This is a genomic window from Arundinibacter roseus (assembly GCF_004348825.1).
Classification (GTDB): domain Bacteria; phylum Bacteroidota; class Bacteroidia; order Cytophagales; family Spirosomataceae; genus Arundinibacter; species Arundinibacter roseus.
The window spans coordinates 57,672-98,513 of sequence record NZ_SMJU01000019.1 but is presented as its reverse complement, the minus strand read 5'-3'; the positions used below and the strand labels follow the sequence as shown (position 1 = coordinate 98,513).

25 protein-coding genes (1 of these 25 cut by a window edge) are annotated in these 40,842 nt (G+C 46.2%); 9 read left to right on the top strand and 16 right to left on the bottom strand.

Going from position 1 to position 40,842, the window contains the following annotated elements; translation table 11 throughout:
• Window positions 1-117: 117 nt before the first annotated feature.
• From EZE20_RS22135 to EZE20_RS22100, 8 genes are all read right to left on the bottom strand, one after another.
• Window positions 118-357, bottom strand: a complete 240-nt coding sequence (locus tag EZE20_RS22135; RefSeq protein ID WP_132121867.1) for a hypothetical protein — start codon at window positions 355-357, stop codon at window positions 118-120.
• Between the two features lie 1,345 nt (window positions 358-1,702).
• The gene (locus EZE20_RS22130; RefSeq protein WP_132121865.1) at window positions 1,703-3,064 is read right to left on the bottom strand and encodes a vanadium-dependent haloperoxidase; all 1,362 of its coding nucleotides are present in this window, start codon (window positions 3,062-3,064) and stop codon (window positions 1,703-1,705) included.
• Between the two features lie 146 nt (window positions 3,065-3,210).
• The gene (locus EZE20_RS22125; protein ID WP_132121863.1) at window positions 3,211-3,753 is read right to left on the bottom strand and encodes a hypothetical protein; all 543 of its coding nucleotides are present in this window, start codon (window positions 3,751-3,753) and stop codon (window positions 3,211-3,213) included.
• A gap of 112 nt (window positions 3,754-3,865) precedes the next feature.
• The gene (locus EZE20_RS22120; RefSeq protein ID WP_132121861.1) at window positions 3,866-7,165 is read right to left on the bottom strand and encodes a VCBS repeat-containing protein; all 3,300 of its coding nucleotides are present in this window, start codon (window positions 7,163-7,165) and stop codon (window positions 3,866-3,868) included.
• Between the two features lie 6 nt (window positions 7,166-7,171).
• Window positions 7,172-10,513 (bottom strand): VCBS repeat-containing protein, encoded by a 3,342-nt coding sequence (locus tag EZE20_RS22115; RefSeq protein WP_132121859.1) that lies wholly within the window; start codon window positions 10,511-10,513, stop codon window positions 7,172-7,174.
• Window positions 10,514-10,553: 40 nt separating this feature from the next.
• Window positions 10,554-13,892, bottom strand: a complete 3,339-nt coding sequence (locus tag EZE20_RS22110) for an FG-GAP-like repeat-containing protein (RefSeq protein WP_132121857.1) — start codon at window positions 13,890-13,892, stop codon at window positions 10,554-10,556.
• A 134-nt stretch (window positions 13,893-14,026) separates the two neighbouring features.
• Entirely contained in the window at window positions 14,027-15,502 is a 1,476-nt protein-coding gene (locus tag EZE20_RS22105; protein ID WP_132121855.1) for a RagB/SusD family nutrient uptake outer membrane protein, read from the bottom strand.
• Window positions 15,503-15,598: 96 nt separating this feature from the next.
• Entirely contained in the window at window positions 15,599-18,619 is a 3,021-nt protein-coding gene (locus EZE20_RS22100) for a SusC/RagA family TonB-linked outer membrane protein (RefSeq protein WP_132121853.1), read from the bottom strand.
• A 338-nt stretch (window positions 18,620-18,957) separates the two neighbouring features.
• On the opposite strand from EZE20_RS22100, the gene EZE20_RS22095 reads away from it, so the two are divergent.
• Window positions 18,958-19,725 carry a DeoR/GlpR family DNA-binding transcription regulator gene (locus EZE20_RS22095; RefSeq protein ID WP_132121851.1) on the top strand — a complete coding sequence of 256 codons (768 nt, stop codon included), beginning with the start codon at window positions 18,958-18,960 and terminating at the stop codon, window positions 19,723-19,725.
• Between the two features lie 68 nt (window positions 19,726-19,793).
• Window positions 19,794-22,754 (top strand): FAD-binding and (Fe-S)-binding domain-containing protein, encoded by a 2,961-nt coding sequence (locus EZE20_RS22090; RefSeq protein ID WP_132121849.1) that lies wholly within the window; start codon window positions 19,794-19,796, stop codon window positions 22,752-22,754.
• A 108-nt stretch (window positions 22,755-22,862) separates the two neighbouring features.
• Here EZE20_RS22090 and EZE20_RS22085 read toward each other — a convergent pair whose 3' ends face one another.
• The 6 genes from EZE20_RS22085 to EZE20_RS22060 all read right to left on the bottom strand — a co-directional run bounded on the left by EZE20_RS22085 (window position 22,863) and on the right by EZE20_RS22060 (window position 26,727).
• The gene (locus EZE20_RS22085) at window positions 22,863-23,774 is read right to left on the bottom strand and encodes a HipA domain-containing protein (protein ID WP_228713954.1); all 912 of its coding nucleotides are present in this window, start codon (window positions 23,772-23,774) and stop codon (window positions 22,863-22,865) included.
• 28 nt (window positions 23,775-23,802) lie between these two features.
• Entirely contained in the window at window positions 23,803-24,126 is a 324-nt protein-coding gene (locus EZE20_RS22080) for a HipA N-terminal domain-containing protein (RefSeq protein WP_132121846.1), read from the bottom strand.
• Window positions 24,123-24,335: a helix-turn-helix domain-containing protein gene (locus EZE20_RS22075; protein WP_199879936.1), complete on the bottom strand. Its 213-nt coding sequence runs from the start codon at window positions 24,333-24,335 to the stop codon at window positions 24,123-24,125. Before EZE20_RS22075 ends, EZE20_RS22080 begins: the two co-directional genes overlap by 4 nt.
• A 104-nt stretch (window positions 24,336-24,439) precedes the next feature.
• Entirely contained in the window at window positions 24,440-25,711 is a 1,272-nt protein-coding gene (locus EZE20_RS22070; protein ID WP_132121844.1) for an MFS transporter, read from the bottom strand.
• Between the two features lie 99 nt (window positions 25,712-25,810).
• The gene (gene arfB, locus EZE20_RS22065; protein WP_132121842.1) at window positions 25,811-26,233 is read right to left on the bottom strand and encodes an alternative ribosome rescue aminoacyl-tRNA hydrolase ArfB; all 423 of its coding nucleotides are present in this window, start codon (window positions 26,231-26,233) and stop codon (window positions 25,811-25,813) included.
• Window positions 26,233-26,727 (bottom strand): GNAT family N-acetyltransferase, encoded by a 495-nt coding sequence (locus EZE20_RS22060; protein ID WP_132121840.1) that lies wholly within the window; start codon window positions 26,725-26,727, stop codon window positions 26,233-26,235. Before EZE20_RS22060 ends, arfB begins: the two co-directional genes overlap by 1 nt.
• A gap of 154 nt (window positions 26,728-26,881) precedes the next feature.
• On the opposite strand from EZE20_RS22060, the gene EZE20_RS22055 reads away from it, so the two are divergent.
• Together EZE20_RS22055 and EZE20_RS22050 are read left to right on the top strand one after the other, a co-directional pair.
• On the top strand, window positions 26,882-27,643 hold the full coding sequence (locus EZE20_RS22055; RefSeq protein WP_132121838.1) for a DUF3291 domain-containing protein: 762 nt from the start codon (window positions 26,882-26,884) through the stop codon (window positions 27,641-27,643).
• Between the two features lie 529 nt (window positions 27,644-28,172).
• Entirely contained in the window at window positions 28,173-30,362 is a 2,190-nt protein-coding gene (locus EZE20_RS22050) for an MFS transporter (protein ID WP_132121836.1), read from the top strand.
• Window positions 30,363-30,587: 225 nt separating this feature from the next.
• Here the strand turns inward: EZE20_RS22050 and uvrB are convergent, their stop codons facing one another.
• Window positions 30,588-32,603: an excinuclease ABC subunit UvrB gene (gene uvrB / locus EZE20_RS22045; protein ID WP_132121834.1), complete on the bottom strand. Its 2,016-nt coding sequence runs from the start codon at window positions 32,601-32,603 to the stop codon at window positions 30,588-30,590.
• 166 nt (window positions 32,604-32,769) lie between these two features.
• On the opposite strand from uvrB, the gene EZE20_RS22040 reads away from it, so the two are divergent.
• The 4 genes from EZE20_RS22040 to EZE20_RS22025 all read left to right on the top strand — a co-directional run bounded on the left by EZE20_RS22040 (window position 32,770) and on the right by EZE20_RS22025 (window position 37,973).
• Entirely contained in the window at window positions 32,770-33,621 is an 852-nt protein-coding gene (locus tag EZE20_RS22040) for an alpha/beta hydrolase (RefSeq protein WP_132121832.1), read from the top strand.
• Window positions 33,622-33,635: 14 nt separating this feature from the next.
• The gene (locus EZE20_RS22035) at window positions 33,636-34,550 is read left to right on the top strand and encodes a TIGR01777 family oxidoreductase (protein ID WP_132121830.1); all 915 of its coding nucleotides are present in this window, start codon (window positions 33,636-33,638) and stop codon (window positions 34,548-34,550) included.
• A 224-nt stretch (window positions 34,551-34,774) separates the two neighbouring features.
• Complete coding sequence (locus EZE20_RS22030) at window positions 34,775-36,733, top strand: polysaccharide biosynthesis protein (protein ID WP_228713952.1); 1,959 nt, start codon at window positions 34,775-34,777, stop codon at window positions 36,731-36,733.
• A gap of 28 nt (window positions 36,734-36,761) precedes the next feature.
• Entirely contained in the window at window positions 36,762-37,973 is a 1,212-nt protein-coding gene (locus EZE20_RS22025; protein ID WP_132121828.1) for an acetyl-CoA C-acetyltransferase, read from the top strand.
• Between the two features lie 360 nt (window positions 37,974-38,333).
• On the opposite strand, the gene EZE20_RS22020 is transcribed toward EZE20_RS22025, so the two are convergent.
• The gene (locus EZE20_RS22020; protein WP_132121826.1) at window positions 38,334-38,561 is read right to left on the bottom strand and encodes a hypothetical protein; all 228 of its coding nucleotides are present in this window, start codon (window positions 38,559-38,561) and stop codon (window positions 38,334-38,336) included.
• A gap of 300 nt (window positions 38,562-38,861) precedes the next feature.
• Here EZE20_RS22020 and EZE20_RS22015 point away from each other — a divergent pair, with 300 nt between their 5' ends.
• A protein-coding gene (locus tag EZE20_RS22015; RefSeq protein WP_132121824.1) for a 3-hydroxyacyl-CoA dehydrogenase NAD-binding domain-containing protein crosses the window boundary here: on the top strand, window positions 38,862-40,842 show its 5' portion. Its footprint extends 182 nt past the window's final position; 1,981 of the gene's 2,163 nt are visible here — the first part of the coding sequence; it begins with the start codon at window positions 38,862-38,864; its stop codon lies off the right edge, out of view.

Below are 40,842 nucleotides of genomic sequence, written 5' to 3'. Positions count from 1 at the left end.
TCATCGTCAGGGAATTTTTCCTGAAATTCAAATAACGTCAAACTTTTAAAGCGATTTTCCATACTAACTAGTTTAATTTCAAGTAATTTAAGAAATTTAACTATATTTACCAAGAGCCTAGTTCAATTCTCTAATTGGAAAACCATCACATTCTGGTTCAGGTTTATAAAAATCCGGTAAAGAAAATAAATCATTTTTTCGGATATTATTGAATATGTTTCTAATTTCCAGGGAATCCAAATCTAATTCCGCAACAAGTATACTATCGCCTGAAACTCTTTCTAATTTTTTTGATTTCAAATATATTTTATCTGGATAAGGAAATCCTTCAAAATTAACATCAAAGTTTTTTTCCATATCTATTTTTTTGTTAGTGCATCCAATAACAAAAATCAAAAATACAATTATTGAGACTTTCCTCATATGCGTATCTTTTGTCTTTATTTTTCAGCCGTTATTGATGTTTTCAACATCAACTCCAAGTGGGTATGTAGTTTGTCTCAGCATATTTGAATGTTTTCTCACTTGTGCTGATTAATCCCCACACTGATACAACTAAACCCAATAGAATGAGTAGTAAAACCTATGTCATAAGATTGTTTACAGCTAAACTATTAAGGAAATTTTGTTAGTGAAAACACCATAGCCGTCAGCTTAAGAATTGCTTCGGAGAAGCGAAATGTTTGTAAATTCTTCATAATCAGCGAGTTACAAAGCTTCGTAGAAGCGTAATGTTCCGCTTCTACGAAGCTTAATTATAACCCTTATTGGTTTTTCTACAAACATTAGACCTCTCCGAGGCCGTTAGCCTGACGGCTATGGTGAAAACACCAACAAAGGTGTAATAAATCCGTTTGAACCTTTACGCAAAATCATTATTTTTTATCTTTTAACTTTAACCTTGATAAAAAGAATGCAAACCATAAACCTATAAATATACTTATTGGAACTAAAAGATTTATTATACTATATTCAGCACGAATAGTACGGACAAAAAGCCAAATAATTATAATTGTGCCAACTGTAAGAAACCAAGGCATTAATCTATGCTCAAAAAATAGAAGGTTCCCGAGCTAAGTCAGTATCGTAATCTATCGCATACTGCGTCAATGAGTCTTCTAAATTTTCACAAAAAATCTCAAACTGCTTTGAATTACAGAAAGCACTCAATGCTTTTAGTTTAAATTTATTTCCATTAGCAAGTTTAAATTGCAAGCTTACCCCATTATAGTACAAAATATCATAAGATATAATGTTTTCAAATTTAATAGTAGAACTTTTATTGTCAAATACAAATTCAACGGAATCATCATTTAACTGAGCTGTACCATTTTTTTTGCAAAAAACGCATCAGAATACTCAAATATATAGTTCGTTTCTTTCATTTGCATACTCATTTCTGATAGAATTTTTGATTTTTAAAAACATTATAGACAAATATTTTCAGCCTTCGTTGATGTTTTCAACATCAACTCCAAGTGGGTATGTGGTTTGTTTAAGCAAAATTGATTGTTCTCTCACATGTGCTGAGTAATTCTCCTCCAAATGCAGGTAAAACCAATAGTATAAGTAGTTATACCGTCTGATATAAGAACATTTTAAGGAAATGTCGTTAACAAAAAACACCAGCGACGACATAAAAATAGATGCCTGCCCCAACAAACCGGGACAGGCATCTATTCGTATCAAAAACTTAGCAAAACTACCGCAGCGCTACTCCTTCGGGACGGTTTTTGCGGGTTTTTACTTTTTTCCACACCCAATTGCCAACGGTTTCTCCCAGATGCGTGCCTTCTTCCACGCCATCGCGGTAGTGAATGCCGCCGTACATGCGGCTGTATGAAGCATCCCAATAGGCCTCTTCAAACGATTTAAACGACTTTACGCCATGACCATATTTCTTTTCGGTCGTATCGGTAAAGGCTACATTATCGCCTAAAAGATGCGTAAGTACCGTGCCGCAGGCGGCAGAAATAGAGCTGTGGCCGCTCACATATTCCGGAAACGGCGGTGTTTCCAAGTAAGGCCGCCACTCAGGATCCCAGCCGTTGTTGATGACCGTTTCGGGACGAATCCGCACGCTTTTGTATTTTTCATCCCAACACGAAATGAAGGCATCGTACAACGCAATCGCTCCCAGCGCGTAGGCTTCGGTGGACTCTATCAGGGAGAGTTTTTTGTCTACTGCTACTGTCCGCGTAATCGCCAGCCAATGACCGGGAGGGGTCATTTTTTTGTTGGCAAACATGACATGCCCTACGACGTTGGTCACGAAGGCATTGTCGTCCCAGAAATAAGCCGTTGTGCGCTGATCTTCCGTCAAGTTTTTACCTGTTTCGTACACTTCACGAGTCAGTTTCATAAACTCGCTTTTTTCGTTCAAATCGTAGGGCGCGGGTGGCGGACAGGTAAACTGCCGCACGGAATCAAGCGCAAAAGGCCGCACGGTATTCCACATCGGTTCGCAGGCATCGGCATAGGCCGGCGGCGTGGGCACCCACGTACCGGGATTATTGGTTACGGTATACCGAAAACCCCTGATTTGCTTGTAGTTATCTTTGGATGAATAGTCGATTATATGGTTGGCGATCAGTTCACCGAAGGCAATCGAGCGCTCATAAACGTCTGATGGAATGCCCATTTCTTCATATTTTTTGAAGAGCTCTTTTTCATAATCATCCCACAAATTCCCGGAGAACGTCAGCGTGCGCCCCACCAACGCAAAGGCTTTGGCACTTGCCAAGGGGTAGCAATAGTCTTTTCCGGCTTCGGGTTTTGGCGCCGGACCAAGGTCGTTGAGTTGCCCGCTAAGCGACTGATAGTCGGGATAGCCGGGTGCAAGCGCTTCGTAAGCGGCCAAATACGAATAGCCATAAATGCGGCTGGCGACGGGTGGTTTAAAAATATCGTGAATAATGACGTCGGTCAGATGAATGCCCAACTCATGGAAAATCTGAGGATCAGACGCCGCGGCGTTGTACACCTCAGGAGTCGTAGTTTTCCGGCAGTTTTGCAGGGACGCTGCAAGAGCTATTACTACCAGACTGTATATAATCTTTTTCATGTAACGTACAGATATTGAGTAGAATGCGACCCATTTTATCCACAGAAATATACCATCCGGGATAAACGATTACACTCTTTTTTTATAAAAAATAAATAGATAGAAGAAATCAGGCTCCGACAAGAAACCTGCAAAAAGGGAAGGAATCAGCAGGTAGCTACGTCGGGCGGAGGAGTAAGCGGACCGGGCGTTAGGGAAGAAAAGGAAGCTGAAATCTGCCACGCATGAGAAACCTGTGGGAGCAATTCCCATACAAAAAAAGTAACGTGGTTGCCGACTGACAAATAGTGTTTGAAGGCACTTGAAAAAAGTTTAACGCCTTTTTGCATCGGGCCGTCGGCTTTCGTATCGTGGCCAAACTCCTGCTGAATGCGATCTGCCAGGGCAAAAAACTGTTCGCGTGCGCTCAGGTTTGCCTGCATGAGCGTATACAAGGAATCGTTTTCGTAGCGCTGTTCGACGATATTATAGAAGGCATCGCCGTACCGAATCAGCCCCGAAGGAGCGTCGTTTTGCCAGTTGGTGCCGTAAGGAATCGACAACGGGATTTTTATTTCCACCAACTCGTCGCCCAACTGCTGCGCGGTCGGATTTTCGTGTAATTCCTCAATAAACCACACCGCCATCGACTGCCCAAGCATGTTGAGCAGAAGCAGAAAAAAGAATCCGGTGGCGACGATTTGTTTCACTAAATATTTCTAAAATACAGGATAATTATCCACAAATATAACTGAATTCACAGGAATGGACAACTGACTTGTGTCATCTCAGGTAAATTGTTGAATCAACGATTTAAGCCGATCAGCGCTGTTTAAGAAAAATCATTGGACCGTTGTTTTGCGCGACGATCCAGGTTGTTCCTACCTTTTTAACATCTTTTATTTCGCCCTGTAATTCTACACCTAGCTTTCTTTTTTGCAACGGTTCAAATGTTCCTTTACCCGTACCGGTCAGGAGCAGGCCATGCCCGGCATCCATTTTGCCGATACGAATGCGGGTATTGCGTAAATTTCCTGCTAAAAATATATCTTTCAAACCATCTCCATCAAAATCGTCTACCAGAATGGCCGCTACCGGAAATTGTTGGGCAACGAGAGGTAAAGCTTTGAAAGTTAACGTACCTTTTTCATTAAGGATCAGTCCCGTTTGAAGGTTTGACACCGATCGTTTGTCGGCATTATTCAACTCCTCTTCGCTGAATAATTCGCTGAACGTAGCGCGGGCGTAGGAGGCATAATCCGTAAATTTTTTGCGAAACGGCAGGTATTGTTCCAGGGCTTCGTCGCGTCCGGCCTGCGGATATTCTTTGTCCTGCATGTAGTATGACATAAACGGGTCAACGGTGCCATTGCGGTCAAAATCATTGGCATAGAGCGTCAGCGGCTGTTGTGCAGATACATTTCTGAATGGGTTGTTCAGGCCCCAGTTTCCTGCTACAAAATCGGCATCACCGTCGCCGTCAAGGTCTGCCGATGTTACCCGCAGCCACAGGCCATCGGTGCCGGAAACGATGTTCTTTTGAGTAAAGTCAAACGTACCTTTTTGGTTCAAAATGTAGGTAATCGGCATCCACTCGCCCACCACCAGCAGGTCGGGCCAGCCGTCGCCGTTGATGTCGGCAGTGCAGACATCCGTCACCAGCCCGAGCGGTGCCAACGGTTCCTGCGCGGTGAATCGGCCTTTGCCATTATTAATCAAAAGAAAACTCTCAGCTGCATACGGAAACTCGCCGGGACTTGCGGCACCGCCCACAAAAAGATCCGTGTCGCCGTCCCGGTCGGCATCAAGAGCTACCACGCAGCTGCTCGAACGCAGAAAACCCGGCAAAGAACCCATCGGCGCTTTGGAAAAATGCCCTTTTCCGTCGTTCAGATACAGTCGATCTTCCTGACGAGGATCAAAAGGCGCAAGCTCAAACGAACCACTGACCACGTACAAATCGAAATCGCCGTCGCCGTCAGCATCCAGAAAAACCGCATCCCGATCTTCCAAAGCCTTGTCTTCTTCAAATACGGACTGAGGTAAGAGCACAAATCCGGCATCGGGTTTTTGGATAAATAGTGCGCCCGGTTGTCCGGTAGCGCCTGCCACAAAAAAGTCTTCCCGACCATCGCCATTCACATCGGCTTTGGCCAGGCGAGGGCCTTCGTAGGAATATTGGCGGGGAAGTAAAATTTGGCGGTTAAAATCCACAACGGCATTTTCGCGGTGAAAAAATTCCGGACCGGAAACAAAAGTGAGTACTGATGAAGCATCCGTCAAAAGAATATTTCCGGGCTGACTTGCCGCTTCTATATTCAGAGAAAGTACCTGATTGACCTCCGGATTTTTCAGGATTTGTATCCGTCCATCGGGCCAAAGTACCTGTACCGAATCAATACTTTGGGCGGTGTTCAGACCAAAGTGCAACCGCCCTGCCGACGACGATTCAAACCCGCGGGTGGGGTAATTTTCCAACCACTGAACGACCGAATCGGAGGGATAAAGCGCCACTTTTGCACCCAAATGAACGGCTGAGTGCCCTAACTCCACATCCAGAAAAGTACGTGGATTGGTTTCCTGTTGGGTATTCTTATAAATTCCGGCGGTTTCGTTGGTCGCATTGGTTATTAAATCCAAATCGCCGTCGCCATCCAGATCAGCGTAGGCCGAACCACACGCAATCGCCGGTTTGTCAAATCCCCATTCTTTGGATTTATCGGTAAACGTAAGGTCACCGTTATTTTTAAAAATGAAATGATGCGTTGGGGTAGCGGGCATTTTTGCAAGATGTTTCAGCAACGAACCCGTCCCTCCCTGTTTCATTTTTTCATCGGCATAGTACTTAATGAAGTCGAGGTTGGTATAGTCCCGCACGTAGCCGTTGGAAACAAAAATATCCTTCAACCCATCGTTATCCAGATCAGCCAACAGGCCGCCCCAGCTCCAATCCGTAGCGGCCACGCCGGCCAGCTGACCAATTTCACTGAACGAGGGCTGATGTACCATCCCCTTTTCCTGTTCAGACACGCCCCGATTCAGGTGAAGCATATTGCGCATATTTTGCCAGTGAAAGCCATTTTCCAGCATCGATTGCTGCACGTTCCAGCTGTCGGGCCAGGCCAGGAGCTTTTGCCGCTCGTTGTCTGCGGGCAACATATCCAATGTAAATACGTCCGGCCAGGTATCATTATTCACGTCAGCGATGTCAACACCCATCGTTGAAAACGAGAAATGCCCCATCAGGTCTTTTCCTGCTTCCAGAAAAGTACCATCCCGCTGATTGATGTACACATAATCTTCTTCCACATAATCATTTCCTACAAACAGGTCGGGCCAGCCGTCGTGGTTCAGGTCTGAGACCGCAAGACCCAAACCAAAGCCCAGCGCATTGCTGCGAATGCCCGCCTGCTCACTTACTTCGGTAAATCGAATAGCATTCGGACTATCTTTTGGCGTATCGTTGCGGTACAACTTATCTCCCGCATCGGGGTCACGGGCTGATTTAAGAAATGCAGCTTCCTTGCGGCCGTAGTTGCGCAGGTTGTGGTTCATCACAAACAAATCCAGATCGCCGTCGCGATCATAATCCAGAAAAGCGGCCTGCGTAGAATAGCCCGTATCGGCCAGGCCATAGGCTTCGGCGTGGTCGGTAAAGGTTAGATTTTTATTATTGATAAAAAGCTGATTCTTGCGCTTATCCGCCGGAAGCGGTCCCGAATAACAGACGTAAATATCCAGAAATCCGTCTGCGTTTACGTCAGCGACGGTTACGCCGGTGGCCCAGCCGTCGGTTCGGCCCGCCAATCCGGCCTGTTGCGTGATGTCTTCAAATTGAAAATTTCCCTTGTTCAGATAAAAAGCATTCGCTACCTGATTGCCCGTAAAGTAAAGATCAGGCTTGCCATCGTTATTAAAATCTCCCACGGCCACTCCTCCCCCGTTGTAGTAATATTCATAAGCCAGAATATTCCACTGCTCGCTTTCGGTAAGGCGGTTTTCAAACGTAACGCCGGTTTCTCCCGCTTTGAGCCGCTCAAACAGCGTAGGCTCCTCCGGAGGAGAACATGCCGTAAAATTAATCAGGCAAGCCACAAAAACGAGCAGTACAGAAGTGCGCATAGGGAGTTAGGGCTTGGGCTTAAAAAAGAGCGGCGTGTCGTTGTTCCGAATGACAGCAAAGACAGTTCCCGTTGGCGTACGTACTGCTTTGATATGCCGGATTTCGCCATCGAGCAAAAATCCGGTATCCGTAGGAAGCAGGGTTTTCCATTGACCTTTACCGGCATTTTCCAGAATAAGCCCGTGACTGCCGTCGTAGCGCCCCTGATAGGTACTGACGCTGTAAAAATTTCCGCCCAGAATTATATCCGGTTTTTTGTCTCCATTGATATCCGAAATCTCCACGGCAAAGACCTTGGAAGCCTGCGCCAGAAAAGGAAGCGGATGCACCACAAACTCTCCTTTTCCTTTATTTTCAATCCAAATGCTTTCAAACGTATTGACTTCCCGAAGTTCAGCGGCGTCCAGTTCATTGGATTTAAAGATTTGTTCAATGGTTTTTCCTGAAAAATCACGGTAGTTTGGAAACCGCTGATTGATGTACGGAATGGATTTACTGATCTCGTCTTTCAGCGAAACCGGGTAAAACTTATCTTCCACGCTATATGCCAACAGGTGATCCATTTTGTTAACATTCAGAAAATCACCGGCATACATTCTCAGCTTTCCTCCGGCACCCCGCCTGAACTTAGTGTTCGTACCCATATTGCCCACCACATAGTCATCGTCGCCATCGCCATCGAGATCGGCCTTTTCAATTACCTGCCAAAAACCCGTTCGCTGATTAAGCGACGTTTCCTGTGGAGAAAGTTTCCCTTTTTCATTCTTAAAAACCCGAACGGGCATCCAATCGCCGACAACCAGCAAATCAACGTCCCCATCGCCGTCAAAATCGCTCCAAACGGCATCTGTAACCATCCCTGCTTTGCGCAGTTCGGGGGCGAAAGTGGCAGTACCGTCAGAAAAATTCCCCTTGCCATCGTTGATCAGCAAATACGAATCCGGAATATTCCCGTAGGCATAAGCCGTGACACGTCCTCCTACAAAAAGATCAATATCGCCGTCGTTGTCGTAATCGAAAGGTACTACGCAGCCTTTATTGGCAAACATTGCGGGCAATGCTTTGGCATCCTGTACAAAATTCCCTTTGCCGTCGTTTCGGTACAGACGATCAAGCAAAGCCGGGGCTTCGCCAAAAAACTCATTTCCTCCGCTTACCACGTACAAATCAAGATCTTTGTCGTTGTCTGCATCGAAGAAAATAGCGTCTACGTCTTCATACAGCGTATCGCGCTGCAAGGCCATTTCATTCTTCCGCATCCAGGTTCCACCGGGCTGCTGCAGGTATAGCTGACCGGGCTGTAACTTTGCGCCGCCCAGATACATATCATCCAGCCCATCTCCGTTGACATCTCCAATAGCCATTGCGGGCCCCTCGGTAGACACCTTGAAGGGCATCAGCGGTTCACGGGTAAAATCGTAGTAGGCATTTTCGATGTGTTTATAGTCAAGAAGCGTAGCGGTGCTGATATTCTCAAAAATTGGAGGTTTGGGTTTCCTGAACGAGAAGGAAGTAGTTGCTGCTGTCTGCCGAAAGGTAAGCAGTTGATTTGGTTTTACTGCCGTGCGAATCTCCGCCTTCTGATCAGGCCAAACAACCACTACCGAATCCAGGATTGTAGCCTTACCAACACCAAAAGTAAGGGTTGGTTCTACGGACGACATAAAGCCGCGCGTAGGCATGTTGTGCTGATAGTGCCAGCCTTTGGCTGTTTTTATGTACACCTTGGCCCCTACGCCAAAGGTATTGAGCTGATCGCCTTTGAGGCTAACTTTCAGGTACGAATTAGCCTGTGTGCGGTTGGCCTGATTTTCATAAATTCCGGCCAGTTCGTTAATATTATTCGTGATCAGGTCCAGGTCTCCGTCATTGTCCAGATCGGCATAAAGCGCCCCGTTGGCGTAATTGGCATCGCCAAAACCCCAGTCAAACGAACGGTCGATGTAGGGCAGGCTGTCGGTGCCCTGATAGAGGTAATTGTGCGCCCGCCCATCGGGCATGCGTGAAATCATCTCCCGGTCCAGCGTTTCCCGCCGAACCACCTGCATCGTAACTTCCGGGCTTGATACAAATTTCAGGTATTCGAGATCATTGGGTCGGCGCACGATTCCGTTGGAAACAAAAATATCTTTGATGCCATCGTTATCAAAATCGGCCAGCAAAGGCGACCAACTCCAATCCGTTGCGGCCACGCCCGACATAGCGCCCACATCCACAAACCGCTCACCACCCAAATTTAGCTGCAGGGTATTGCGGGTATATTGGTTATAAAATCCAAACTGTAATTTATACAAATAGACATCCAACGGATCTTCTCCGGCAGTTGCTTTTTCGACGGCCGGGTCTTCGGGGTACATATCTACCGTAAATACATCCAACAGACCATCGTTGTTGAGATCGGCCATATCGTTGCCCATCGAGAATTTGCTCGTATGGCTAAAATGCCTGCGCAGGGCCTCAGTAAATGTTCCGTCCTGATTATTGATGTAGTAATAATCATCTTCATGAAAATCGTTGGCAACATAAATATCATCCCAACCATCGTCGTTGAGGTCGCCTACCGAAATCCCGAGCCCGTAGCCCATGGGAGCGGCATAAATTCCGGCTTTCTCGCTTACGTCCGTAAAGCGTTTGCCGCCTTCGTTTCGGAACAAATAATCGCCCGCTTCGGTGTCGCGGGTTAGGGCACGGGTAGAAACCCGCCCGTAAGAAAGAGAAGTATGTACCGCATGCGTGAGCAGGTATACGTCCAGATCGCCGTCGTGGTCGTAGTCAAAAAAGGCGGCCTGCGTTGAAAAGCCTTCAAAGGCAAGACCAAATTCTTTGGCGCGTTCGGTAAAGGTTCCATCACCGTTATTAATATATAGCTCGTTGCTTCCGGTCAGCCCCTTGTAGTTACTAACAGCACACACGTACAGATCCAGGAAGCCGTCGCCGTTGACATCGGCCATCGTAACGCCCGTCTGCCAGGTGGCTTTTCCGGTAACGCCAGCTTTTTCGGCTACTTCTTCAAACTTAAAATTCCCTTTGTTCAGGTACAGCTTGTTTTTCCCCTGATTGGAAACAAAGTACAGGTCCGTGAGTCCGTCGTTGTTGATATCACCCGCAGACACACCACCCCCGTTATAGAAATAGAGGTAATCAAGAAAACTAAATTCCGGGGTATTGGCTACTTCATTCACAAAGGCAATGCCACTCGAATCAGGATGAAGACGCTTAAATAGAGGTTCGCCCTCCCATTTTTTCTCATCGGAACCTGACTCCTGACAACCAGCCAGAAAAATGGCTGACAGACCGGTCAGGCAAAGCACATGAAGGTATTTTTTCAAAATAATTTTCTGTAACATAGGTTAAATGATTCCTGCGGTTTTTACCAGATACATCGGGTTATCGGGAAGTCTTGGCGGGAAGTAAAAACAGCTGCGCTGCGTCATTATTTTTTGCCAGAACCAGCATTTGCCGGCCATTATTCCCGCGTACCAACGCCATGCGGCGTACCTGCCCACGCACCCGAAAACCGGTTTGTGCAGGCGGCACATGGCTAAACTGATTGCCTCCTTTGGCAAGCAATACCTGCCCATAATTTGAATCGTAACGTCCGATTTCGGGGAGTACATCGAAGAAATTTCCGGTCAGAAACAGATCAGGTTTGCCATCCTGATTATAGTCAAAGGCACTGCTACCAAAAATGGGGGAAAGCTGCGCCTGCTGCGGCAGGGCGGTCAGAGTAAATGAAAAATTGCCGTTATTGATCAGCAAAGAGGTTGTAGAAGTATATACAACTTTCTTTACAACTCCCTGCATTTGTTCGGGGGTAAAAAGCTCGTCAATCGTTTTTCCGGCATATTCTGTATGTTTCACAAACTTCTTCTTGATGACCGGAAGTACTTTCTGAATATCCGATTTCATGACCATCGGGTAGCTTCGACCATCAGCCGCATAGCACGTAATGACCTGTTCAACAGAGCCATTTCGATCAAAATCATTGGTATACAGCTGAGCTGGACGAGATTCGGAAGCCAGCATTTTTGTGTTTTTCCCTAAATTCCCGAGCACAAAATCCATATCTCCATCGCCGTCAATATCCGTTGCCGTAATAGAATTCCACCAGCCATTGCTCTTTATGAGCGTAGGAATGTCATACCGGGTTAGTTTTTTTCCTTTTTCATTTTTATAAATTGTCACGGGCATCCAGTCTCCCACAATCACCAAATCGGGAAACGAATCCTTATCCAAATCTTCCCATCGGGCATCGGTAACCATACCCAAGTCTTTCCATTGTGCAATTTTGCCCTGCGACTGATCCGTAAATGTGCCTTTTCCGCCATTAATCAAAAGCCGACTTGGAGGATCCATTCCGTATTGGCCGGAAATAAGCCGCGTGCCCACGAACAAATCCAGATCGCCATCGCCATCAAAGTCGGCAGCGGTTACGCAGGAGCCATTGTCGAATAGCCGGGGAAGGGCGTTTTCCTGATACGTAAAATTGCCCCGTCCATCATTGAAATACAATCGATCCACCAACACGGGGTTTTCATCCAAAAACTCATTTCCACCTGTTACGACGTACAAATCGAGGTCACCATCGCCATCGGCGTCAAAAAATACAGCGGCTGTTTCTTCAACTGCCGCAGCCTGGGCAAAGCTCTCCTGTTGTGGCGACTGAAAGGTCCCGGCAGTGGTTTGGATAAATAGTTGACTGATTTTCCCGGCAGCAGCTCCAAGATACACATCATCCAGGCCATCGCCATTGACATCGCCCACGGCAAGTGCGGGGCCCTGCGTCGAGTACTTTTGTTTAAGAAGGCCGTCGCGGTAGTAGTCTACAAATTCATTTTCCTGATGCGTAAAATTGAGAGCAGCCTTTGCCGTTATATCCTGAACGGGCAGCGGCTCCACAGAAGGCACAGCTGCTTTCCAGACGCCCGTAGCCTGCCGGATATCAAGGGTAAGCGTACCATCAGCAGCCGGATTTTTAATTAGTTGCTGCCGGTCATCGGGCCAAATCACAAGCAGGGAGTCGATCACAGGATTTGCATTCAGACCAAACACAAGCGTCAGATCACTCGACGACTGAAACCCTCGGTTAGGCATTTGCTGTAAATATTGGATAGAACCTTTCTGATGAATATAAACTTTGGCACCAATGGCATTAGGATTGGCCTTATCGCCTTTCAATTTTACCCGTAAAAAATGTTTTTTGAAGCGCTCCACCGAATGATTTCGATATACGCCCAACTTGTCATTATTGTTGTTCACGATCAAATCCAGGTCGCCGTCGTTATCCAGATCGCCATAGGCGGAGCCGTTGGAAAAGCCGGGCTTTCCAAGTCCCCAGGTTTTGGCAGAATTTTCAAATTCAAGGTTCCCTTTATTTCGGTAGGCGTAATTTGGAATTGGCGTAGAGCTGATCATATCCACAAATTCGCGGTAATCAAACTTCATTCGGCCTTCAATCATCGCCTGAATATTATTTTTGTCGGCCAGAAAAGCAACATAATCCTGATCCGTCAGATTTTTGACGATGCCATTTGCTACAAAAAGATCTTTTTGTCCATCGCTATCCATGTCAAAAATCAACGCTCCCCAGCTCCAATCCGTCGCGTGCACTCCTGCCATTTGTCCGGCTTCGGTAAACGTACCATCGCCGTTGTTGAGGTGTAGCATATTGCGCATGTACTGATGCCAATAATCGCGGTTTTTCTTCAATTCTGTAACCTCATATCCTTCAAATACGGAAGTCGTTTTGAGTCGCACATCGCCTTCGGGCAGCATGTCTGTTACGAAAATATCCAGGTTGCCATCGTTATTGATATCCGCAATGTCGGCACCCATCGACGACAAACTGATGTGGGGCATGTAGTCTACGAGAGATTCCCGAAATGTGCCGTCTTTTTGATTGATGTAGAGATAATCCCGTTCGTAAAAATCATTGGAAATGTAGATATCCAGCCAGTTATCATTATTTACATCACCGATTGTGATGCCCAGGCCAAAGCCAATTAGACTGCCGTATATTCCTGCTTCGCTGCTTACGTCCGTAAAGTGATCGCCATCGTTGCGAAAGAGCTTGTCGCCGCCGAGATTATCGCGCATGTTGCGAAAATTCTGATAAGCCAGCTTGTCAACAGGCGTAAAGCTATTGTTCAGCAGGTACATGTCGAGGTCGCCATCACGGTCAAAGTCAAAGAAGGCGGCGTGAGTCGAAAACCCGCCGTCAACCAATCCGTACTGTACTGCGGATTCTTTGAAGGTGGGGATGCCTTTTTCATTATTTCCCAGATTAATAAACAGTTCATTACCCCGGCTATCGCCCTGAATATTTCCGGCATTGCAAACGTACATATCAAGCAGACCATCGCCATTCACATCGGCAAAAGTGGCACCCGTAGACCAGCCCTTATTGCCCCCAACGCCCGCTTCTTGCGTTACATCTTCAAAATTCCAATCGCCACGATTTAGAAAGAGTTTATTACTTTCAAAGTTAGAGGTCAGGTAAATATCGGCCAGACCGTCGCCGTTCACATCTCCAATAGCTACCCCTCCTCCATTATAGAAGTTGCGGTAGTTAAAAATATTCAATTCTTTTTTATCAAGAATTCTATTTTCAAAATCGAGTCCAGTTTCCTCAGCGGACAAAGTTTCAAAGAGTTGCTTATCGGTAGAACGCTCGCAACCTGCCAAAAACAAAGCGGCGGCGATGATTCCCCGGAAAAAAATACGCATGGGTATTGGGGCTAATGACAAAAACACAAAAGTAAGGAGAAACGCGCATATCAGGTTCATGAAACCTGGTCTGTCTGTAAAATACAAAAGGGAGCCTTTCGACCCCCTTTTGTATTCAAATATAACGGGTTAAATCAATAGCCGGGGTTTTGTTTCAAGCCGGGGTTGGCATCAATCCGCTGCTGAGGAATCGGGAACAACGCAGTGTGCGCAGCTGGATTCTTCATAAACTTGCTGGTAAACTTGCCTCCTACTTCGGTAAACTTACCGAAACGCACGAGGTCATTCCGACGCCATCCTTCCCATGCGAGCTCACGGCCACGCTCTTCGAGGATGCTGTCAAGAGTAAGCGAGGTAGCTGGTGCTAAGCCTGCGCGTTGACGAATTGGGTTCACATCAGCCAATGCACCAGCCTGATCGCCCAGGCGGAACTTTGCTTCACCACGCATCAGGTGTACATCTGCCAGGCGGAGCATTGCCCAGTCGTTATCCTGATCTGTACGTACGTTGTTTGTCTGAATCTGATATTTACCCAAACGGGCACCTGCGCCTTGATACGTAACGTCCTGAGCGGTCATTTCGTCCTTAGGAACATCAATCGTAAATACGAGGTCATTACCAAGCGCGTCTTTCAAATTAGCACCTGACGCTGATTTTTGTAAGCCTGTGATGAACATCTGCTTTCTCAAATCATTGTTTTCAAATGAGTTATAGAAATCAGCCAACGAACAGAAACCATTCCAGGGGGTATCGGCCAGGCCATAGGTAGCCTGATTTGCATAGTGCAGTGTACGGTAAGCAATAGTCATACCGCCTGCCTGATTTTTGTCAAAAGGAATAGCCCAAACGTTTTCAGTAGAGCCTTCATTATTGATCGAGAAGTTATTGAAGAAATTAGACTCCAATGAGTATTGACCAGAATTGATCACTGCGTCACATGCGGCAACACACTTAGCCCACTCGGGAGACCCTTTGTAAACCTGCGCATTGATGTACAACTTAGCAAGCAACGCCTGAGCGGCCCACTTGTTGATCCGTCCGTACGTTTTTGCTTCTGAAAGGTTTGGCAAAGCAGCTGTTAACTCAGTTTCTACAAAAGCGTACACTTCTGCACGAGTCTTGGTTGCAGCAGAAGCAGCACCAGATTCCGTGATGATGGGTACGTTTCCGAAAAGATCCAGTGCCAACAGATAGTAAAATGCCCGCACGGCTCTTAGCTCGGCAGTAGCAGGTGCATTTCCTTCTACCTGTGGAATCAATTGGTTGATGGTGTTGATACCACCTTCGAAAATCCAACCCCACATGTCATTGATAGGTCCGTGCAATGTCGACCAGGTGTGACGGTGGTAGTTTAGCCAGTTACCGCCATCGTACCAGTCAGCTCCACGAGTTGGAACCAACATGACATCGGTTGTTACTTCATGGTTGTGCCAGTTCCAGGAGGCATCACGTACGTTGGAGTAAGCAGGACCCAGGAGAGCAGCCAACTGCTCAGGCGTATTTCCAAATCCTTCCTGAGGAATTACCCCATAGATGGACTCTTCCAGATTGGTACAGGAAGCCATCGTAATAGCTCCTGCCAAGGCAAGATAGGTGAATGATTTTTTCATTTTAGTATGATTTTTTACTATAATTTTGATAGAACCGTCTGTTTGGTAGAGGTGTTTGGTGGAAATAAAATTTTTATTTCCACCAAACCTTTTACCTTAGAATGAAAGGTTTACACCTAGCTGAAACCCGCGTGATTTGGGGAACTGCTGCTTGGTATAAATACCGGAGTTACTGTTTCCTGTGCTCAATTCAGGATCAACACCCTTGAATTTGGTTAATACAAACAGGTTGTTACCTGATAGATATACCTGTGCTCTTGTGAAAGTTTTACCTTCTACGGGGATATTGTAAGCAAACTGGAAGTTGGCAAGACGTACAAAGCTACCATCTTCTACGAAATAGTCGATAGAACCGGTACGGTCATCCCGAATAGGAGAATCCACAGCGCTTTTGAGTGTATTTTCTGCGGGAATACGACCTACCTGACGTTCATACTGCATACGCTCGGCATTGTAGATTTTATTACCAAAGTTACCATTCAACAGGAAGCTCAGGTTGAAGTTTTTGTAGGTAAAGTTGTTGGTCATAGACGCAGTTACCTTAGGCAGCGGGTTTCCGATGAACGTCCGGTCTGAGGCATTTTCGTCGATAACACCATCTCCATTAATATCTTCAAGTACATACTTACCCTGATCATCAATTTCAAGTACACGTGCACCCCACAACGCACCTACCGGATAGCCGGGGCGGATAATTGAGAAAGGTACATTGGAAGTACCGCGGGTAGCAGCACCTAAATCACTACCGATAAAAATAGCATCGGAGGCCAGAAACTCACCTTTTGAAAGAGCAACTACCTCGTTTTTCAGTGTAGCACCGGCAATAATTCCCTGCCACTTGAAATCACCTTTATCAATAATCAACCCGTCCAAAGACAATTCAAACCCTTGGTTTCTCATAGAACCTACGTTAGCCAGAATATTAGGAACGATAGGACGGATGGAAAGTGGCGCAGCGATTTCGTACAACAGGTCTCTTGTATTCCGGATAAAGTAGTCCATCGAACCAGATAGACGGTAGTTGAACAACGAGAAGTCGATACCAGCTCCGTAGTTTTCGTTTACTTCCCACTTCAAGTCAGGGTTAGGGTTCTGAATCGGGCGGTACGAAGGCAGCCAGTTTCCGTTGTCATAGTAGCGTGCACCAGCACCTAGCAAAGCAAGGGTAGTGTACGGACGAATACCTTCGGAGTTACCTGTCTGTCCGTAGTTAACTCGGAATTTAAGGTTATCAATTGCGGGCACAGTTTTCAGGAACTCTTCGTTGCTAACGGTCCAGCCTACCGATGCGGCAGGGAAAAGACCCCATTTATTGTTGGCACCAAATTTAGTAGAACCGTCGCGACGCAAACTCATAGTTGCAAAGTACTTCTCGTTAAGAGCAGCCGTTACACGACCAAAGAAAGAGATCAACTTGTAATTGGAACGGAAAGAACCAACTGCATCTGTACGCTGACCCAACGCTAGTCCTGCACCAGCTCCAAGGTTGTCAAATCCGATTTCATCCGAAATAAAATTACTGTTACGAGCAGAGAAGCTAGCAAAGGACACATCCTGATACGAGTAACCTCCCAAAGCACCGATGTTCAAATTACCCAGCGTTTTGTTGTAGTTCAAGGTTAGTTCGAGCAGCTTATCATCCGTTGGTGCATTGTATGCCGGACCATTGGAGATTTGTGCCAAGCCCTGTGACACTACGCCTGACTTAGGAACACGGGTCAGGTAGTAAGATGTATTTTGCTGATAGCCTTTCAAAGCACCGTTGGCACCAATCACCAGGTCTTTAGTCAGATTGTACCGAAGATTCATATTTCCAAGATACTCAACTGACTTGCCTTCATTGGTAGTATTATCAATCAAAGCTACCGGGTTGAAGATGGAGAAATCTCCCAAACGCTCAAAATAGCCTGCGCGTGAAGGAGTCTGAAATGCAGGATCAGTTGTGTAAACAGGATCCGTAGGACGGTTGGTAATAGAATAAGAGAATGCTTCGTAGTTGATAAAATCACGATTTCCCAGGATAGCCGAGAGGCTTGTGGAAATTTTCAGCTTTCCATTCAAAGCCGTTTGATCCAGGTTAATCCGGGCGCTGATCCGCTCGTAGTTTGATTTTTTTACAACTCCCTGCTGACCGAGGTAACCCAAAGATGCACGGTAGCTAAAATTCTCTGTTCCACCGGTAAATGCCAGGTTGTGGCTTTGAATGATTGCCTTACGCGTAATTTCTTCAAACCAGTTGGTATCGGCACCTTTGTCATCAGCTCCAACATTGAAACCAAATTTTTGGGTAGCTGCGCGGTACTCTTCTGCGTTCATGTAGGCAGGAGCTTTTGCGATCTGATCTACCCCAACGAAACCGTTGTAATCCACACTTGCACGCCCACTTCTACCACGTTTTGTCGTAATGATGATTACACCATTGGACGCACGTGAACCGTAGATCGCTGCCGAAGAAGCATCGCGAAGTACGTCAATAGTTTCGATGTCATTCGGAGAAATGTTCTGAATGGGTACACCTGGCACACCATCTACTACATAGAGTGGATCAGAACCAGCCGAAAGCGAACCTACCCCGCGCAGACGAACTACCGCAGTGGCATTAGGGTCACTACCTGTTTGACTGATAACCAAACCAGCTACTTTACCCTGAACAGCTGCCAATGGGTTGGCATTAAAACCGCTGTTAAACTCTTTGCTGCTGATGCTCGAAACAGTACCCGAAATCTCTTTCCGCTTTTGAGTACCATATCCTACTACCACCACTTCTTCCAGAGCTTTGGTATCTTCGGCAAGTTTAATATCAATCGTAGAGCGATTGTTTACCGGAATTTCCTGAGCAACATAGCCCACAAAACTAAATACAAGCGTTGCGCTTCCGGGAGCAGACACAGAAAATCTTCCGTCTACATCTGTATTGGCACCGCGCGAGGTACCTTTCACCGTCACGGCTACACCGGGCATGCCTGAACCGGACGCGTCGGTCACGACGCCAGTTACCGTGATTTCCTGCGCCATTACCATGCCTGCCGAAATCAACAGTGCCAGTACTGTTTGCCACAGTCGGGTAATGCCCACATGACCGTTTTTGCGGTCAGCATTGTAGGAAAAATTCATCATAGGTTAATTGATTGATTGGTTAAACGAACTTACTTTATTAAAAAAACGGACAAATTTATTTTGTTAATATTAGCAACAACACAAAATAATCTAATTCTTTCTCGTGTTATTGCAAATAAACCCAAAAGAAGTGAGCAAATTTCAATAATTAGTTTTTATAATACAAAAACATTTCACAGAAATTAGAAACTATTTTTGAGTAAAAAATTTGCAAACTCTGCTTTCTGAAATTTCACAGAAAAAAATCCATTATTTTCGTGAAATGTTTCAAATGAATGCAAATATATGCATATTTGCACAAATTATACAAGTAAAGTTTGCACAAAATCGCACGCATAGTGCAATTTTCTCTTGGTATGTTAAAAGACGAGCGACAACACTGGATTTTAGATAAACTAAGCGCGGATAAGAAGGTTTCTTTGGTTGCATTGAGTCAGGAATTGGATGTATCCTACGATAGCATTCGTCGGGACGTCATTGAGCTTGAAGAGCGAGGACTACTTAAAAAGGTACATGGAGGGGCAATCTCCAACTCCTATCTCCCGATGCGGGTCAGGCAGGCAATGGGTATTCCTAATTCTGAAATTTCAATCATTGCCCAAAAAGCTCAGCGACTTTTCCATAATGGACAAATCGTTATGATGGATGGTGGAACCACGAATCTGTACATTGCAGAGCAGCTTCCCCGGACTCTTGAATTAACGATAATCACTAATAGCCCTCCTCTGGCGATCTCTCTGGCAAATCACCCCTCCGTGGAGGTGATTTTGCTGGGGGGGTCGTTTCACAAGCGCTATCAGATTACGATGGGTAGCGAAACCGCCGCCCAACTTCGTCATTTCAAGGCCGATCTATATTTTATGGGCGTTGTCGGGATTCATCCCACCGCCGGGCTGACGATCCGGCATTACGAAGAATCACAACTCAAACGCCAAATGATGGCGGTATCAGGCAAAACAGTTGTGTGTACTACTTTTGAGAAAATTAATAACGTGGAAGCCTATCAGGTTTGCCGTTTTGAAGACATTGATACCCTTCTTTATAGCACAAGTACGATCCTGCCCGAAACCAAAGGCTGGCCCCGGCACAAGGTAGAATTTATCTGAAAAACAGAGTGGCCTTGCCTGTACTGTGTTGTACATTTGCAGGAAAATAGCCCTTTGATTTTTGCATAATGACAGGATTATCTTCCGAAACAACCGCTCATTTTGATGAACTTTCGCGTCAGCTTGACGGCGAATTATTTACCGATTCTACCTACCGGACGCTCTACGCTACCGATGCATCGGCTTATCGTGAAGTACCTCAGGCTGTGGCTATTCCACGCACAGAAGCGGATCTGAAACGGCTCATTCTTTTTGCAAATCAGAAGAAAATTTCGCTCATTCCCCGCACCGCCGGTACCTCTCTTGCCGGGCAGGTTGTAGGAAACGGGATTGTGGTGGATGTTTCACGGCACTTCAATAAAATACTCGAAATCAACGCCGCCGAGCGGTGGGTCAGGGTACAGCCGGGCGTTGTGCGGGACGAGCTCAACATGGCCTTGAAGCAGTACGGGCTCTACTTTGGTCCCGAAACCTCCACTGCCAACCGCGCTATGATCGGCGGAATGGTCGGTAACAATTCCTGTGGTTCCAACTCGGTTGTGTACGGCTCTACGCGTGAACATTTGCTGGAAGTAAAAGCTTTACTTGCTGATGGCTCGGAAGCTATTTTTTCTGCCGAAATCGGACTGGCTGCCCTTGACGGGCTACGGGCCGGTGCGTCCGATCTGGAAAAAACGATTTATAAGGCCACAAAAAAAATTCTGAGCGACTCAACAAATCAGGAGGAAATCCGGAAGAATTTTCCAAAAAAATCCATCGAGCGGCGCAACACCGGCTACGCGTTGGATTTGTTACTGGACTGCGCCCCTTTTACCGAAAACGGCCCCGCGTTTTCGATGTGTCGACTCATTGCCGGGTCAGAAGGAACGCTTTGCTTACTTACAGAAATAAAACTTAATCTCGTGCCCCTTCCACCCAAAACTCAGGGGTTACTTTGTGCACACTTTAATACGATTGACGAAACTCTTCGGGCAACTATTGTAGCACTTAACTATAAGCCGCAGGCCGTAGAACTCATTGATAGCTATGTACTTGAATGTGCCGCAAGTAATTCGGAACAACGAAAAAATGCTTTTTTTGTAAAAAATACAGACGAAGGAACTTACCCGGCAATCCTGGTGGTCGATCTCTCCCGCGAAACGAAGGAAGAGGTAGAACAGCTGGCGCATGACCTCGAAACCGAGCTGCGGGCCGCCGGGCTGGGCTTTCACTTTCCACTGCTTTTTGGTGAGGATACCAAAAAAATATGGACGCTGCGGAAAGCCGGCCTCGGGCTGCTGGGAAACATTCCGGGTGATGAGAAAGCGGTGGCTGTGATTGAAGATACTGCCGTGGATGTACTCGATCAACCGGCCTATATCCGGGATTTTAATGAGATTCTACACAAGCACAACATGTCGGCTGTGCACTATGCACATGCGGGCTCGGGCGAGCTGCATTTGCGGCCGATAATCAACCTGAAAACCCGGGAAGGACATCAGCAATTTCGGATGATTGCGGAAGAAATTGCAACGCTCGTTAAAAAATACGACGGCTCGCTTTCGGGTGAGCATGGCGACGGGCGGCTACGGGGTGAGTTTATTCCGAAGATGGTGGGGGAGCATAATTATGCGTTGTTTAAAGAAATTAAACGTGCCTGGGATCCGAACAATCTATTTAACCCCGGCAAGATAGTTGACTCGCCGCCGATGGATACGTTTCTGCGCTACGAGGCCGATCAGCAAACCCCGGAGGTAAAAACGTACTTCCGATTTCCGAATCAGACTATCCTGCAACATGCCGAGCAATGCAACGGCTCGGGAGATTGTCGGAAGACCGAAATGAGCGGCGGCACCATGTGCCCTAGCTACATGGCAACGCGGAATGAAAAGGACACCACGCGCGCCAGAGCCAATATTTTACGCGAGATGCTTACTCGCTCACCCAAAGAAAACCCGTTTGATCATGCCGAAATCAAAGAGGTTTTTGACCTGTGCCTGGCGTGTAAAGGCTGCAAGGGCGAATGCCCGTCAAATGTTGATGTAGCTAAATTAAAAATGGAGTTTTTGCAACAGCACCACGACGTCCACGGCGTGCCGATGCGCTCGTGGCTGGTGGGTAATTTTTCTAAACTGACTCAGTTGGCCAGTTACGTACCCTGGGCGTACAATATGGTTTTTAAAAATGCGCCTTTGCGCAAATTTGCCAATCGGGCAGTTGGTTTTCACCCCGAGCGAACCATGCCGCTGCTGCACACAGAAACGCTTTTGAGTTGGTTTAAAAAGCAACCCAAACGCCCACAAGCATCCTCGGAACCGGGTCGAAAGGTGTACCTTTTCTGTGATGAGTTTACCAATTTTAATGATGTAGAAATTGGCAAAAAGGCCATCCTATTATTACAAAAACTTGGCTACGAAGTCGAGATCCCGAAACATGCTCCCAGCGGACGGCCGCAGCTATCAAAAGGCTTATTGAAAGATGCTAAGAAAATTGCGGAACAGAACATTCAGTTTCTGAAAGATATTATTTCGCACGATACACCGCTGATCGGCATTGAACCGTCAGCTATTTTGACTTTCCGGGACGAATATCCGGATCTCGTGCAGGAAGATTTGATCGAAGACGCTAAAAAAATTGCCCAAAATGCCTTGCAGTTTGATGAATTTATTGCGCGGGAAATTGATCTAAAAAAAATCTCAAAAGACCTTTTTTCCACCGAAAAACGCCTCATCAAATTGCACGGGCACTGCCAGCAAAAGGCGATAGCAAGTATGGTTCCGACTAAGAAAATGCTCTCTTTACCCGAAAACTATACCGTTCAGCTAATCCCCAGCGGCTGCTGCGGCATGGCCGGGAGCTTTGGCTATGAAGCTGAGCACTACGACATTTCTATGAAAATTGGCGAACTCGTACTTTTTCCAACCGTGCGCCAGCAACCCGAAGAAGTGCTGATCGCCGCACCCGGTACAAGTTGTCGGCATCAGATTCATGACGGAACAGGCCGAAAGGCGATGCACCCCGTGGAGATTCTGTGGGATGCAGTTGTATAAATTTGAATGAGTGAGGAGTCCGCCCGCACGGCGAATGAAAGGCGGGGCTCGTGACTTCGAGCCCCGACCACAGTCGGACGCTGCCGGGCATGATTGCGAACCGGACTTTTATGCGAGTTGCGCATACCTCTTCTCCATCACAAGCTTGTATGCCTCTTTCATCTTCTCTGAAAGAAAGGAGCGGTCAACCCAGTCAAAGGCCTTAATTTTATTCTTGTTCATTCGCCTGAACGCCCCTTCCATCTGCTTTTTGGTCAAGCCCAATCCGTTGGCTAATTGCTCAAAATGTTCCCGCTTCAACTTTTTTTTCTTACCCATCAAAGTAAGTGCAAGTTCTTCATCATCATCAGGGTTTACGATTGAGACATTTAACAGATCGTAGGCCGGAGATAATCCCCACCCATAGGGACTCTCAATCATTGAAAAGTTTTTTAAGTGCATGTCATTGTTCCCGGTTAGAAAGCAAAATAGCGCTAATTCGAAATAAAGAACCTTATCCAGTAATGTATTCCCGGAATAGCTGTCCAACGCTTTTCCAATTCTTTCCATAGAGCTTTTGTACTTATCAAATGCCTCCGTTATCTGAAACATATCGATCATATGGATTTTATCTCCTGACTCAGTGCGGTCAATTCGTTTAGTTATGTAGGAAAGTTCACCAGAAGCTAGTCGAATCAGAGAAGAAGGCACCACCCGAATTCCGAATGTTTTAGCTATCAACATGGTTACATGTTCGTTTGCGGGCATTTCGGGAAAGCGATCAGAAGGTGGCTTGAAAATATACTGCCCCCCCAGGGCCCCCATCACAGTCAGCCTGGCATCCGATTTTTCTTTTGCTGCCTTCACTACCGACATGGAAATTTTTGCCTGAACACCAGGTACTGCGATACTCCGCTCCACTACTGCTTTGGCCAGTTCATCCATTTTGTCAAGCGAGTAGTCTAGAACCGGGGCTCTCGGGGTTCCAAAAAACGCCATTGAACATTTTTCATGAAAATCCTTCTCTTGCCCTAGCGACATATAGCAGTACAAACATTTATTCTCCATCTTATGCTGGTATGGGTTCAACACTTACGGCCCCGATACAATTCTGGCAACAGGCCAACAACAGCCCCATGCGATCATTTCGATTGATTTTCCAGCTTTTGGAAGCAATATCCAATAGCCACCCTTCCGGAATTAATCCTTCAAAAAATGGAAACAGCCGATTATCTGTATAGGGCTTATGGGTTACTGGCATGGTAAAGGTTATGAAACTTTCAGGATGGTTTATGACGTACTGCTCTTCATATTGAAAAACATACTCTCCCTCATTTGTCTCGGTGATAATACCGGCCAACTGATCTTTGTAGTATACTCTTCCGTGTCTCATTGAATCAACTCTTTACTACTGACCGGAGCCAACTCATGACCGAACATGCGGAGAACGAGGTTTACCTTTTCCATACTCAGATTGGTTTTACCCTGTTCGATCTTACGTACTACGGTTAGCGCCACGCCAGCTCTTTCGGCAAACTCCTCCTGCGTAAGGTTAACCCCTCGTCGACGTTCTTTTACAAAATCAGCCAAAGTTCTAATCATATGTATTTAAATATAATCCTAGTCCAATATAGCTATTTTATATGCTTTTAAATATAATTATATCTTTAAGATGAAAAATATATGCTTTCGCATATAAAATCCTTCTACTCTTCCAGAAAATCTAAATCTTTCCCATGTGTTTCAGGGATGGTAAGGGTTGAATAGAACCCGATTGAAAAGACCAGAACGCCCACCAGCATTCCGGCCATGATGACTCCCAGAGAGGGTTTAAAGGCCAGAAATAGCAGGTTCATTGGCACCAATGCGCCCCTTACAAAGTTGGGTATTGTGGTAGCAGCAGTAGCTCGTAAGTTCGTGCCAAATTGCTCTGCCCCGACGGTCACAAACATAGCCCAATAGCCCGTGCCCAGCCCAAGCCAGCAGCACAGGGCGTAGAGCGCTTCGGGTGTTTTGAAGCCGCCAAACAAAAACAGCAGCACTCCTGCCAGTGCAAAAGCCATCATATAGGCAATGGCTTTTTTGCGGGAATGCAATCGATGACTAATAAAACCACTCAAAAGATCGCCTACGGATACACCGATGTAACCCCACATGATAGACAGGCCGGGCTCTACTACTCCCACTACACCCAGCGCCTTCCCAAACTGATTGCTTTGATAGGCCAGGATCCCCATACAAAACCAGGTCGGCAGGCCGATACCAATGCATTTCATATACTTTATGAAACGCTCTCTGTTGGTAAAGAACGCAAAGAAATTGCCTTTGGAGATCCCGCCTTTTTGAGAAAGCCCCTTGTACATTCCTGACTCAATTACCCCAACGCGCAGCAATAACAGCATGATGCCCAGCCCGCCACCAATAAAATAGGCGATAGTCCAGTCACCTGAAAGGCGTACGGTGAAGGTGCCTACCACGGCTCCCATAAGACCGATGCCAGCCACCAGCGATGTGCCAATCGCCCGCAGGTTTTTGGGCAGAATTTCAGATACCAGCGTAATGCCCGCTCCAAGTTCTCCGGCGAGACCAAATCCTGCAATGAAGCGAAGCCACTTGTAGGCTTCAATTTTATCAACAAAGTTTATTTGGGGAATCAATCCACAGGCGATGTTGGCCAGTGAATAGGTAATGATTGAACCAAAAAGAACGGATAACCGACCCTTTTTATCGCCCAGCATTCCCCAGGCAATTCCTCCGAGGAGAAGACCTATCATCTGAAAATCCAATATTTCAATTCCAACAACATCGGCTTCATCCAGAGTTAGCCCCAGGCTAAGCAAACTGGGAATGCGCACAATACCAAACAGCTGCAGGTCATAAATATCCACAAAATAGCCAAGCGCCGCCACAACAACGGGCAGACTGGACAAATGCTGGAACGTTGTCTTTTCAGGAATAGTCGTAGTCGTTGAGTTCATAGCAGAAAGTGCACGGATAAAGGGTTGGGTTGAAAGCAGAAATTGAACCGGGTATTCAAAGAAAATCAATTCTCAACAAAAAAATAAAACCGCCGGAAATTATTCTTCCGGCGGCTTGCGGCGCATGGTTTTTACCTCTGCGCGTCGTTTCTTGGTTTGTTTGCGATTCTCCACCGACGAAAAAGTCGGACTGGTGGGTTTGCGTTGCCTTGGCACCACAAAAGCCTTTTGAATCAACTCGTTAAACTTCTGAATAATCTTTGTCTTATTGCCCAGTTGGCTACGTTCGGTTTGGTGATAGAGCAGCAAAATGCCGTCTTCTGTAATTCTATTGGCCAGTTTGTGCAACAGCCGCTGCTTTTGTTCATCGGTCAGCAGGGCGGAGTTTTGTACGTCAAAGCGCAGCTCTACTTTTGTTTCTACCTTATTCACATTCTGCCCGCCTTTTCCTCCGCTTCGAGCGGTCTGAAACACGAGTTCAGGATGGAGGAGTTTGGCATTAAATCCCTTTTCTTCCCTCATTATTTTTCACTTATTTGATTCCACTTCATGTAATTCCTAACTTCCTCAAACCCCAGTTTTTCGTACATAGGCTTGCCCGCAGTCGAGGCATTGAGCGTAACGAGCGCGATCTGCTGCGCCTCGCACCAGGCCATCATGTGATGCATCAGGCTGTTGGCCAGGCCGCGCCCACGGTAAGCAGGTTCGGTATATACGTTCAGGATATGCGCCTGTTTCTCGGAGTGGCACACTCGTTTATCTGCTCCCGGAAAAGGAGCAATTCGCCGCAGAAGCAGCCCTCCACCGGCTATTATTTCTCCTGACTCCGCTTCTGCGAGCCAACCCACAAAAGACGCATCTGCCACTGCTTCCTCAAAGTAGGAAACACTTTGTCTATACATTTCGTCATAGCCTTCCGGAGAAAGGTCGTTCATGGCAAGCCACATGTCGGCCCGATGCTGTGCAAGCGTCGGGGCATCCGCTACGGTGGCTTGTCGAATCGTAAAAAGGTGCATGGAGCCTTTGTAAGTTGTTTTTGTACAAAGTTCAGGAGATTTACCGGACTTTTCAACGCACCTTAAAGTCCAAAGACCAAAACATTTTTCTGCGCCTGGTACAACCTTTTTAATTCACCTTTCAGGATCAGTCAACAAGTTATCAGTAAACACCATGAAATTTACCTCGTTATATCCACAGGATCCGTCCCGGCCGGTCATTACGTTTACGATCTTTAATTTCCCCAAAAACAAAACCTGGTGGGCGCTGAGGCAAATGGGACTCAAAATATTAGAAAAATCTGCGGGAGCTACGTTTAGTAAAATGCTTGGCAGCGGTCGGAAAGGTTTTGATCTGATGCCCAATTTTCGCAAATACACCTTTCTTGCGAGTTGGGAAAACGACCGTCAGGCAAACGATTTTTTTGCTTCACCTGCGTTTCAAACCTATGCTTCCAGAGCCACAGAGCACTATACCATCAAAATGCAGCCGATGCAGGTGCACGGGCATTGGGACGGAAAAGAACCGTTTAGCGTGTCCGAGCGAATTGGAAAAAACTATCAGGGACCGGTCGTAGTATTGACGCGGGCCAAAATTCATGTAACCAAGCTTTTGGATTTCTGGCGGCATGTTCCGCAGGTTCATGCTTCACTCAAAAAGTCACCGGGGGTACTGCTTGCCATGGGCATTGGAGAAAATCCAATCACACAGCAGGCTACGGTCAGTATTTGGGACAGTGTAGAATCGTTGAAAAAGTTTGCCTATCAAACTACGGGTCATAAAGAAATCGTGCACCGAACCCGGCAGCGAGGCTGGTATAGCGAAGAGTTATTTGCACGTTTTGTGCCAACGGCTACACAGGGCACGCTTGACGGGAAAAATATCCTTGTCCCACAGCTGGAAATGATTCGTCTCGCTTCTGTGTACTACCCATAAATTCTCACTCCATCTACTAAAATTCGTTCTTTCGGTGAAGGTTTTATCACCGATTATTCGACCAAATTGACTCTTTTACGTAGAGTATCAATTCCTGCACCGTGAAAATCTATGGATTAGATGATCGGCTTGATACTCCGCCTATTCAATAGGAAATATCGTGGTTTAAAGTTTTTAGGGATTCTTTCTGATTTAATCTTAAGGAAAAAAAGCGAGCTACTTCTTTCCACAATCTCTCGGAAGCCTACGCATGCCATTGCCGCGCGCAATACTGAAACGAACCGAGCTCCGACCCGACGCAGGCACAGCTATCCACACCTCAATCGCACGAATCAATTAACCTATGGAGACAAAGTCCACAGAGTCTGTTGATTATAAAATATGGCAATTTTTAATCAGGCAAGACTGAATTGTTAAAAAATGTCACGTAAGTTAGTGGCTAAGAAAGCAATTGCTCGTCAGTAAACCCTACCAACAGTAAAGCTGCACAAGCTGTAAACGCGAGTATCACTCACTATTTCAGAAACTTATGAACAAAAGGCTTAAAATTGTAATAATCGTTCTATTTTTTATTTCCGGAATCAGTTCGATCGTATATCAGGTAGTTTGGCAACGTTATCTCACATTTTCCTTTGGTTCCGACACCCTCTCTACAACTATCATAGTTTCCATTTTCATGCTAGGGTTAGGCTTGGGGAGTTACCTGGGCGGTAAAATATCTGATAGTCTGGACGATCTGAAACGATTGGGGCTTTACGTCATAATAGAAATAGTAATTGCTGTCTTTGGCGTTCTGAGCAGCTTTTTCCTTTATGATATACTTTATCAGAAATTTTCCACAGAAAATCTCCTATTATCGATTTTCCTTTCTTTTGTTTTTTTACTTCCTCCTACCGTAGCGATGGGCTCTACCCTTCCCTTGCTTTCAAAACTGTTTGAAACCTCCCTGCGCGAAATAAAAACCAATACGTATTATTTGTATGCTTTCAATACATTTGGGGCAGCCTTTGGTGCATTTATACCATTTTTTATTATTGTTCCAAGGCTCGGTTTTAATGGGTTAATTTATTTTGCAGCCCTATTGAACTTACTTTGTGTTTTGGTGACCATTCTCATGTATAAATCTCTTAAACATATACCTCATAATCGTACTTCAAATAGTGAAAAAGAAGAGGAGCTGGTAGTTAAAGAAACTACGCAGTTAAATTGGTATCTGTTATTTGGTGTTTCTGGATTTATCGCGTTATCCTTAGAGATGATTTGGTTTAGAACACTCCACATCATGCTAAAAGGAAATAGTTTTACTTTTCCTGTCCTTCTATCCATTTACCTTGTAGGTATCGCCATAGGCTCAATCATTGGATTAATGTATTTGAAGAAAATAAAAAATCCTACTCATCTATTTTTTCGTTTACAGGGATTGATCGTACTATCGACTCTTCTCTCGTATATAGTCCTGTTTTTTGTGATAAAGAATAGTGAACTCATTGAATCATTTAACGATTATCTATACAGGTATGAGAAAGGGAGAGGATTTAGAATGAATTTTTTGACATTTTTCCTGACTTCCTTCTTTGTCGCAATTCCCACTATTCTTATGGGAGTTTCATTTGTTTCCTTACAGGAGGCATCTAATAAATCCATAGTTTCTTTTGGAAAAAAATTAGGGACATTATTGTTCTTCAACATCGGATTTTCATCTATCTCTGTGATTATAACTACCTTTTTCTTATTTCAATACCTGGGTACAAGTCAGTCATTATTCTTTCTTTCGATACTACTAATTATTCTATTTATTTATAAAATACTCTATATAGATACGTCTTACATACACAAAACTGAGAGTTCCCTGCTTATTGTTACTACGTTGATTTGCATGGCTATTTTTCCGGACAATCAATCCATGTGGAAAGTATTTCAGGGTTCTCATGACAAAGAGATATTGGTACTGGAAGACAAATCAAGCGTTTCTACAATCAAATTGAATTTTTTAGACTCTAAAACCGATGTGATATTTCTAAACGGATTGGGACAGAGTTATTTTCCATTTAAGCAAGATTTAGGACACGTGCAACTGGGATATTTACCGGTTCTTATCCATCCTGATCCAAAGAAAATTGCCATTATCGGTTTTGGCTCAGGGGGAACCTTGTATGCAGCCAGCCAATCAGAAAAAACTGACCATATAGATTGTTTTGAGATATCTACCAATCAATATGATTTAGTCAGTACCTATGGCAAAATGATTGATGATAAAGATATAAATCGATTATTCAATGATGATAGAATCAAATTGAATATTAAAGATGGCAGAAAAGCGCTACTGAATTCCGATGAAAAATACGATATCATTGAAGCAGATGCGCTTAGGGCCGACTCTCCATATTCAGGCAATATTTATTCAGTTGAGTACTTTGAATTGCTCAAATCCAAATTGAGTCCGGGCGGGTTTGCCGTAAGCTGGGCTGCCACTGAGCGAGTTACAAATACCTTTGCCAAAGTATTCCCTTACGCTTACACCAATGGCTTTATGCTTATTGGAAGTACTTCCAAAATTGAGATAGATTTGAATAGCCCCGTTAAGGAGGAGTTTAAAGCCCTACCGATTGACTGGAAAAAAAGTGTCCTTGATTTTAAGAAAGTAGAGTATCATTCAGATCAAGAAGTCAATAACGATCTATTTCCAAGAGATGAGTTTAACTATGTATATAAAAATTGATCGGTTGCATAGGTTATTGTACTACTGTATGGTAGCAGGTCTGTGGGGACAGAGTCTACGGAGTAGATGAATCAGTAGGGGAACATATTATACCATCTGTACTCTTTTTCGTTTTTAACAAAGTGACCAATCAGGGCTGAGACAGAGACTACAATCACAAAAGGTGTCGAGTCATATGTCCAATTCACTTGTAAAAAGGAAAAATAAACAAAACCAAAAAAAACCTCACTCCCCCTTCAACCGCTCTTTCAACTGCACCAACTCATCACGGAAGCGAGCGGCTTGCAGAAAGTCGAGGTCTTTGGCGGCGGCTTCCATCTTGCGTTGGGTTTCGGCGACGAGCTTTTGCAGGTCACTTTTACCCATGTATTGTACCACCGGGTCGGCAGCGATGTTGATCTCGTCGGGCTCTACGTACATGCGTTTGGTTTTGGAGTCGGCTACCATGGTTTGCTCCATAATGGCTTCTCTTGATTTGAGAATCGTGCGGGGCGTAATGCCGTGTTTCTCGTTGTACTCCATCTGAATAGCCCGGCGGCGGTTGGTTTCGTCAATTGCCATGCGCATGGAGCCCGTAATGCGGTCGGCGTACATGAGTACCTTGCCATTTTCATTTCGGGCGGCGCGGCCAATCGTCTGAATCAACGAACGAATATCCCGTAGAAAACCTTCCTTGTCAGCATCCATAATGGCCACAAGTGACACCTCCGGCAAGTCCAGGCCTTCGCGCAGCAAATTGACCCCGACCAGCACATCAAAAACCCCGAGGCGGAGTTCACGCAGAATTTCCACGCGATCCAGCGCTTTTACTTCCGAGTGAATGTAGCGGCCCTTCACCCCTACCCGGTCCAGGTATTTACTTAACTCCTCCGCCATACGCTTGGTGAGGGTCGTAACCAGCACGCGCTCATTTCGTTTGACACGAATGTCGATTTCAGCCAGCAAATCATCAATCTGATTCAGACTGGGGCGTACATCAATTTCGGGATCAAGCAGGCCGGTCGGGCGGATGATCTGCTCGACAACCACGCCGTCGGTTTGCCGGAGTTCATAATCGGCGGGCGTAGCACTTACAAAAAGGGTTTGGGTGGTCAGTTCTTCAAACTCCTGAAACGTGAGCGGGCGGTTGTCCAGCGCCGAAGGCAACCGAAATCCATACTCTACCAGCGATTCCTTGCGGGAGCGGTCGCCGCCCCACATCGCCCGAATCTGCGGCATCGTGACGTGGCTTTCGTCTACAACCATCAGGAAATCTTCCGGAAAATAATCGAGCAGGCAGAAAGGCCGTTGGCCGGGCTGACGGCGATCAAAGTAACGCGAGTAGTTTTCGATACCGGAGCAATAGCCCAACTCGCGCATCATTTCCATATCAAACTCGGTGCGTTCTTTAATCCGCTCTGCTTCCATGAGGCGGCCATCTTTGGCAAAGTAGCGAATCTGTGCCTGCAAGTCATCCTGTATTTCACGAATCGACTGCATGAGCACATCGCGCCCGGTCACAAAAAGATTTGCCGGGAAAATAGCGATAAGCTTTTCGCTCGAAATCCTTTTCCCTGAGGTTGGTTCAATCCGCTGAATTTCCTCAATTTCGTCTCCAAAAAAAATAATCCGGTACGCAAAGTCGGCATAACCCGGATAAATATCCACCGTATCGCCTTTGACCCGAAACGTACCTCGCGAAAACTCTACGTCTGTACGGCTATATAAAATTTCGACCAGGCGAAACAAAAACTGGTTGCGGTTGGTCCGCTCGCCGATGGCTACTTTCAGAATACTTTTTTTATACTCATTAGGATTTCCCGCACCATAAATACACGACACCGACGCCACCACGAGCACATCACGACGCCCGCTCATGAGCGACGACACCGTGGCAAGTCGCAGCTTATCAATTTCCTGATTAATCATCAGGTCCTTCTCGATGTACGTATTGGTGGTTGAAATAAACGCTTCGGGCTGGTAGTAATCGTAGTAGCTGATAAAATACTCGACGGCATTATTGGGGAAAAACTGCTTAAACTCGCCATATAGCTGTGCTGCCAGAGTTTTGTTGTGGCTAAGTACCAGCGTCGGACGGTTGAGCTGGTTGACCACATTGGCCACCGTAAAAGTTTTTCCAGAGCCCGTGACTCCAAGAAGCGTCTGGGCGCGGTCGCCATTTTTAAACCCTTCCATAAGCTGTTGAATGGCTTGTGGCTGATCGCCGGTAGGCACGTACTCAGAAATAAGTTCGAAATTCATATAGGCGTAAGGTTCAGTAAAAGCGTATAAGACGTAACAGGCAACGTACAACAAATGGTTCGGAACTGGCACAAGCTTTTTTGTTTGGGCTATCCCCATAAAAACTTTACCTGTTCTTCGCTGTTACGTATAGCGTGGAAAATCATTTTTCATTTACTTCTTCCTTATGCGAATTTTCCTTTTCCTGTGCTTGTCCGGGCTCGTCAGCAGCTGTGTTTTACGTAAAAAAGACATTCTATATCAGCCCGCCAGTTCTGGTCAGCCGGAACAAAGACTGGATGTGTACGCGCCCAAAAAGATGAATAAACCCAAACCAGTGTTGATTTTTATACACGGTGGAAACTGGAATTCAGGCAAAAAATCTACGTATCGTTTTTTAGGAAATTCCTTCGCCCGCAAAGGAATCGTTACCTTGATTATCGACTATCCACTTAGCCCGCAGGCTACCTATCAGCAAATGGCCGAAGCCTCCGCTCGGGCCGTTCAGTGGGCGGTACAGAACGCCACTACCTACGGCGGCGATCCGAAGCGGGTGTTTGTGTCGGGGCATTCGGCAGGCGGGCATTTGGCGGCGCTGATTGCGTTGGACTCTGCGTATTTTTCGACGCTTTCTCTATCAAATCCTTTGGCTGGTGTAATCCTGATCGACGCTGCCGGGCTTGATATGTACAGCTACCTAATGGAAAAGAAATACCAGCGCGGCCACACCTATCTCGCTACCTTTGGCACCGACCCGGCTACCTGGAAAAAGGCTTCGCCCCGGTACCATTTGAATCCCGATCAACCCCCTTTTTTGATTTATCGGGGAGAAAAAACGTATGAATCCATTGAAGTAAGTACCGAAGCTTTTATGGAGGATTTCAGGAAGCAGGTACCTTCGCCTGATTATTTTATTTGTAAAGGCAAGAAACATATTCCGATGATTACACAATTCATTTTTCCATGGAATCCGCTTTACCATCAGATGATTGATTTTATGGATAATCCCAGCGCTTTTTCCTCAATAGACTCACACTAAAATTTCAAAGAATTATGTCAAAAAAAGTATTGATTACGGGCGGAAGCGGACTGATTGGCCAACGCCTGACCGACATGCTCCTGGAACGGGGCTATCGGGTTGCACACCTGAGCCGCTCAGGCATGCCAAAACCCAATATCTCGGTCTATGAATGGGATATAAAAAAAGGTATGGTAGATCCGCGGGCGCTCGATTCCATGGATTATCTGATTCACCTGGCAGGAGCTGGCATTGCCGATGAACGCTGGACGGAGTCGCGTAAAAAAGAAATTATCAGCAGCCGTACCGAAAGTATTGAGTTGCTGGCCCGACTGATGAAAGCTCAGGAAATCAAGCCACAGGCTTTTGTTTCCTCCTCAGCCATAGGTTATTATGGCGCGGATACCGGTCAACAAAAGCACACGGAACAATCGCCAGCCGGGAATGATTTTTTGGCTGACGTAACAAAAAAATGGGAAGATGCCGCCGACGCAGTAGCTGCTCTGAATATACGAACGGTGAAACTCCGAACGGGTGTAGTACTTAGTGAAAAAGGAGGCGCACTCGCCAAAATGGCTACACCGGCGCGTTTGGGTGCCGGGGCTCCACTGGGAAGCGGTACGCAATGGATGTCGTGGATTCACCTCGACGACATGTGTCGACTTTTTATAGAAGCCCTCGAAAACGACAGCTGGACAGGCGTTTACAACGGCGTGAGTGCTACGCCTGTGACAAATACCGAGCTTACCCATCAGATATGCAAGGTGTTGGGTAGACCCCAATGGTTACCCAATGTTCCTGAATTTGCCTTGCGGCTAGCCTTTGGCGAGATGGCCGATGTGGTGTTGGGGAGTTCTTATGTACAAAACACCCGCGTACAACAGTCCTCATTTCGCTATGAATTTCCAGAACTGACTCAGGCACTGGTAAATCTTCTTTCTAAGAAATAAGTCGAAAACCATCTGTTTTCCGGATGTGTGATCTACCGAAAAAACAAAGCTTTGCTGGTAAAATACATAATTCAAAAAATAAATGTAAGTTAGCGTATTATTCCAAAGCCTGATAAACAACCGTTTGTCTGTCAGGTACAAGGTAAAGCAAAGCTTAGGATAATGCAATTTGTGTTGTCCCAGCAAAAGGAAGTTATACACTCACACTAGGGCAATTTGATTCAATGATTGAAAGAATTTTCAAGCGCGTACTTGATAGTTATCACCATCGGTTTGTTTCCCGACGCTTAATTCTCGCCATCGATTTAACAATCGTTGTCTTTTCTTTTGTAGCTGCCTGCGTCCTGCGCTTCAATTTTGACTTTACCGAAATCAACTGGGAAATCTATCGCTACTACCTTGTTTTTCTGGTGCTCGTTCGGTGGCTTTGTTTTCTTAAATTCCGATCGTACCACGGCATCGTTCGCCACACGAGCCTGGAAGACGTTAACCTGATTTTTCAAACGGTATCCGTTAGCAGCTTGCTGGTAGCTGCCAGTTCTACGCTTCTTGCTTATGTATCGGGTCAAATTGCGCTGTACATTCCGGTTTCCATACTTTTGATCGACTATTTCATCTGTTTATTTCTGATGATAGCAAGTCGTTTTTTTGTAAAATCCATGTATCTGGATATTTCCAGTAAAAGCCATCGAACGTTCCCGCAGGATGTCATTATCTATGGCGCAGGTTCGCTTGGCATACTGACTCGTAACGTATTACTCAAAGATCCTCAACGGATTTATAACATTGTCTGTTTTATTGACGATAATCCTACGCTAATCAACAAAGCCGTCGCAGGCGTACGGGTGCTGGATCGGCAGAGTGCTTTTGAAAAATACATTGTCAATAACCCCTTAAAACCGGAAATCGTACTGGCGATTCAAAATATAAGCTCGAAGCAGAAGAAAGCGATTCTGGAATTTTTTTTACAAAGTACCATTGTCGTAAAGGTTGTCCCAACCGCCAACGAGTGGCTGGAAGGTACGCTGAGTAGCGGACAAATTAGAAAAATCAGGATTGAAGACCTGCTGGAACGCGAACCGATTGAACTTGATAATCTGAACATTACCAAACAGGTCGGCGGAAAAGTGGTGGCAATTACGGGTGCAGCGGGTTCTATTGGCAGTGAAATTGCCCGGCAACTGCTGCACTACAAGCCCGAAAAATTACTGATGATCGATCAGTCTGAATCGGGCTTGTATGATCTGGAATTTGAACTTCAATCCTATCTTGCCGAGCACAATAGCCTCGTAGAGCTTGTTTCGATAGTAGCTGACGTAACCAATGAGCAACGAATGCGGGCTGTATTTACCTGTCATCAGCCCCAAATCGTGTTCCATGCGGCTGCTTACAAACACGTGCCTCTTATGGAGAAATATCCCTATGAGGCCATCAAAACCAATGTATTTGGGACGCAGGTTGTCGCTGACCTCGCCGCTCAGTGCCACGTAGAAAAATTCGTTTTTGTATCCACAGATAAAGCCGTTAACCCAACCAACGTCATGGGCGCCACCAAGCGGCTGGCCGAAATGTATGTGCAAAGTTTGAATTCTCATTTGGCCAATTCTACGGACTTTATTATCACACGTTTTGGTAATGTTCTGGGTTCCAACGGTTCCGTTGTGCCTTTATTCAAAAAGCAAATTCAATCGGGCGGTCCGGTTACGGTTACGCACCCGGAGGTGATCCGCTATTTCATGACCATCCCCGAGGCTTGTCAGCTGGTGCTGGAAGCAGGTGCAATGGGACACGGTGGCGATGTGTTTGTCTTTGATATGGGCGAGCCCGTCAAAATTGAAGACCTTGCCCGGCGCATGATTCAGCTATCGGGTTTTGTAGCAGATCGCGACATTAAGATTACGTACTCGGGTTTGCGCCCCGGCGAAAAACTCTACGAGGAATTACTTGGCAATCACGAACAAAATCTGCCGACGCACCACCCAAAAATTCTTATCGCCCGGCTGCAAGTGGTATCTTTTCAGCAAATTCAGGAAACGCTCCTACATTTGAGAACCGCGCTAAAAACCGGAGATGCGGATGCCATGGTAACTCTCTTGAAAACGGTTATTCCTGAATATATCAGCAAAAATTCGGAGTTTCAAAAGCTAGATCACTTGCAGGAAGATATCTCCGATCCGCGCTGATTTTTACATTTTTACGTATAAAATCCCTATGCCCGAAGCCTATATTTATGATGCCGTGCGAACACCTCGCGGTCGCGGCAAATCCGACGGATCGCTACATCAGGTGGCGCCCGTTCAATTGCTCGCCCAGGTTTTAAAACACCTTCGTGACCGAAACTCGCTGGATACCCGTCTGGTAGATGATGTAATTATGGGTTGTGTAACTCCCATCGGTGAGCAGGGCGCAGACATCGCCCGCACCGCCGTAATGGAGGCCGGCTACGCCGAAAGCGTCGCCGGGGTGCAACTCAACCGTTTTTGTTCGTCGGGACTGGAAGCCATCAACATGGCTGCTGCCCGTATCATGTCCGGGCAGGAAGATCTGATTATTGCCGGAGGCGTAGAGTGCATGTCGCGGGTTCCGATGGGCTCGGATGGCGGTGCCCTTTTCATGGATCCACAGATTATAGCTACGCATAAAATCGTCCCGCAGGGCATCTCTGCCGACCTCATTGCTACAAAATGCGGCTACTCCCGCAGCGATGTAGACGCCTACGCGGCGGAGTCGTACCGCCGGGCCACGGAGGCGCAACAGGAAAATCGTTTTACCCGCTCGCTCGTGCCCATTCAGAACCCATCATCAGGTGTTACCATACTTGACTACGACGAGGGCGTTCGGCCCGGAACTACGGTAGAATCACTGGGCAAGCTGAATCCGGCTTTTGAAAAAATCGGACAGATGGGACTGGATGCGCTGGCACTCATGAAGTATCCCGAACTCACGCAAATCATGCACGTACATCATGCAGGCAACTCTTCACAAATTGTAGACGGAGCCGCTGGTATCCTGATTGGCACCAAAGAAATCGGCGAAAAACTGGGCCTGAAACCCCGTGCGCGCATCCGGGGATTTTCGGTCATCGGCACCGAACCTACGCTCATGCTCAGTGGCCCGGTACCCGCTACCCACAAAGTTCTGAAACGAGCCGGAATGTCCCTCAATGATATTGATCTTTTTGAAGTAAATGAAGCCTTTGCGGCAATTCCCATGTATTTTATGGATCAATTGGGAGTTGATTCCCACAAGCTAAACGTGAACGGCGGTGCAATTGCCCTGGGCCACCCGTTGGGCGCTACGGGAGCGATCATCACCGCTACGCTGCTCGACGAGCTCGAACGCCGCAACCTTACTACCGGCCTCGCTACGCTTTGCATCGGTGGAGGGATGGGAGTTGCCACGGTGTTTGAGCGGGTTGGGTAAAAGTGATTGATAAAAATAACACAATTTTCAAGACCTACCATTTCGACCTTTAATCAACCAACTCTTGAAGTGCCTGAGGGAGCATTAACAAAAAAGGTAGGCACCTTTCCCATTATAAGGTAGAATAATTTTATTCTGCTGTGCCAATGTTTGAGAAGAAACAAAGACAAATAAATAGCGAATTACAGACAGACACTTCATGGAGTTTATTTTTAAAAGTGTATGTGAATTAGTTTTACGGGCAATCATAATACTATTGAAATCTATCAGAATTCCATATCAGATATGGACAGGCCAATTTCGCATTTTGAAGCAGTTCCGTAAATCTCTTCGTCTCTTCATCCATCAGCCCCGTATCATCTATGTATCTGCGTTTTCCATCACGTGTTCGAAAGGTTGTGAAAGAGGAGGAAGATACAGAAGCATATAACCAAAAGACTCTTTTTCTTTTGTAGATGATTGAAAATAAGCACAGGTACCCAAACCGGACTTTGAAAGCCGTCCAATTTTTTCCTTCAGCCATGGCAAGTCTTTCATAGGGTTTATTTTTAAAAGTGTAAATAAAAGGCTGACCTCTAGCTCAGACATACGAAGGATTGAGCTGATAGGATCAGTTTTGAATCTGTACAATGCATGAAAAAATAATGCATTTTAAACTTAATATTATTATATTTTTAATAAAATTAGTATCAAAGAATCCTTTCCTGACATTAGCTTCATTTTTCAACTTTTTAGATTAAACCCAATGTCAGATAGATGTAGTTTCACTACCTATCGGGTCGTCCGTAAAGCAGTTTTTTTCCTTCCTAGAATTAAGAAAAAGAGGTAAATAGACGTACCAAAACAAATTCCACAGTATTTTGCACGATCAAAAAACACTAAATCAACATGGAAATAGACTATAAAACCGAACAGAATCTAGCTGTCATTACGTGGAATATGACGTCCTCGCCAATGAATGTTTTGAACGATACGTCAATTCCGGAATTTGAGGCTGCTTTACAAAAAGCATTTGACGATACAGACGTAAAGGGTATCGTTATTACCTCCGCCAAACCGGAGTTCATTGCCGGAGCAGATCTGAAAATGATCCTGAGCAATCAGGACAAAGACCCGCGCGAGATGCTGGAAGTTTCGATGCGCCTCAACCGCCTTTTCCGCCGCATGGAAACCAACGGGAAGCCCCTTGTGGCTGCTATCAACGGCACCGTGCTGGGAGGCGGCTACGAAGTTTGCCTGGCCTGCCACCACCGGCTTGCACTCGATACTCCCAAAACAAAAATCGGGCTGCCCGAAGTAAAGCTGGGCCTGCTGCCCGGCGGCGGTGGCACGCAGCGCCTGCCCCGCATGATCGGCATGGAAACCGCCCTGCCACTTCTGCTGGAAGGCCGGGATGTAACCCCGCAGGAAGCGCTGAAACTGGGCCTTATAGACGGCCTTGCCGCTACTACGCAAGAACTGATGCAGGCCGCCAAAGCGTGGATTGAGGCCAATCCGGCTCCGCTAAAACCGTGGGATCAGGTGAATAAAAAGAGCGGTAAAATTGAAGCCCTCGACAACTTTCAGGTGCCAGGTGGCTCGGTACAAAGCGACACGGGCCGCAGGTTGTTTGGCATCGCAACGGCGCAGGTTATGGAAAAAACCAAAGGTAACTACCCGGCACCTCGTGCGATTTTGTCTTGTGTCTACGAAGGCCTCCAAGTGAATATTGAGCGGGCCATTGAAATTGAAGCGCAGTATTTTGTACAAGTGGCCCGGTCCAAGGAAGCGGGGAATCTCATCAGAACGATGTTTCTGGGCCTCAACAGTGCCAACAAGGGAGCAAGCAGACCAAAAAATAGTGAGAAAACCGATGTGAAGAAAGTGGGAATTCTGGGCGCAGGACTCATGGGCGCAGGCATTGCGTACGTTTCTGCGCTTGCCGGCATAGAGGTCATTCTGAAAGATGTGAGCCTGGAAGCTGCTGAAAAAGGTAAGGAATATTCTGGAAAACTACTCGAAAAGGCCGTTGGTCGGGGAAGCATGAGCCCGGCAAAGGCTACGGACATTTTAAAGCTGATTACGCCTACAAGTCATGCCGCCGATCTGGAAGGCTGTGAGTTGATTGTGGAAGCTGTATTTGAAAACAGAGAGGTAAAAGCGCAGGTAATCGGGGAATCTGAGGTATACCTGGCTCCAAACGGAGTATTCGGCTCCAACACCTCCACCCTGCCGATTACCGGACTTGCTGAACTGGCCCAAAACCCTGAAAGTTTTATCGGCATTCATTTTTTCTCCCCAGTCGACAAAATGTCGCTTGTAGAATTAATCATGGGTAAAAAAACTTCTGACTACGCCCTTGCCGTGGCGATAGATTACGTACGGAAGATTCGTAAAACACCTATTGTGGTCAACGATGCGCGGGGTTTTTATACCACTCGCTGCTTTATGACGTTCGCAACCGAAGGCATGGAACTTCTAAAAGACGGCGTAGATCCCGTTTTGATAGAGAATGCCGCCAAACAGGCTGGAATGCCCGTGGGGCCGTTGGCCGTTACGGACGAAGTAGCGCTGGATCTTGTGCATAAAATTGCGGCTCAGGCGATTGCAGACGGCGCGCTCAATGAAACCGATACGAGTTATCAGTTAAGTAAAACGTTTGTAAATTTGGGTCGAAGTGGGCGCAAAAGCCGGGCAGGTTTTTATGAGTATCCCGAAAACGCCGGCAAATTTCTCTGGCCCGGCCTGTCGGACTTGTACCCGGTGGCGGCAGAGCAACCTTCTATGGATGAGATAAAAAAACGGCTCATATATCGACAAGCCCTCGAAGCTGCCCGTTGCTACGAAGAGGGCGTTATTCGCACCCGGCTCGACGCCGATTTGGGGTCTA

Bases quoted from the DNA above. Each gene is read 5' to 3' on its own strand.
- EZE20_RS22085 (WP_228713954.1), bottom strand. From the start codon at position 23,774: ATGTCGCTAGGGCAAGAGAAGGATTTTCATGAAAAATGTTCAATGGCG.
- EZE20_RS22060 (WP_132121840.1), bottom strand. From the start codon at position 26,727: ATGCACCTTTTTACGATTCGACAAGCCACCGTAGCGGATGCCCCGACG.
- EZE20_RS22050 (WP_132121836.1), top strand. From the start codon at position 28,173: ATGAACAAAAGGCTTAAAATTGTAATAATCGTTCTATTTTTTATTTCC.
- EZE20_RS22030 (WP_228713952.1), top strand. From the start codon at position 34,775: ATGATTGAAAGAATTTTCAAGCGCGTACTTGATAGTTATCACCATCGG.
- arfB (WP_132121842.1), bottom strand. From the start codon at position 26,233: ATGAGGGAAGAAAAGGGATTTAATGCCAAACTCCTCCATCCTGAACTC.
- EZE20_RS22115 (WP_132121859.1), bottom strand. From the start codon at position 10,513: ATGTTACAGAAAATTATTTTGAAAAAATACCTTCATGTGCTTTGCCTG.
- EZE20_RS22130 (WP_132121865.1), bottom strand. From the start codon at position 3,064: ATGAAAAAGATTATATACAGTCTGGTAGTAATAGCTCTTGCAGCGTCC.
- EZE20_RS22020 (WP_132121826.1), bottom strand. From the start codon at position 38,561: ATGTCTGAGCTAGAGGTCAGCCTTTTATTTACACTTTTAAAAATAAAC.
- EZE20_RS22075 (WP_199879936.1), bottom strand. From the start codon at position 24,335: ATGATTAGAACTTTGGCTGATTTTGTAAAAGAACGTCGACGAGGGGTT.
- EZE20_RS22080 (WP_132121846.1), bottom strand. From the start codon at position 24,126: ATGAGACACGGAAGAGTATACTACAAAGATCAGTTGGCCGGTATTATC.
- EZE20_RS22090 (WP_132121849.1), top strand. From the start codon at position 19,794: ATGACAGGATTATCTTCCGAAACAACCGCTCATTTTGATGAACTTTCG.
- EZE20_RS22100 (WP_132121853.1), bottom strand. From the start codon at position 18,619: ATGATGAATTTTTCCTACAATGCTGACCGCAAAAACGGTCATGTGGGC.
- EZE20_RS22110 (WP_132121857.1), bottom strand. From the start codon at position 13,892: ATGCGTATTTTTTTCCGGGGAATCATCGCCGCCGCTTTGTTTTTGGCA.
- uvrB (WP_132121834.1), bottom strand. From the start codon at position 32,603: ATGAATTTCGAACTTATTTCTGAGTACGTGCCTACCGGCGATCAGCCA.
- EZE20_RS22120 (WP_132121861.1), bottom strand. From the start codon at position 7,165: ATGCGCACTTCTGTACTGCTCGTTTTTGTGGCTTGCCTGATTAATTTT.
- EZE20_RS22070 (WP_132121844.1), bottom strand. From the start codon at position 25,711: ATGAACTCAACGACTACGACTATTCCTGAAAAGACAACGTTCCAGCAT.
- EZE20_RS22035 (WP_132121830.1), top strand. From the start codon at position 33,636: ATGTCAAAAAAAGTATTGATTACGGGCGGAAGCGGACTGATTGGCCAA.
- EZE20_RS22055 (WP_132121838.1), top strand. From the start codon at position 26,882: ATGAAATTTACCTCGTTATATCCACAGGATCCGTCCCGGCCGGTCATT.
- EZE20_RS22105 (WP_132121855.1), bottom strand. From the start codon at position 15,502: ATGAAAAAATCATTCACCTATCTTGCCTTGGCAGGAGCTATTACGATG.
- EZE20_RS22025 (WP_132121828.1), top strand. From the start codon at position 36,762: ATGCCCGAAGCCTATATTTATGATGCCGTGCGAACACCTCGCGGTCGC.
- EZE20_RS22135 (WP_132121867.1), bottom strand. From the start codon at position 357: ATGGAAAAAAACTTTGATGTTAATTTTGAAGGATTTCCTTATCCAGAT.
- EZE20_RS22040 (WP_132121832.1), top strand. From the start codon at position 32,770: ATGCGAATTTTCCTTTTCCTGTGCTTGTCCGGGCTCGTCAGCAGCTGT.